Raw genomic sequence first — 57,671 nt, forward strand, 5'->3', positions numbered from 1 at the left:
TGCCCGCTTCGTCCTTGAGCCACTGCTGGGTGATCTGCGAACGCAGCCCACCGCGAAAACAATACAAATAGCCATCCGGATGCGCCCGGGCAAAATCGGCCCAGGCCTGGATACGCTCGGCCTTGGTCGCGCCGGCCACCAATTGATGCCCCAGCGTGATGGCTGCTTGCTGACCGTGTTGCTTGTAGCAAGTGCCGACCCGTTGCCGCTCGTGGTCATTCATCAGCGGCAGGTTGACCACACCGGGGAATGAGCCCTTGAGGAATTCGATCGGCGCGCGCACATCCATCATCGGCCGGTCGTTGAGGAAGATGTCGCGGTAATCGGTGAAGTCTCTGGACATCAAACCACCTCAACCGCGTAGGTCTGTCGCTCAACCAGTTCGCCGATCGGCTGAAGGGCCAGCCCAAGTTCGGCCGCCACCGCCAGGAACGCTGCGTCGCCTTCGGGCTTGACCGCAATCAGCAAACCGCCGCTGGTCTGCGGGTCGCAGAGCACGCGTTTGTGCAACTCCTGGAGCCGACCGACCTTGCTGGCGTAGCTGTCGAAATTGCGCAGTGTGCCGCCGGGCACGCAGCCCTGATCGAGGTAATACTCGACGCCCGGCAGGCGCGGCACACGGTCATAGCCGATGCGGGCGGTCACGTTGCTGCCGTCGGCCATTTCCACCAGATGCCCGAGCAGGCCGAAACCGGTGACGTCAGTCATTGCGGTCACGCCATCGAGCTTGCCAAAACGGCTTCCGGGTTTGTTCAGGGTGCACATCCAGTCGCGGGCCAGGCCGATGTCGGCATTGCGCAACTTGCCCTTTTTCTCGGCGGTGGTGAGGATGCCGATGCCCAAGGGTTTGGTGAGATAGAGCAGGCATCCGGCGGTGGCAGTGTCGTTGCGCTTCATGTGGCGCTTTTCCACCAGTCCGGTCACGGCCAGGCCGAAGATCGGCTCAGGTGCGTCGATGGAATGGCCACCGGCCAAGGGGATTCCCGCTTCATCGCAGACCGACCGCCCGCCGCGAATCACTTCCCGGGCAATCTCCGGCGCCAGCACATTGACCGGCCAGCCGAGGATCGCAATCGCCATCAACGGATCGCCGCCCATGGCGTAAATGTCGCTGATGGCGTTGGTGGCGGCGATACGGCCGAAATCGAACGGATCGTCGACGATCGGCATAAAGAAGTCAGTGGTCGACACCACGCCGCGCTCTTCATCGATGGCATACACCGCCGCGTCATCGCGCGAGGCGTTGCCAACCCAGAGTTTCGGGTCCAGGTTCTGCGCCCCGCTACCGGCCAGAATCACCTCCAGCACCTGGGGCGAAATCTTGCAGCCGCAACCTGCGCCGTGGCTGTATTGGGTCAGACGTATCGGCTCGCTCATGGGATGCACCTTGTGAAGTCAATGGCGAGGATTCTACAGCAACCCCATTTGGCAGAAGCCGCGTAAGAACGATCTTTGTGCAGCGAAACTCACTTTGGTGCATTCAGCTCCCCCGCCTTTCCCCCGCCCCTCGAAATCCTTGACCAAAAGGACAGCAAAACCGCCAATTCCTCCGGCTTTTCAGCGCATTGCGAAAATTGGTATAGCTTGTGCAAACGTTTGCGAGCCGCCGATACCGGCCTGTTCGCCACTTAAACCGCACAAGCCCGCACCACCGGGGCTTCGATCCGCACGAAAAGGGACTTTTAATGCATTGCACCTCCAGTCGCGTGACTTGCTCGCGCACGTTTGCTGTTTCCTTGCTGTTGGCCAGCGTTACAGGACTACTCAGCAGCTCCGCGCTGGCCCAACCGGCCACCACCGAAGAATCCGCCCAGGGCGAAGCCCTCAGTCCTGAAGCCAACCCACCAAAAAAAGGCGCGTACCTGTCGGACTGGTTCAATCAGGACCTGACCGTCATCGGCAGCAAGGACATCAGTTTCGGCCCGCAACCGGCCGACGACATCTACTTGGAATACGAGTACTTCGGCCGCAAGGGGCCGTTCGAGTTGTACGGCTACATCGACATTCCGAAGATCTTCGACATCGGCAACAGCCATGACAAAGGCGTATGGGACCACGGCTCGCCAGTGTTCATGGAGCACGAACCACGGATTTCCATCGACTACCTCGCCGGCCGCAGTCTGGCCGTCGGGCCGTTCAAGGAATGGTACGTGGCGTTCGACTGGATCTACGACCACGGCAGCAACAGTGCCAACCGCGCCAACACGCTGTACAGCGGCCTCGGCACCGACATCGACACCCATTCGCGGGTCAATCTGTCGGCCAACTTCTACGGTCGCTACCAGTGGGAAAACTACGGCGCCAGCAACGAGTATTCGTGGGACGGCTACCGCGCCCAGCTCAAATACATCGTGCCCATCAGCAGTTTCAGCAACGGCGCTTCGTTGACCTACATCGGTTTCACCAACTTCGACTTCGGCTCCGATCTGCACAAGGACAACCCGGCCCGCACCGCCAATGCCACCGTGGCCACCAACGTGTTGCTCTACGCCTTCACCCACTTGCGTTTCACCCTGGTCGGCCGTTACTTCCACAACGGCGGCAACTGGGAGGACGGCAGTGAGTTGAATTTCGGCGACGGCGACTTCCGCGCCCGTTCCAACGGCTGGGGTTACTACGCCGGTGTCGGCTATCAGTTTTAAGGCTCATTTGAATCAGGAGGTTTTATGAAAGCAATGACGCGTATTTCCCTGTCTGTCGGTTTTGCGGCAAGCACCCTGCTCTCTTCCTCTGCCTGGGCGGTAGAAGCGCCGATCCAGCCGAAAGTGATGCTGATCACTATGTTCGCTCCCGAGGCGCAGAACTGGATCGATCGCCTGGAACTCAAGCAGGAAGTGCGAGTACCGGGCCTGTCCGCCGAGTACCCGAACATTCGCTGCAACATCGAACAGGTATGCCTGATGGTCACCGGCATGGGCCAGACCAATGCGGCGGCCTCGACCCTGGCCCTGGCGCTGTCGCCGAAATTCGACCTGCGCAAAAGTTACTTCCTGATCGCCGGGATTGCCGGCATCAGCCCGAAACACGGGACCATCGGCACCACCGCGTGGGCGCACTACCTGGTGGAGTTCGGCACCCAGTGGGAACTGGACTCCCGGGACGCGCCGAAAGACTGGCCGACCGGTTACCTGGGCATCAACACCAAAGGCCCGAACGAAAAACCACCGCTGGATTACAAGACCGAAGTCTTCGAACTCAACCCAAAGCTGCAGGCCAAGGCCTTCGCCCTGAGCCACAAGGTCGAGCTGAGCGAGAGCAAGGAGTCGGCGGCGTGGCGCTTGAAGTATCCGTCGGCCCCGGCCAATCAGCCGCCGGTGGTGACCCAGTGCGACACGCTGGCGGGCAATACCTGGTTTTCCGGGACGCGCTTGAGTGAGCGGGCGGAAGTCTGGACAAAATTGCTGACCAACAACGAAGGTGTCTACTGCACCACTCAGCAGGAAGACAACTCCACCTACGAGGCACTGCTGCGGGCCAGTCGCGAAGGTCTGGTGGATGTCCGCCGTTTGGCGGTGGTACGCGCCGGTTCCGACTTCGACCGGCCGGCACCGGGCCAGAGCGAGGTGGATAACCTGCTCAAATACGCCGATCAGGGCGGGTTTGTGCCAGCACTGGAGAACCTGTACCGCACGGGGAATCCGTTGGTGCAGGAGATTCTGAAGAATTGGTCGGCTTGGGAGAAAGGCGTGCCTGAGGTTTGAGTTCGGCTTGAGGACGCTTTCGCGGGCAAGCCTCGCTCCTACGGTTCGAAATCGACACCAACCTGTAGGAGCGAGGCTTGCCCGCGAAGCTCTTTACGGCAACAAAATCACCTTGTCGCCACTGCCCTGATTCACCTCGGCATACCGTTCCAGCCCCTCGGCCAACGGCGATTCAACTAGCCCTTCCGGCAACGGCAACAGGCCCTGATCGAAAAAGCTTCCGAACTGTTCGAGCATCGCCGCACACGCCTGAACCCCGTACAGCAACGAATTGATCCCTACCACCGAACCGCCCTTGCGATACAGCGCCAGGGCCGGCAATTGCACATGCCCATCCGCCGGCGCGGCGATGATTGCGATGCGACCGAACGCGGCCAGCGCCGGGACCGAGGCCGGTAGCCAGAAACCGGTGGTGTCGAAGATCACGTCGGCGCCGCCGGCATACACGGCGTTGACCTGTGCGCCCAGGTCCTCAGGCTTATCCAGTTGCAGCGTCTGATAACCCTGAGCCTGCAAATCCTTGACCTGCTCCGGCCGCCGCGCCGCCGCCAGCACCTGGGCGCCCCGGACTTTGGCCAGCGCCAATGCTGCGCTGCCCACCGCCCCGCCGCCGATCACCAACAACCGCGTTCCGGTCGTGACAAGACTGCGCTCCAGCGCATCCCACGCCGTGGTGTACGGCACACCGAGGCTGGCAGCCTGGGCAAAGCTCAGATGCGTCGGCTTCAGCGCCACGCCATTGGCCGGCAGTTTGACGAATTGCGCGTGGGAACCGTCGGCAAAGAAGCCCAACTCCCGGCCGGTGCCCCAGACTTCCTGGCCGATCAGCGCCTGCGGGCCTTCGACGACGATACCGGCGAAATCACGCCCGGGAATCCGCGGCAATGTGGTGTAGGGAAAGCGCCCCAGTACGTTTTTCACATCGCTGGGATTGAGGCCCGCCGCCTTGATCTGGACCAGCACTTCGTCAGCGCCGGGAACGGGGGTGGGCACCTCAACGTAGCGCAGGGCCGAGAGGTCGCCGGTTTTGTCGAATTGCAGTGCTTTCATGGGCATTTCCACCAAATGGATAAGAGGTTTCAGGAGATCCAGCCCGCCACCAGTTGCCGACCCAAGGGCCACAACTGCTCACCGGCAAGCATGCCCAGCAGGCCCACCAGCGCGATGGCCGGCGGTGCGGGGGAACGAAAATCCAGCGCGCCATAGAGCAGGCCGACGCCCAGACCGATACCCAACGAGATAAGGTAGTTCATGACAGACTCCGTGGCATAAGGGGGTATGCGCAGAGTCTAGAGAGAGGTCGCCAAGGACGTCGGCCAAGTACTTCTGAATGTCGGCCAAAGCGCTTTTTACGCAGCGCCGCCCCGTTGCTGGCTCACGCAAAACTGCGAAGGCGCGACGCCCAGTTCCCGGCGGAACATGTCGCTGAAGCTGCTCGGCGAATAACCCAGTTCCCGGGCTATCGCGCTGACCGGTACGCCCTGAATCAATTCGGCCGCCGCGGTCGCCAGTTGCACTTGCCGCCGCCATTCGGAGAAGCCCATGCCCAAACCGTCCTTGAACAACCGCGCCAGGGTACGCACGCTGGCACCGGCATTTTCGGCGTGCTGCTCGAAGGGAATGTCCAGCGACGGTGAGGCCATGACCGCCTGGCACAGGTTCATCAGCCGCCGGTCGGAATCGTCCGGTAGCGGTATTTTCAGCAATGAGCGCCGGGCGCGCTTGAGCTCCAGCAAGGCCAGGCCGACCAGCGCGTCGTAGTAATCCGGGGCACCGTCGTCGCCCTGCTCCACCAACCCGACGATCAGTTCGCGCAGCAAGCCGCCGACTTCAATCACTTGCACACTGTCGTCCAGTGTCGCCGCCAATGACGGCCGCAGGTAGATGTTGCGCATCTGCAAGTCAGAGACCACGCGAATCCCGTGCGGCACACCCGGCGGCAGCCAGACCGCCCGTTGCGGCGGCACCACCAGTGCTTCATTGGGCGTCTCGACCCACATCACGCCGCTCATCGCGTACAGCAACTGGCCCCACGCATGTTCGTGAGGCTCGATATACAACCCACGTGGGTAAGTACGCGCCAGCGGTTGCACGGGCACATCGGTATCGCTTAAATCAGGGGGGGCGGCCTTGGCCATAGGCTAGGATCATTAGGGGACGGAAAGGCTCCATGGTAGCGAGGCGTGCGACGTGTCGCCAGTCGCTGTAACCGACTGACAATCCGACGGAATTTTTCGCGCGCCTCACGATCCTTCTATAACAACAGGGAGGAATACAGGCTTTATGAACAACGCAAAGCTTTTCGTCATTGAATACACACTTCATGGCAAGCCTAAGTCTTTCATCATCCGCCAGGACAAAATGGACAACGCAGAAGCCTGGCACTGGGCCAGTTGCGATGCCGGCGTAGGCCGGATCCCTCGTTTTGGCCGTGAGCGGGTGCAAAAGACCAGCAAACCTGTGGCGGAAAAATTCGGCGTCGAGAACGTGACCTGGCGGCCGACGAGTTGAACGTTGAACGGGAGGGTGAATATTCGAACTGAAAGTGGAGCCGCAGCGGCTCCACTTTTTTTGGATGAGCGGTCAGTGCTTAGCGCACTTGCAGCCTTTGGTGGAACATTCTTCGCCGTGTTCGTGATGTTTGGCGCAGCCTTCGCAGCAATAGTGCTTGCCGTGACGCACGATGGGGTGATCGCCCAGTTTGCAGGAGCATTTCGGGCAGTCGCAGGTACCGTCGTTCATGAGTCTGACTCCATAGTTAGGGTCGTCCGGGTGCCGCGGGTGCGCGGCACCTGAAGCAAATGACCGCCCGTTGCAGAAACCGGTTCAAACAGATGCCTGGACGGAGTTTGCTTACTATTGAGGGTAGTCGCGATGTGGCTCCCCCGTAGCAGCAGCCTCGCGGGCTCGGCAGCTGCTACAGATCGCAAAACGCTCTCAGCGACATCAATCAAATACGGAATTGCCCGACCAATTGTCCCAGGCGCTGACCGAGATCGGCCAGGCTGCGCGAGGTTTGCGCGCCGCGCTGGGTTTCGTCGGCGACGCTGTCCACCGCCACGGCGATCTGGTGCACGCTGCGGTTGATCTCTTCGGCCACGGCGGTTTGCTCTTCGGCGGCGCTGGCAATCTGCGCGTTCATCGAGTTGATGGTGCCGATCAACTGGGCCATGGCGTCCAGCGACGCCCCGGCCTCGTTGGCCTGGGCCGACGTGCCGTCGCCGGCTTCGCTGGAGCGGCGCATGGACTCGACCGCCGATTGAGTGCCGGCCTGCAAGCGGTCGATCATGCCCTGGATTTCCTGAGTACTGATTTGCGTGCGACTGGCCAGCGCCCGCACTTCGTCGGCAACCACCGCAAAACCACGTCCGGCCTCACCGGCGCGGGCCGCTTCAATGGCGGCGTTGAGCGCCAGCAGGTTGGTCTGCTCGGCAATCGAACGGATCACCCCGAGCACGCTGACAATCGACGACACGTCTTTCTGCAGGCTGTCGAGGGACACGCCGCTGCTGCGAATGTCGTTCACCAGTGCATGAATTTTCACGATGCTGCCGGCCACCACGCGCTTGGCGGCTTGGCCTTCTTCGTCGGTCTGCTGGGCAGCGACCGCGGCGTTTTGCGCGCTCTTGGCCACTTCCTGGGCCGCCGCCGACATTTGGTTGATCGCCGTGGCCACCTGATCGGTCTCGTGGCGCTGGCGCTCCATGGCCTGATCCGAGCGTTGGGCCTGATCGGAAACCTGATTCACCAGCCCGGTCAGTTGCGAGGTCATTTCGGTGATCTGCCGCACCAGGCTGTGGATCTTGTCGACGAAACGGTTGAACGAGCCGGCCAGTTCGCCGAGTTCATCCTGGCTGGTGATGGTCAGGCGCCGGGTCAGGTCGCCCTCGCCCGCCGCGATGTCGTCGAGGTTGGCTTTCATCAGGTTCAGCGGACGCAGAATGGTATTGGCCAGCAGCATCCCGGCCGCGGCGATCACCAACAGCACCAGCACGGCAATCCCGACAATGCTCAGCACCACGCCTTGCATGCGTTCCTGGACCTTGATCTCGACCAGCGCCACTTGCGCTTCAATGCCGTCGAGGTTGACCGAGGTGCCGACCGCCATGTCCCACTTCGACAGGTATTCGGTGTAGCCGAGCTTGGGCACCTGTACTTGGGTATTACCAGGCAGTGGCGAGCTGTATTGCAGGTAGTGGGTACCGTCCTTGGCGACTTTCACCAGGTCGCGGTTAACGTAGATGCCGTTCGGGTCGCGGTTGTCCTTGAAGCTCTGGCCCACGCCTTCGGGGCTGTTGGCCTTGAACAGGCGCACGGTGTTGGAGTCGTAGCCGAAGAAGTAGCCGTCCTTGCCGTAGGTGATACTCGACAGCAACTTGATCACCTGCGCCCGCGCCGCGTCATCGCCGGGAGCGGCCGCGTCGTAGAGCGGTTTGATCGCGGTCATGGCCACGGCAACGTAGCTTTGCAGGGTTGCCTTGGCATCGCTGAGCAGGCGCTGACGGGTTTCCTCGACTTCCTTGCGGGCCTGTTCCTGCAGAATGAACAGCGTGGTCAGGCTGATGACCAGCGCAAAGAGCAACACCGGGAGGACGGCAAGGGACAGGACTTTGGCCTTCAGGCTCATGCGCATGACGTTCACTCTTTTGATTTTATTGGCGTGGTTAAAGGCTATAACGGCACGCCAGATCAAAAGTTGAACGCGGTCCCACAAGGTAGAGTGGTTACAGAACCATCGCCGCCACCCAACCGAACGCCAGCAACGGCAGGTTGTAGTGCAGGAAGGTCGGGACCACGGTGTCCCAGATGTGGTGATGCTGGCCGTCGATGTTCAGACCGGAGGTCGGGCCCAGGGTCGAGTCCGACGCCGGTGAACCGGCATCGCCCAGCGCGCCGGCAGTGCCGACGATGCACACGATGGCGATCGGGCTGAAGCCCAGTTGCACGCACAACGGCACGAAAATCGCCGCCAGAATCGGTACCGTGGAAAACGACGAGCCGATGCCCATGGTCACCAACAGGCCCACCAGCAGCATCAACAGCGCCCCGATGCCTTTGCTGTGGTCGATCCACGAGGCCGAGGACTCCACCAGTGTCTGCACATGACCGGTGGCTTTCATCACTTCGGCAAAACCGGACGCGGCGATCATGATGAAGCCGATCATCGCCATCATCTTCATGCCTTCGGTGAACAGGTCGTCGGTTTCACGCCACTTGACGATGCCCGACGCCGAAAAGATCAGAAAGCCCACCAGCGCCCCGATAATCATCGAGTCCAGCAACAGCTGAATAATGAACGCCACGACAATCGCCAGACCGGCGACCATCAGGCTCAAGGGGTTGTACTGCACCGCGACCTGTTCGACTTGCTCGATCTTTTCCAGGTCGTAAACGCGCTTCTTGCGGTAGCTGATGAAGGCTGCCGCGAGGCCAAACACCATGCCCAGCGCCGGAATGCCCATGGCATGGGTGACGTTGATGCCGCTGATGTCCACCCCGCTACGGGCGACGTTGGCCAACAGGATTTCATTGAGGAAGATGTTGCCGAAGCCCACCGGCAGGAACATGTACGGCGTGATCAGCCCGAAGGTCATCACGCAGGCGATCAACCGCCGGTCCAGTTGCAGTTTGGTCAGCACATATAAAAGAGGCGGCACCAGCAACGGGATAAACGCGATATGAATCGGCAAAATGTTCTGCGAGGCGATGGCCACCACCCAGAGCAGGCCGATCAGCAGCCATTTGACATTGCCGCCGCCGTTGGTGTGCTGGCGATCGACCATGGCCAGGGCTTTGTCCGCCAGGGCGTGGGCCAGGCCGGACTTGGCGATGGCCACGGCGAACGCGCCGAGCAAGGCGTAGGACAACGCCACTGTCGCCCCGCCGCCGAGGCCGCTGTTGAAGGCTTTGAGGGTCGCATCGATCCCCAGGCCACCGGTCAAACCACCGACCAGCGCGCCCACAATCAGCGCGATTACCACATGCACGCGGGACAGGCTGAGTATCAGCATGATGCCGACCGCGGCAATTACTGCATTAATCATCGTTACCTCAAGGCAAGCGGAAAGAGTCCGTCCGGCAGTGCGCACAAGCGCCGCCAGCGGATTGAAGAGAGGGTTTTATTAGAGGGCGCGCACTGTGCCGCAGCATCGTCCCCTTGTCAAAGCGAACGGCTATTGCCGATATGTAACGGGTTGCGCTCCCACAGGGTTATGGGTTGGCTTCCGCTCTGTGTCAGCGTTTGGGCAGTTCGATCATCACTTTCAAGCCGCCCCACTCGCTTTCCTCCAGCCTCAACACCCCGCCCCACGTGTCGACGATGTCGCGCACGATGCCCAATCCCAATCCATGCCCATCGGTCTGTTCATCAAGCCGTGTACCGCGGCTGAACACCTGGTCACGCTGGTCTTCGGGAATCCCCGGCCCATCGTCTTCCACGCTCAACTGAAAACTTTCAGCCGTTTCAACCACGCTTAACCGAACCTCGGCATCCGCCCATTTGCAGGCGTTATCCAGCAGGTTGCCCAGCAACTCCAGCAGATCTTCGCGATCCCACGGCAGTTGCAAACCGGCCGGTGCGCGGTAGCTCAGGTCGAGGTGTTCACCGTGAATCATGCTCAGCGTGGCCAGTAACCCCGGCAGCTCGGCATCGCAATCAAACAACGCACCCGGCAGCGCATCGCCGGACAACCGGGCGCGGTTGAGTTCGCGATTGAGTCGCTGCTGGACCTGCTCCAGTTGCGCTTGAATCACCTTGCGCAGCTGCGGGTGCGCATCGAGCTTCTCGCTGGAAGCCAGGCTCAACAACACTGCCAACGGGGTTTTCAACGCATGCCCCAAGTTGCCCAAGGCATTGCGCGAGCGCTTGAGGCTATCTTCGGTGTGGGCCAGCAAATGGTTGATCTGCGCCACCAGCGGTTCCAGCTCCACCGGCACGGCTTCGTCGAGTTGCGAACGCTGGCCCTGCTGCAACTGGGCGATTTGCTCGCGGGCCTTTTCCAGCGGGCGCAAGGCGCGGCGCACGGTGATCCGTTGCAACAGCAAAATCAGCAACAGCCCCGCCAGCCCCAACCCGAGACCGACTTGTTGCATGCGACAGAAACTCTCGCGCACCGGCGTGTAGTCCTGAGCGACGCTGATGGAAATCGCCTGGCCCAGCCGCCGGTAGTCCGAACGCAGCACCAGCAACTGCTGCCCTTCCGGCCCCAGTTGCAGGTTGCTGTTCAGGCCCGGGTGTTCGAGCCGCGGAAGGTCCTGATCCCATAACGAGCGGGAGCGCCAATGGCTGTCGGCAAAGTCGATACGAAAATAGTGCCCGGAAAACGGGCGCTGATAGGCCGGCGACAGATGGCGCTCATCCAGCTGCAACCCCTGCGGGCCACGCACCAGCGCCACCAGCAGGTTTTCACTGTCGTTGCGCAACCCGGCTTCGAGGTAGCGCTGCAAACCCATTTCGAACAGCCACAGGCTGGTTTGCGCCAGCACCAGGCCGACGATCACCATCACGCTGATCAGGCCCAGGCTCAAGCGACGCTGGATCGACCTCACTGGGCTTGCCCGCCGAACAGGTAACCCTGACCGCGACGGGTTTCGATCACGCTGCGGCCGAGCTTGCGGCGCAGGTGGTTGACGTGGACTTCTAGTACGTTGGAGTCACGCTCGGTTTCACCGTCGTAGAGGTGTTCGGCGAGATGGCTTTTGGAAAGGATCTGTTCGGGGTGCAGCATGAAATAGCGCAGCAGGCGAAATTCGGCGGCGGTGAGCTGGATGTCGGCGCCGTCGCGGGTCACGCACTGGCGACCTTCATCCAGGTGCAGCCCGGCGGCCTTGAGCGTCGGCTGATTGGCCTGGCCGTGAGAGCGGCGCAACAACGCCTGAATGCGCAGGTGCAGTTCTTCCGGGTGGAAGGGTTTGCTCAGGTAATCGTCGGCGCCGGCCTTGAGGCCTTCGATCCGCTCGGCCCAGGAACCGCGCGCGGTGAGAATCAGCACCGGCGTGGCCAAGCCACCGGTCCGCCACTGCGCCAGCACCTCAAGCCCCGGCAAACCCGGCAGGCCGAGGTCGAGGATGATCAGGTCATAAGGCTCGCTGCTGCCCTGGTACACCGCATCGCGGCCGTCGGCCAGCCAGTCCACGGCGTAGCCTTGCCGATTGAGGCCGGCCATCAATTCGTCGGCCAGCGGCACGTGGTCTTCCACCAGGAGCAAACGCATCGATCAATCTTCCTTGTCTTTCAGCACGTGGCCGGTGGTGGCATCGACGTCCAGCTCGCGCACCACGCCTTCGGCGGTCAGCAGCTCGACTTCATAAACATAGACGTCGTGTTTTTCTTCAAGCTCGGCTTCCAGCAACTTGGCCCCGGGATAGCGGTCCAGCGCTTGCTGCAAGAGCTGCTCCAGCGGCAGGATCACGCCCTGTTGGCGCAGGCGCAGGGCTTCGTCCTGATCCAGGTCGCGGGCCACGGCCACCGAGCAAAAAGCCAGAAGCACCAGCGCCATGCTTGAAAATGAAAGCACCTTCATTACGTATCCTGATGATCCCTGAGAACCTGCCCGCTGACCGCATCCAATTCCATATCCCACTCAATGCCTTGCGGGTCGCGCAGTTCCATCTGGTATTTGTACTTGCCGTACTCTTCTTCGAGCTCGGTGCCGGTGATGGTCGAGCCGGGGTGTTTGGCCAGAGCGGTGGCGTTGAGCTTCTCGAAAGACACAATGGTACCAGCGTCGCGCAGTCTCAGGGTTTCGTCGGGGCCCAGGTCGCGGGCATGAGCAAGGCTGGCGGTCAGGCAGATGAGGGACGCGGTGAACAGGGCAGTCAGGATTCTCATGGGGTGGCTCCGTATTTTCTTATGTGTTGCCGACGGCGCGACCTTAGCGATTCGAACTTAACTGAAACTGAATTGCCATCATTGGGAATAGCTTACGCATAACCCGGAGCTGCCGAAGGCTCGGGCCGCGATCGGACGATCTTTTGATTTGGATTTTTTGCGTGCATGACGCAGCCAAAGATCAAAGCATCGCAGCCTTCGGCAGCTCCTGCATTGATCGGGGACAATCGCAGCCCAAGAGGTGCTTATAATCCCTGCTTGCCAGACATCGAGACCGGTATGACCGCTATCCACATCAAGTTCCCTTCCCTGACCCTCAAGGCCGGCCCGCGCGCTCTGGCGCGCATCCGTGCCAACGGCTTGAACGCTGCCGATGTGGGCACGTTGCCGGGCGCCGCCGGTGGCCCGAAAGCGCTGGGGATTCAGGGTCTGGACCTGGCGCTGTTTGGCGAATGGCTGCCGGCGGCGCCCCGGGAGCGTTCGCTGATCGGCGCCTCGGTGGGTTCCTGGCGGTTCGCCAGCGCCTGCCTGCCGGATGCCGCCGAAGGCATCCGCCGCCTCGGTCATCTGTACACCGAGCAGAACTTCGCCAAAGGCGTGACCATGGCGCAGATCAGCCAGAGCTCCCGACGCATGCTCGATGACTTGCTCGACGGCCGCGATGCCGCGATTCTGGATAACGCCCACTACCGCCTGAACATCATGGTGGTCAAAAGCCACGGCCTGTTGGCGGACGATCATCGCGGCCGGTTGGGGCTGGGCCTGTCGTCAGTGATCGCCGACAACCTGCGCGGTCGTTCACGGCTGTCGCGGCATTTCGAGCGGCTGATCATCCACGACCCGCGCCTGGCACCACCGGTCAACGCGCTGAACGACTTCCCGTCGCGCTTCATCTCACTGAATGCCGGCAACCTGCGCCAGGCCCTGCTGGCCTCGGGTTCGATCCCGATGGTCATGCAAGGCGTACGCGACTTGCCGGGGGCCGGCGCGGGGACGTTCCGCGATGGTGGTCTGCTGGACTATCACCTCGACCTGCCCTACAGCGGCAACGACATCGTGCTGTATCCGCACTTCACCGACCGGGTGATCCCCGGCTGGTTCGACAAGACGCTGCCATGGCGCCGCGCCTGCCCTGAGCGCTTGCAGGATGTTCTGCTACTGGCCCCGTCGAAGGAATACCTGGCACGCCTGCCCTACGGCAAGCTGCCGGACCGTAACGACTTCAAGCGCTTCATGGGCGATGCCCCGAGCCGACAGAAGTATTGGCGCGCAACGATGGATGAAAGCCGTCGCCTGGGCGATGAATTCCTTGAACTGACCGCCAACGGTCGCCTCGGCGAGCGCTTGCTGACCCTTTAGTCAGTGTTTTGCCCGGAGCTCTGGTAAACTCGCCACCTGCCCACATCGCCGCGGCGATCGCCACCTGAAAGAGCTGAACATCACTGTGGAAATATTCAAAGAGTTTACCTTCGAATCCGCCCATCGCCTGCCCCACGTACCGGACGGCCACAAGTGCGGCCGCCTTCATGGTCATTCGTTCAAAGTGGCGATTCACCTGAGCGGCGACCTCGATCCGCACACCGGCTGGATCCGCGATTTCTCGGAAATCAAAGAGATCTTCAAGCCGCTCTACGAGCGCCTCGATCACAATTACCTGAACGACATTCCCGGCCTGGAAAACCCGACCAGCGAAGTGCTGGCCAAGTGGATCTGGAATGAGTTGAAGCCGTTGTTGCCGGAACTCAGCGCGATCCGCATCCACGAAACCTGCACCAGCGGTTGCATCTATCGCGGTGAGTAAACGTAAATCCCATAAGGAGAATGCGTTTCGTCAGTGATATGAAAAACAGCCTTCAATGGCTGTTTTTTTATGCCTATGCTTTTGGGCTCGCACACGCCAAGAGGACGCACCCATGACTGACTGGCCGCTGGCTCAGACCTATCGTTTCAACGGGCACTCCGTTCGCTACGCCGTGCGTGGCGACGGCCCGCCGCTGGTGTTCGTGCATGGCACGCCCTTCTCTTCTCATGTGTGGCACCGGATCGCGCCGCACTTCATCACCTCGCACCGGGTGTATTACTTCGATTTGCTGGGTTACGGGCAGTCCGCACAGCCGGACGGCGATGTGTCGCTGGGCGTACAGAACCAACTGTTGGCGCAATTGCTGGAGCACTGGGGCCTGGAACGGCCAGACGTGGTAGCCCACGATTTCGGCGGCGCCACTGTGTTGCGCGCGCATCTGCTCAATGGCAAGGATTACCGCAGCCTGACGCTGATTGACCCGGTGGCGCTGTCGCCCTGGGGTTCGCCGTTCGTGCAGCATGTGCGTCAGCATGAAGCGGCGTTCAGCGGGCTGCCTGATTACATTCAACGGGCGATTGTGCCGACCTATATTCGTGGCGCGATCAAGCGCGAGATTTCCGATCAGGAGCTGGCGCCTTACGTGCAGCCCTGGCTGGGTGATTCGGGGCAAGCGGCGTTCTATCGGCAGATCGCGCAGATGGATGAGCGTTATACCCGCGAGATCGAAACACTGTACCCGACGATTCGCTGCCCGGTGCAGATTCTCTGGGGGGAAGACGATCAGTGGATTCCCATTGAACGCGGGCGGGCGTTGCATCAGATGATTGCGGGGTCGCAGTTTCATCCCGTTGCGAATGCCGGGCATCTGGTGCAGGAGGATGCACCGGAGGCGATCATGGCGGCGATATTGCGGTTTTTGCCGTTGGCACAGAACGCCTGATCGACGGAGCCCCCTCGCCACAGGACTTTGTGACTACCTGATTGCTGCGTTCCAATTTGAACCACTGCCGCACTGCTTTCGTGCCCCTCTTCAGGCTAAATCCGCCGGCTCGGCTATAAAGAACAACACCCTCGCGCCATTGGCACGAGCACTGCAACACCCTCGCGTCCTCCATCCAGCAAGGAATGCCACATGACGCAGAACGATCCGGGCAACGATTACCCTTTAAGCGAAGTCCCGATGCATGCCCGCAAGGGGCTCGCCTCCACAGCCATGGTGCTGCTGGGTTTTACCTTCTTCACGGCGACCATGTTTGCCGGCGGCAAGCTGGGGGTGGCGTTCAGTTTCAGCGAGATGCTGGCGGTGATCATCGCCGGCAATCTGCTGTTGGGAATCTACGCAGCCGGGCTTGGCTACATCGCCTTCAAAAGCGGCCTCAATTCGGTGTTGATGGGCCGTTTCTGCTTCGGCGAAGTGGGCAGCAAGCTCAGCGACCTGATCCTCGGCTTCACCCAGATCGGCTGGTACGCCTGGGGCACCGCGACCGCAGCCGTCGTACTCGGCAAATATTTCGAACTGAATGAAAGCACCGTACTGGGGCTGATGGTGCTGTTCGGCCTGGGCTTTTGCGCCACGGCGTACATCGGCTATCGCGGGCTGGAGATTCTGTCGTACATCGCCGTACCCGCCATGATGTTGCTGCTGATGCTGTCGATGTGGGTCGCGACGGTGAAGGTCGGCGGGCTCGAGGGTTTGCTCGCCGTGGTGCCGACGGCAACACTGGACTGGTCGACCGCGATTACCCTGGTGTTCGGCACCTTCGTCAGTGGCGCGACCCAGGCGACCAACTGGACACGTTTCTCCCGTTCGGCGCGAGTCGCGGTGCTGGCGAGCCTGATCGGCTTTTTCATCGGCAACGGCCTGATGGTGTTGATCGGTGCCTATGGCGCGATCGTCTATCAGCAACCGGACGTAGTCGAAGTGCTGTTGCTGCAAGGCTTCGCCATGGCCGCGATGGCGATGTTGCTGCTCAACATCTGGAGCACCCAGGACAACACGATCTACAACTTCGCCGTCGCCGGCTGCAATCTGTTGCGCACCGGCCGGCGCAAAACCGTGACCCTGGCCGGCGCGGTGATCGGCACGCTGCTGGCGCTGCTGGGCATGTACGACATGCTGGTGCCTTACCTGATTCTGCTGGGCACGGTGATTCCGCCGATTGGCGGGGTGATCATGGCGGACTTTTTCTTCCGTTACCGTGGGCAATATCCACGCCTGGCCGATGCCCGGTTGCCGGCGTTCAACTGGCCTGGCCTGAGCGCTTATGCGGTCGGCACCGTCGCAGCATTCAGCTCGCCGTGGATCGCGCCGCTGGTAGGGATTGCCACTGCCGCGCTAACGTATGTGTCATTGACCGGCGTACTGGGTGCCCGTACCGCCGAAGCACCACTACAAGATCTCTAAAAGGACTCGCCTGATGCATATCATCAACGCCCGCCTGCGCAACCAAGAAGGCCTGCATGAGTTGCACCTGGAAAACGGCCTGATTCACAGCATCGCCCGGCAAACCGAAGCCCCGTCACTGGGGCCGAATGACCTGGACGCCGGCGGTAATCTGGTGGTGCCGCCCTTCGTCGAACCGCACATTCACCTCGATGCCACCCTGACGGCCGGCGAACCGCGCTGGAACATGAGCGGTACGCTGTTCGAAGGTATCGAGTGCTGGGGCGAGCGCAAGGCCACCATCACTCAGGAAGACACCAAGACCCGCGCCAAAAAAACCATCCAGACCCTCGCCGCCCACGGCATTCAGCACGTGCGCACCCACGTCGATGTCACCGACCCGGAACTGATCGCGCTCAAGGCGATGCTCGAAGTCCGCGAGGAAAGCCACCACCTGATCGACTTGCAAATCGTCGCGTTCCCCCAGGAAGGCATCGAGTCGTACCGCAACGGGCGCGAGCTGATGGAAGAAGCGATCCGCCTGGGCGCCGATGTGGTCGGCGGCATTCCGCATTTCGAATACACCCGGGACCAGGGCGTAAGCTCGGTGAAGTTCCTGATGGACCTGGCCGAACGCACGGGCTGTCTGGTGGACGTGCATTGCGACGAAACCGACGACCCGCACTCACGCTTCCTTGAAGTGCTGGCCGAAGAGGCCCGCAGCCGCGACATGGGTTCGCGCGTCACCGCCAGCCACACCACGGCGATGGGCTCCTACGACAACGCTTACTGCGCGAAACTGTTTCGCTTGCTCGGGCACTCGGGGATCAGTTTTGTTTCTTGCCCCACCGAAAGCATTCACCTGCAAGGCCGCTTCGACAACTTCCCGAAACGCCGTGGCGTGACTCGCGTGAATGAGTTGCTCGAAGCGGGGATGAACGTGTGTTTCGGTCAGGACTCGATCGTCGACCCGTGGTATCCGCTGGGCAATGGCAACATCCTGCGGGTGCTCGAGGCCGGTTTGCACATCTGCCACATGCTCGGTTATCGCAATTTGCAGAGTGCGCTGGACCTGGTCACGGAGAACAGTGCCAAGGCGATGAACCTGGGCGATCGCTATGGTCTGGAACGGGGCCGGCCGGCGAATCTGCTGATCCTGTCGGCGGACAGCGATTACGAAGTGATCCGCAGCCAGGGTCTGCCGCTGTATTCGATTCGCGGGGGCAAGGTGTTGATGAAGCGACAGATGCCGGTGGTTGAGTGGGCGGATCGGCTCTGAATCTTCGCTGACCGTTCGGGCGTCATCGCGAGCAGGCTCGCGATGACGGTCTCAAAATCACCCCATCAACCGCGCCGCCCCAAACAACCTGACCCGACTCAATTCGCCCTCCCGTTCTTCCAGCAGAATCGGCGCCGTGCCGCCGGGCATGACCACTTTCACTTCCCCCGCCGCCACCCAACCCACTCGCCACGCCGCGCACGCCACCGCACTGGCGCTGGTGCCCGACGACGCGGTCGGCCCTTCGCCACGCTCGAACACCCGCGCAACGATTCGCCCTTCGGATTCAAGCATCGCCCATTGCAGGTTCACCCCGGCCGCACACGGCTGCCCTGCCCCGGTCGGCGTGGCGTAAGCGATGCGGGTCAACCCTCCAGACAACTCCGGCTCGCGCATTTGCGCGTTGCTCGGCAACGCATCGGCGCCTGTCACTAACGTCACACAATGGGGGTTACCGATGCGCACGAACTGGCTGCGGTTCCAGGCAGGGTCGAGCGTCGACAATGGCCGCACGTGACTGACATCACGCCCGTCCAACACCACGGCTTCGACCCCTTGCGCACCCACCGCTTCAGGCCCGAACGAAGGCTGCCCCAAGTCCAGCCAGAACCCTTGCACGCCATCGATTTCGGCAGACTTCACCGAAGTCGCCACTGGCGAGAGCGCATCGCGCTTGTCGTGATGAACCCTGAGCAGGCAAGCCTCCTCCCTCGGCATCAGCCCTTGTTCACTCAGCGCCTGGGAAAAAATCGTCAGGCCATTGCCACTGCGCTCGGCCAGGCTGCCGTCGGTGTTGACGATCAGCAGGTCAAACGGCGGCGAAGATTGAAACGGCCCCACCAGCAAGCCATCGCAACGATGCGCCTTGCTGCCGGGCGGTTGTGTCCCGGGAGCCCAGCCGCAGAATGCCTCGATGGCCGACAACGCCCAGGCCTCACGGGTTTGCGCCGCCTGGCTGGCCTGTTCAGGCAGCTCGATACCGCTATCGCGCAGGGCGTCAGGCGCCACCACCGCGTAGATATTGCCTCGAGCATCGTACATCCGCGTCATGGCGCCCCCCCTATGAACAATTGATGCATCGACAATATCGCGAAACAACGGCTGGCTGTGCAAGGATGTCACTCTGCGTGACTGCTGCCCCCGCCTGAACGTGGTGATCGAACCCTTTGCGGTTGTTCACTGTCCTTTGGGACGCGACGTTTTTTGCCAAGGATCGATATGACCAACCTCAACACCCAAGCCACCTTCGTCCCCGGACGTCTGGAACAGATGTCCACGCGCATCGCCTTCTTCATCGCCGGTTTCGGCATTGCGGCCTGGGCGCCGCTGGTGCCTTACGCCAAGGCGCGGGCCGGGCTGGATGAAGGCACCCTCGGGCTGTTGCTGTTGTGTCTGGGGGTGGGTTCGATTCTGGCGATGCCCATGGCCGGGATTCTGGCGACGCGTTTCGGCTGCCGTCGGGTGTTGAGCGGCGGCACCTTGTTGATCTGCGCGGCGCTGCCACTGTTGGCGACGGTATCCTCGATTCCGGCGTTGATCGCGGCATTGTTCATGTTCGGCGCCGGCCTGGGCACGGTGGATTCGACGGTGAACCTGCAAGCGGTGATCGTCGAGCGGGCCAGCGGCAAGACCATGATGTCGGGTTTTCATGGGCTGTTCAGCCTCGGCGGGATCGTCGGCGCGGCGGGAGTCAGCGGCCTGCTCGGTCTGGGTTTTTCGCCGCTGGGGGCGATGTGCGTGGTGATCGTGGTGCTGGTGCTGGCATTGCTTAAAGCCGCGCCGCACCTGTTGCCTTACGGCAGTGAAAGCTCCGGCCCGGCATTTGCCGTGCCCCATGGCATCGTGCTGTTTATCGGCGGGATGTGCTTCATCGTATTCCTGGCTGAAGGCGCGGCACTCGACTGGAGCGCGGTGTTCCTGGCGCAGGAACGCGGGATCGACACCGCGTATGCCGGGCTGGGTTATGCGGCATTTGCGCTGACCATGACCGCCGGGCGATTGACCGGTGACGCGATTGTCCGGCACCTGGGCGCCACGCGGGTGATTCTGTTCGGCGGACTGATGGCTGCGGCAGGATTGTTTCTGGCGACCTTCGCACCGGGATGGCAAGCCGCGCTGCTCGGTTATGCGCTGCTCGGTGCCGGTTGTTCGAACATCGTGCCAGTGCTGTACACCGCCGTGGGCAAGCAGACGGTGATGCCGCAAAGCATCGCGGTGCCGGCCATCACGACCCTGGGTTATGCCGGGATTCTGGCGGGACCGGCGGTGATCGGTTTTGTGGCTCATGGCAGCAGCCTGAGCTTCGCGTTCGGTCTAATGGCGGTGCTGCTGGTGGCGGTGGCGATTGGTGGGAAAGTGCTGAAGGTCTAACGCTCAGCAGCACGAAAAACGACAGGAGGTCGTATTTTTCGCCGCTTTACTATCAGTTCTGACAGTAGACACGTTTTGGCTGAGCATCGACCATGAGTTGAATATCCCAGGCGGGTGAGCTCCTCATGAACACGTTCAACCTCAAGGTTCTGCTGGTTTTGTTGCTGCTGATGGGCGCGAACGGTTGCAGCAAATCGCCGCTTACCCAACATGACTGGGGCGAAGGTATTGAAAATTTCGCACCGGCACGTCTCTTGTCCAATGCCGACGGGCGATACAACCATTGGCAGTCCATCGCTAGGGTCAAGGTTGATGAAGGCCGGATCTGCAGCGGCAGCCTGATCGATACCCGTGGAGCAAACGATGATCGCAGCGGCCCAGCGTATGTGCTCACCTCAGGTCATTGTGCAAAAGGTAATGTCGGTCGATTTATCGTGAACGAGCCTGCGTCCGGACAGGCTACCTTCAATTTTTTCCGGGACACGACGCCACAACAAAAAAACTATCCCATCACCAGAATCGCCTGGAGCACCCTGCGTGGCCAGGACATTGCGCTGCTGGTACTCGATCGCACCCTCGGCCAAGTGATGAACGATGGCATCCAGCCCTTGAAAGTTGCGAGCCATGCCCTGACCGAAGGCACCGATACGCTGGTGGTTGGCGCCGCTGTCGATGATTTTATCCAGCGTTCGGCATGTCCGCAGGAACACCGCGCAGGAATTCTCGAAGCCGGGTGGGTTTGGGTGGATCAAATCAGCAATCGATGCCTGGGGGTCATCAATGGAATCTCTGGCTCTCCACTCCTGAATCGTTACACCAACGAAATCGTCGCGGTGATTGGCACCACCACGCGCGACAGCGGGCAATCGCGATGCAGTATCAGCGCACCTTGCGAAGTCATCGAAGGCATGCCCAATAAAGCGCAAGACACCAATTACTCGACGCCCGCCAATGGCCTGGATACCTGTTTTAGAGGGGGGCGCTTCGTTGGGGACCGCGAGCCCTGTGTACTGGGGCCCGTGTCGGAATTCGGCTCGAAGTATGGCGATCACTTCCTCAAACAGCCCCGAGATGAACAAGGGAACTACCTGCCGTTGTTGTGGGAGCATCGTTTTTCGAGCAACCAACCCTTCTTTCGCTTCAAGTACACGCGCACTGCCGAAAATTGTGCGGATATCAGGGATTACAGTGAGGTGCGTACCACTGACTCAGGCGGCGAGAGCGAGTTACGCTATGAACTGCGCCAAGGACCAGGGCTGTATTTCTTGTGCGTGATGGGGCAAAACCATCAGGCGGGACCACCCGGAAAATGGGATGCGCGAAACGCCAGGATTTTTTGGCGGTGGGTATTGGCAGAACCCGCTCAAATGGCGCCAGTATTCAACATCACGAATAGAGGAGAGGGCGTCTATTCTGTAGCGCCTTCTCAGGTCACGCCCGATCTGGATGTAGCAGGGCATCAATACAAGATCGGTACATCGGCCACGATTGATTGCCAACAAGCTGAGGGATATAAGCAGGTCAGGCCACCACTGCTGGATTTTGAAGTGGACACGAGCGACGGCGAGAAAAAAATCTGCCTCAAGACCGTGGACATGGCAGGCAATCCTTCGCCTGTCATCGACTTCCGACTGCCAGACGCCGCCCCGTAAGCCTGTGTCGACACCTATCAGAAGCTGATCGGCAACCCGGAATTGCCGACCAGTCACTCATCAGAATCCGACGCTGGCCTGCACAAAGAACGTGCGTGGCGCGCCGACGTACATCCCCGAGTTGTTGTCGCTGGAACGGGTGAAATACTGCTTGTCGAAGATGTTTTTCACCCCGGCGCCGACTTTCAGGTTCGACAACTGCGAACCGAAGTCATAACCACCGCGCACGTTCCAGGTCACGTAACCCGGAATGTCACCGTACTGCCCGTCTGCGGAACCTTCGGTGATGTAGTTGCCGCTGAAGCTGCCATCGGCATTCACTCCGGTCCCCGGTGAACGCTGCCTGGACTGGGCAAAGGCATCGAGGTTGTAGGTCCAGCGGTTGATGTCGTAACGCAGCCCGGCGGTGGCCACCTGACGCGAGTAGAACGGCAGATCACGGCCCTTGAAGCCCGGGATCTCGCCTTCATACGTGGCGCGGGTGTAGGTGAAACCGGCGTTGGCGGTCAGGCCATCGAGCATCGGGTTGAGCGCCGACAGGTCGTAATGCACCGACGCTTCAAGGCCCTGGTGCTTGGTCGCGCCGAGGTTGGTCCAGCCCACGTCGTTGCTGATGTATTGCAGTTCGTCATCGAAGTCGATGTAGAACAGCGTCACTTCCCCGCCCCACACGTCATCGTTGTAGCGCGTACCGAGCTCGTAGGTCTTGGCTTTTTCCGGGCTCAAGCCATTGGCGGTGTTGTCACCCGAGCCACCCTGGCCGAGCTGGAAATATTGCAGGCTGCCGAATGAGGTTTCGTAGTTGGCGAACAGTTTCCAGGCGTCAGACAGGTGATACATCACGCTCAAGGCCGGCAGCGGTTCGTTGCTGTCGATGCTGCGGCGTTTCTCCTGCACGCGTTTGCCGGCGGTGTCGAGCACCGGCCTGTCGTGCCATTCGGTGCTGATGCTTTCAAAACGGATGCCGGGGATCACGGTCCAGTTGCCGACGTCGATCTTGTCATCGATGTAAACGGCGTGGGCCTCGGTGCCACCGGTGCGGTCCTGGAACACATGGCCATCGGACGTTTTGCTGACCACCGGCTGATTGTTCACCAGCGCCAGACGGCTCGACTCTTCGTGCATGCCTTCTTTCAGGTAGCGATAACCGACGCTGGCTTCCTGCGTGGTCGGGCCCAGGTCGAACACATGGGACACCCGCGGTTCAATGCCGAAGGTGTAGTAAGTGCGTGGATAAGAGCTGAGGGTTTTCTGGTCACGCGCGGCGATGGTGCTGCCACGGAAGCTGTCGGAATAGTAGGTCAGCACTTCGGCCTGGGTCCGGTCATCGATCTGTCGCGCCCATTTGAACGACACGTCCTTGCGGCGGCCGCTGAAGTTGTCGTGGTCGCGGTCGGACTGGAACGGATCGGCGTCGTACTGCTTCTGCGTCAGGCCGCCGGGCATGTCGGCGCTGGCGTCGTAGTAATGGAAGTTGAGGCTGAAATCGTCCTGATCGGTGGGCGCCCAGTGAGTCTTGAGGATCACGTCGTCGATGTCATTGCCGTTGTTGCTTTTGCGATAACCGTTGCCGTTCACCCCGGAATACAACAGCGCCACGCCCATGCCGTTATCGGCGGTGCCGCCGAGAAACGCGGTGTCGATGTGTTTCCAGCCACCACGCTGGGTGGTTTCCAGGGTGGTGCCGATTTCACCGGTGGCTTTCTCCGGGATCGCGCGGGTGACGAAGTTGATCACGCCACCGACGTTCTGCGGCCCGTAACGCACGGAACCGGCGCCGCGCACCACGTCGATGCTGTCGAGGTTGCCGGAGGAAATCGGCGCCATCGACAGCTGTGGCTGGCCGTAAGGGGCGAAGGCAGCCGGCACACCGTCGATCAGTACGGTGGAGCGTGGCGACAGGCGCGAAGTCAGGCCGCGCACACCGACGTTCAGGGAGATGTCGCTGCCGCCAGTGCCGTTGGCGTCCTGCACTTGCACGCCGGGAACACGCCGCAATACGTCGCCGACATTCATGGCGCCCTGCTCGACCATCGCTTCACGGCGGATCACCGTGCGCGCGCCGGAATGGTTTTGCACCACGGCGGCATCGGCGTCACCGAGCCAGTCACCCACCACCTTGATGTCGGTCACGCCCAGTTCCAGCGGGCCATTTGAGGCGGAAGTCGGTGCCGGCATCAGCGTGACCGAACCCTCATCGATCTGGTATTGCAGACCGCTGCCTTGCAGCAATTGGCGCAAGGCCTGTTCCGGCGAGAGGTTGCCGTCCACTGCCGGAGCCTGTTTGCCGGCCACCAGTTCCGGGCTGAAAAAAACCTGCAGCGAGGTTTGCTGGCCCAGCTGACTCAAGGCCTGGCCCAATGGCTGCGCCTGAATATGAATGGCATCGGCGGCGAATGCCTGAGGCAGCGCCGAGCTGACCGCCAGGGCGAGCGCGAGGGGCAGCCAGGATGACTTGTTATTTTTAGCGGTGGTTTTCTTCACGTCGAACGTTGTCCTGTGGATCGCAAGAGTGTGCGTCTGTTAATGCAAACCAGTTGCAGTTGGACAAGAAGACGAAGAACTCGAAAAAAACCTGAATCTATCGGGAAATTATTTCCTGGCTGCCGTCATCAAGGGTGCGGATGGCCACCGGCAGAATGCTCGGCAAGGCCTTGAGCAGCGCATCAGTGTCGTCGGATTTGAACACGCTGGTCAGGCGCAGGTTGCCCACGTTGGCGCTGCCGACTGTCAGTGGTTTCTCCCGATAACGCGACACTTCTTCGGCCACTTCGCTGAGGCTGGCGTTGTTGAACACCAGTTTGCCGCTGCGCCATGCGGTCAGTTCCGCAGGGTTGACCATATAGGCGGTGGCCACCTTGCCCTGGGCATTGATGCCAGTGCCGAAGCCGGCGGTGAGGCTGACGAAATCATCGCCGCCCCCTTGAACCCTGACCGTGCCCTGCTCCACCGCGACCCTGGTTTCGGCGCTGTCGCGGCGCACATCGAACCGGGTGCCGGTGACCGTGACCCTGCCGCTGCCCGCCTCGACCACAAACGGTCGACTGCTGTCGTGCTCGACGCTGAACATCGCCTCGCCTTGCATCAACTCGATGCCACGACGGTCCTTTTCATAGCGCACCAGCACCCGGCTGCGGCTGTTCAGATCAATCACCGAACCGTCCGGCAACGCCACATGACGACGCTCGCCAAGGGCCGTGGAATATTCAGCCGTGTAGGTCGCCGGATGGTTCAAGCCGCTGAACAGCCCCAGGCCGAGCGCCACCGCCAACACGCTGGCGGCCACCGCGTAACGCACCAGCGGACGACGTTTACTGCGCGCCACCGGAGTTTCACACAGTGCGTGCAGACGCTTGGCCGGCAATCGATCGGCCGCCACCCACAGGTTCTGGAGTATCTGATATTCGTTGCGATGCTGAGGGTGTTCGTCCAGCCAGCTCTCGAAGCGGCGCTGCTCTTCGGCGCTGGCGGCAGGTTCCTGCAAACGCACAAACCACCGCGCCGCGTCGTCGCGAACCGTTGTTTGCCCGCACGCACAATCACGAGTATCCATCATGGCTGTGCCCCGTCCAGACGATCACGCAGATGCCGCAGGGTGCGGATCATATACTTTTCCACCATGTTCCTGGACAGCCCCAGGCGCTCGGCGATTTCGGCCTGGGTCAGGCCTTCGATCTTCTGCCAGACGAACACCTTGCGGCAGTTGAGCGGCAACTCGGAGAGCGCCCGCTCGATGGAATCCGCCAACTGGATCGCGTGCATGAAATGCTCCGGGTCGCCGGACGACGACACACTGTGATCGATCGCCTCCGACTCCATGGCGCCCCGCCGATCCTCACGCCGATAACCGTCCACCGCTATGTTGCGCGCGGTCTGGTGCAAATACGCCCGAGGTTGCTGCACCGCCGCCGAATCGGACTCGAGCACCCGCACGAAGGTGTCATGGGCCAAGTCCTCGGCCTGCTGACGATTTCTCAGGCGACGGGTCCAGGTGCCGATCAACTCTTCGTAATGCTCGAAAAAGCCGGGTCTGCGGGGCAGCTTGGGGGTCATTGCGGCGTGCTGTGGGGAGGAGGTGCGAATAGTAATGCTTCCTATTAACCGGAGGCAATGGATTCCACTTGGGAGCACCAGACGATCGGTAGCCAAAACCCGTTGCCACAAAATATTACCTGCGTCATATTACACCCATAATAACGCCTCGTTTCCCACAGGTATTTCTCCATGACCAGCATGCCCAGCCTTGAACCCGACCTTGCCGTCGCAGCGACCCCACCCAAGCCTCCCCTGCTGAAACGGTTGGTATTGCTGACAGCAGCCATCGCAGCCTTGGTGTTTATCGGGCTGTATGCGAGCCATTGGTGGACTGCCGGGCGCTTCATCGAAGAAACCGACGATGCCTACATTGGTGGCGACGTCACGGTGATCGGCCCGAAAGTCGCCGGCTATATCGAAGAAGTGCTGGTGACCGACAACCAGAAGGTCAAGGCCGGCGATGTGCTGATCCGGATCGACGCCCGTGACTATCGCGCCAACCTGGCCAAGGCTGAAGGCGCGGTGGCCGCTGAAGAAGCGTTGCTCGCCAACCTCGACGCCACCGAACAACTGCAACACGCGGTGATCGGCCAGGCCCGCGCCGGTATCGATGCCGCGGGCGCTGAAACCGCGCGCTCGCGGGACGACAATGCCCGCTACAAACGCCTGGTGGGCAGCAATGCCGTCTCGGTGGAAAGCGCGCAACGGGCCGACGCCACCTTCAAGACGGCCCAGGCGCAGAGTGCCCGGGCCCAGGCCGAACTGCTGGCCGCGCAACGCCAGTTGAACGTGATCGAAACCCAGAAACAACAAGCCCGTGCCGCATTGGTACAGGCGCGGGCCGAGCGTGATCTGGCGCAGTTGAACGTCGGCTACACCGAGTTGAAAGCCCCCGTCGACGGCGTGATCGGCAATCGTCGGGCGCGGGTCGGCGCTTACGCCCAGGCCGGCTCGCAATTGTTGTCGTTGGTGCCGGCCAGCGGATTGTGGGTCGATGCCAATTTCAAGGAGGATCAGCTAGCGCGGATGACGCCGGGCCAACGTGTGATCGTTCATGCCGACGTGCTCAAGGGGCGTGAATTCCACGGGCATCTGGACAGCTTGGCGCCGGCCAGCGGTTCGCAGTTCAGCGTGCTGCCACCGGAAAACGCCACCGGTAACTTCACCAAAATCGTCCAGCGGGTGCCGGTGCGGATCCTGCTCGACCCGGCGGATGGCGTACTCGGTCATCTGCGTCCAGGCCTGTCGGTGACGGCCGAAGTGGACACCCGCGCCGAGCCTGAAGCTCAAACCCCAACCGTGGCCAACGCGCCATGAGCCGCGCCCTCGCCGCCCCCGCGCAACCGTTCAACGCCGCCAACATGGCGACGGCGACCAAGGTGTTCGCCTTCGCCACGATGTGCATCGGCATGTTCATTGCGCTGCTGGATATCCAGATCGTCTCGGCGTCGCTGCGTGACATCGGCGGCGGGCTCTCGGCGGGCACCGACGAAACTGCCTGGGTACAGACCAGTTACCTGATCGCTGAAATCATCGTGATTCCGCTGTCGGGCTGGTTGTCCCGGGTGTTCTCGACCCGTTGGCTATTCTGCGCCTCGGCGATTGGTTTCACCCTGGCCAGCCTGCTCTGCGGCGTGGCCTGGAACATCCAGAGCATGATCGCCTTCCGCGCCCTGCAAGGGTTTCTCGGTGGCTCGATGATTCCGCTGGTGTTCACCACCGCCTTCTTTTTCTTCACCGGCAAGCAACGGGTGATCGCCGCCGCAACCATCGGCGCAGTGGCCTCGCTGGCGCCGACGCTGGGGCCGGTCATCGGTGGCTGGATCACTGACATTTCGTCCTGGCACTGGCTGTTCTACATCAACCTGGTGCCGGGGATTTTCGTCGCGGTGGCAGTGCCGATGCTGGTGAAAATCGACCAGCCGGAATTGTCGCTGCTCAAAGGCGCCGACTACCTGAGCATGCTGTTCATGGCGGTGTTTCTCGGTTGCCTGGAATACACCCTCGAAGAAGGCCCGCGCTGGAACTGGTTCAGCGACAGCACGATTCTGACCACTGCGTGGATCAGCGGCCTGGCCGGATTGGCCTTCATCGGTCGAACCTTGTACGTAGCCAACCCGATCGTCGATCTGCGCGCCTTGAAGGACCGCAACTTCGCCCTCGGTTGTTTCTTTTCGTTCGTCACCGGGATCGGCCTGTTCGCGACGATTTACCTGACGCCGCTGTTTCTCGGCCGGGTACGCGGCTACAGCGCGCTGGACATTGGCCTGGCGGTTTTTTCCACCGGGGTGTTCCAGATTATGGCGATTCCGCTGTACGCCTTTCTGGCCAATCGCATCGACCTGCGCTGGATCATGATGACCGGCCTTGGGCTGTTCGCCCTGTCGATGTGGGATTTCAGCCCGATCACCCACGACTGGGGCGCCAGGGAATTGATACTGCCGCAAGCCTTGCGCGGGATCGCGCAACAACTGGCGGTGCCGCCGGCGGTGACCCTGACCCTTGGCGGGTTGGCACCTGCGCGGCTCAAACATGCTTCGGGGTTATTTAACCTGATGCGTAACCTTGGCGGCGCGATGGGGATCGCCGCGTGCGCGACCATCCTCAATGACCGCACCAACCTGCACTTCACCCGGTTGGCGGAGAACCTCAACAGCACCAACGAAGCACTCAATCAGTGGCTGTCCCAGGTCGGCCATAACTTCGCCGCCCTCGGCCAGAGCGGTGACATCGGCGTCACCGCCAGCCTGCATCAACTGTGGCTACTGACCTACCGCGAAGCGCAGACGCAAACCTACGGCGACGCGTTCCTGATGATCATGGTCTGCTTCATTCTCGCCACGGCGATGGTGCCCCTGATGCGCAAGGTACAACCACCGGCCGCGCCGAGTGCCGATGCTCATTGAGCCTGATTGTTACTCCTGAGGCATCTTGCGGAAACCCACGGCCAGGCGGTTCCAGCTGTTGATGGTGGAAATCGCCACAGTCAGGTCGACCATTTCCTTGGGGCTGAACTCGGCGCTGAGCAGCGCATAGTCTTCGTCCGGCGCGTGGGTCAGGCTCACTTGGGTCATGGACTCGGTCCAGGCCAGTGCGGCGCGCTCGCGATTGGTGAAAAATGGTGCCTCGCGCCAGGCGGTCACGGCGAACAGCCGGCGTGGCGTTTCCCCGTCCTTCATGGCATCGGCAGTGTGCATGTCGATGCAGAAGGCGCAGCCGTTGATCTGCGAGGCGCGCAGCTTGACCAGTTCGATCAGCGACTTTTCCAGGGGCAGTTTCGAGACAGCGGTTTCCAGGGCCATCATGGCTTTGAAGGCGTCTGGGGAGGCAGTGTAGAAATCGATACGGGTTTGCATGGCGAGCTCCAATCACAATGGGTGTTGGCGCTACGTTAATGCGGACCTGAGGTTGAACAAATAGCCAATTATTGGGAAGTTGAGGATGCCAATAGACCAGAAGAATTTCAGTGACAGTGCCGACGCCGACGCCTGCTCGCGAAGGCGCCGGAACAGGCAACCAACCTATTGGTGACTACGATTGCGCAACCACTGCAAAAACCCTTTTTTCTCCACCACCTTGGGTGTTTCCTGACTCAGCGCCTGAGCCTTGTTCAAGCGGAAATCCAGCAACGTCTTCATCGCTTCACCGATGTCATGCCGCGCATCCAGGCACGGTTGGAGGTATTCCCTTTCAATCCGGTACAAGCTGCAGGTCGTCTTGGCTTTAAAGTCCGCCGGCATCGCCATATCGGACAAAATCCCGCCCTCGCCGATCACCTCTCCCGGCCCCATGCGCCCGCTTTCGATCTTGACCCCGCCGCGGCTCAGCTCCACCGACACGACGCCGGATTCAATGATGAACAGATGATCGCTGACCTCCCCCGCTGGCAGGATCATTTCTCCGGCGCGGAAGGTTTGCAGCTTCATGTTCTGGCTGAAGGTTTCTTTCTCTTCCTGACGCAGGGTCGAGAAGATGTTCGAGCTGTCCAACAACGCCCGTTGCCGTGACAAGGCCGCAGGAGCGTTGGGCTCGACGTTCGACAACAGGATGACGCCGGATGCCTGCAAGTGCCGGAACGCCAGGTCGAACAGCAGATTGCGCACCATGCGTTTCTGATCCATGGAGACCACGAAGCCGCTGATTTCATACTCCACGCCGGTGCTGCCGGAGCTTTTCAACGCCACGCACGGTGCCGGTTTGTCCAACAGAAAGCGGCACCCCTGCATGGCCCGCTCCAGGGCATCGATCACCGTTTGCGGACGCGCGTGGGGGCTCACTTGCAAACTGATCGAGACGCCGAAAATATCGCTGGGCCGGCTGAAATTGATGATCTTGGCCTTGGCCGCCAGGGAGTTGGGGATCACCGCCATGCTGCCTTGGGAGGTTTGCAGGCGTGTGGCGCGCCAATCGATATCGGTGACCCGACCTTCGGTGCCATCGATGGAAATCCAGTCCCCCAGTTGATAGGGTTTGGTGGTGTTCAGGACGATCCCGGAAAACACGTCGCTGAGGGTACTTTGCAAGGCCAGGCCGACGACGATCGCCAATGCGCCGGATGTCGCCAGCACGCCCTTGACCGGCAATTCGAGCACGTACGCCAGGGCAGCAATGACCGCGATCAGGAAAATTACCGCGCCGAGCAAGTCCTGCAACAAGCGCCCGGTGTGCCCGACCCGTTGCATCATCACCGCGCCGAGCAATACCGTCAGGGTGCGCGCTGCGTATAGCCACCAGCCAATCTGCAAACCGGTTGCCGCCAGGTGCAACGGCACATTGTCGGCCCAGGGCGCCGGTGCCATGGGGTTCAAGCCTTCGTTGAACAGCAGCACGCTGAACAACGCGAAAATCACCACTCGCGCGGCCAGTTTCCAGTTGCTGCTACTGGCCGTGATCAAACGCCACAACACCAGATCGATCAGGATCAGGATCAGCGCACTAAGCAACGGGTGATTGGTGAGCAGTGACAGCATCAAGCAACTCCAACAAAGGCCAATGGCGTGAAGATCTCACAGATTGTAGGAGCTGGCGAAGCCTGCGATCTGCAAAACACCACAAAACCAATGTGGGAGATACCAGGTTGCAGAGCAACCCACTACTGCGTCGTATTCAACCGCTCATCCGGCCGAACCGGCCCGACTGAAAGTCGCTGAAGGCCTGATGGATTTCCTGCTCGGTGTTCATTACAAATGGGCCGTGGCCGACGATGGGCTCGTCGATCGGCTCGCCGCTGAGCAGCAGCACGACGGCATCGTTGTCGGCTTCGAGGCTGAGCTGATCACCGTCGCGTTCGAACAACGCCAACTGCCCGTCACGCACCAGTTCCTGACCATTGACCTGAACCGTACCGCGCAGCACCACCAGTGCGGTGTTGCGTCCTTCATGCAGATCCAGGGTCAGCAACTTGCCGGCGTTCAAGCGCACATCCCACACGTCGATCGGCGTGAAGGTGCGCGCCGGGCCTTTGTGGCCGTCGAACTCACCGGCGATCAAGCGCAGGCTGCCGGCATTGTCTTTCAGCGGGATACGCGCAATGTCGCCGTCGAGAATCGTCTGGTAACCAGGCTCGGCCATCTTGTCCCTGGCCGGCAAGTTGACCCACAGCTGCACCATTTCCAGGGTGCCGCCGGTTTTGGCGAAACCTTCGGAGTGAAACTCCTCATGAATGATCCCCGAGGCCGCAGTCATCCATTGCACATCGCCGGGGCCGATCTTGCCGCCGCTGCCGGTGGAGTCACGGTGCTCCAGTTCGCCCTGGTAGACGATCGTCACGGTCTCGAACCCGCGGTGCGGATGCTGACCCACGCCACGACGCTCGGTGGTCGGAGTGAATTCGGCGGGACCTGCGTGATCCAGCAGCAGGAACGGGCTGATGTGTTTGCCCAGGTTGTCGTAGGAAAACAGCGTGCGAACCGGAAAACCGTCGCCGACCCAATGAGGTCGTGGACTGGTGTAGATACCGATGATGTTTTTCATCTTTGCCTCTGAATCTGTTGTGTGACGCGATGGATAAAGCTTAAAACCATGACCTTTGGTGCACTAGACTGCAAAAAACAGCCTCATCGTTCTATCTGGAGAACGATGGAGGAAGATTTTTTGATCTTCCAACAGCCCATTCATGACTTGCGGTAAACAGTGCTTTGCCAAACCAGCGGTTTTTCTCAAGGGTGCAGCCGGGGATACTCCCGCCCATTCCCACTGCAATCCCTGGAGTCATTGATGTCTATTCCCGCATTCGGCCTTGGTACGTTTCGCCTGCAAGGCCAAGTGGTCATCGATTCGGTAAGCACCGGTCTTGAGCTGGGTTACCGGGTCATCGACACCGCGCAAATCTACGAAAACGAAGCCGAGGTCGGCCAGGCCATCGCCGCCAGCGGCATTGCCCGTGAAGAGTTGTTCATCACCAGCAAAATCTGGGTCGCCAACTTTGCCAAAGACCGGTTGATCGACAGCCTCAAAGAAAGCCTGGATAAGCTGCAAACCGACTATCTGGACCTGACCCTGATCCACTGGCCGTCACCGGAAGATCAGGTGCCGGTCGAAGAGTTCATGGGGGCGCTGCTCGAGGCCAAACGACTGGGCCTGACCCGTCGGATCGGCGTGTCCAACTTCACGGTCGACCTGATGAAGCAAGCCATTGCTGCGGTCGGCGCCGAGAACATCGCCACCAACCAGATCGAACTGCACCCGTACCTGCAAAACCGCAAGGTCGTCGAATTTGCGCAAAGCCAGGGCATCCAGATCACCTCCTACATGACCCTGGCCTATGGCGAAGTGCTGAAAGATCCGCTCATCCAGCAGATCGCCGATCGCCTGCAGGCGACACCGGCCCAAGTCACCCTGGCCTGGGCCATGCAACTGGGGTACGCGGTGATCCCCTCTTCCACCAAACGCACCAACCTGCAAAGCAATTTGCACGCCTGCACGCTGACCCTGAGCGACGCCGACATGGCGCTGATCGCGGGCCTGGATCGCGGCCAGCGACTGACCAGCCCCAAAGGCATTGCGCCGCAGTGGGATTGAGTTTCAGCCCTGACTCAAATCTTGGCTCAAGCGTTCATCCAGCGATGACATCGCGCGCTGCAATTGATCGACGGCATCGTCGAGCAGCGCCGAATCCCCCACATCGATGACCCGCTCCAGTTGCTCGCAATGCTCGATCAAACGCACCGCCCTGACCATGCGCGCACCGCCCTTGATGCGGTGCGCCAGGTCGCGCAGCACACGGTGATTGCCATTGGCGTGCGCCTGGAGCAGATCATCCCGATCCACCTGGTTGGTCACCGTCAGTTCGCGCACCAGACGATCAATCAACGTGCGGTCCGCACCGACGTATTGCTCCAGGCCACTGAGGTCCATCTCCGGCGTTGAGGGCTCTGCGACAGGTTCTGGCGCCTGGTTCAAAAACCTGGAGGCCAACCAAGTGTTCAGATCCGCCAGCAGGATCGGTTTGAACAGGCAGTCGTCCATGCCCGCCTCCAGGCATCGGGCCTTCTCCTCGGGCTGCGCATTGGCGGTACAGCCCAGAATCAATGTAGGTGGCAATCCCTTGGCACACTCTTCATCGCGGATTGCACCCGCCAGTTCATAACCGCTGAGCCTGGGCATATTGCAGTCGGTAACCACCAGATCGAACTCATGTTTGCGCCACAGCTTAAGCGCCCGTGCGCCCTCTCCGGCCTCCAGAACATGATGCCCAAGGTGGCTCAGTTGCCATGAAAGCAACAGTCGATTAGGCGGGTGATCGTCAACCACCAGAATCGTCAGTGGCCGCGTTGGCGCCTGCAATCCGCTCTCCACGGCCTCAATGGAAGGCAACGACGGCAATGCGATCAGCTCAAGATTGATGTCGACCTGCGTGCCTTGTCCAAGGACGCTGTCGAGTTGCAACCGCCCGCCCATCATTTCGCACAGCGTGCGGCTGATCACTAACCCCAGGCCAGAGCCGCTTCGGGCTGACTGTCGGCCGTTATCGGCCTGGATGAACGGGCTGAACAACCGTTGTCGGTCGACGGTGCTGATGCCTATGCCGGTGTCTTCAATCTGCACGCTGACCGCCAGATGTCCTGACATGACGGCCGCCACTCGCAGCGTCAGGCTCACTTCACCCTCATGGGTGAACTTGATGGCGTTGCTCAGCAGATTGGACAGCACCTGTTTGAAGCGTGTGGGATCGATCAACACATCACAGTCACTGTGTTCGTCCAGATCGATTCGCCACGCCAGCTCTTTCTGCCGTGCAAGGCCTTCAAAAACCCGACACACCGATTCCACCAGCCCCCGCAGATTGGCGCGCTCAGGGGTCAGGGATAAATGCCCTGACTCGATACGCGCGATATCCAGGATGTCGCCGATCAGCGCCAGCAATTGTTGGCCGGCACTGGACGCCACCTCAATGGCAGAACGGTCGATGACGCCTTCATCCGCGCGCATCAGGGCCAGTTCAAGCATGCCGATCAGCGCGTTCATCGGTGTGCGGATCTCATGACTCATGGTCGCCAGAAAGGTGGTTTTGGCGCGATTGGCGTCGTCCGCCACGTCCTTGGCGTCCTGCAATTGCCGCAACCATTGCTGGCGCTGGCGGATCTGCCGGCGCTGCCAGGCGATCCAGCCCAAGGCGAGCAACAGCAAGGCGCCAGCCACGGTAAAGGCCTGAAGAATGCCCTGGCGATGACGCAGCCAATAGCTGTCATCCACCACCACATCATGGCTCCAGCGCGCCACCAGATCGTCCATCTCCTGGGGCGAGATGCTCAGCAATGCCTTGTTCAGAATCGAGTGCAACTCCAGCGCGCCACGGGCAGTGGCCAGGGCGATACGGGCGGGCTGATCGCCCACGGTGCTGCTGACACGCAGCTGCTCGTGATACTGCCGGGCGATCAGGTAACGGGCGACGATCAATGAACTGAGCGTCGCGTCAGCCCGCCCCCCGATCACCCATTCCATCCCCTCCGCCGGACTTTGCACCTCGACCAGGCGCACCTGCGGCGCCCGGGCCTGGATGAAGCCGAACAACGGATGACCGCGATAAATTGCCAGGCGCTTACCGGCCAGATCGTCCAGCGTCCTGGGGCTGTCCACTTTCGTTTTACTGACCAGCACGAAAGGGTTACTAAGGTAAGCGCGGGTAAAGAGCAACACGTCTTCACGCTCGGTACTGGGCGTGACTACCGGCAGCAGGTCGATCTCGCCGTCCCGAAGTTGCTCGATTTGCCGGTCCAGCGAGTGGCCGCGTTGCACCTCAAAGGTCAAACCGCTGCGCTGGCTGATCAGCGTCAGCAACTGTGCCGTCAACCCGCTCAGCCGACCTTGGGCATCATAGAATGTCAGCGGGGCAAAGTTGTCGATGACCCCGACAGTGACCGTCGGATGCCGATCCAGCCAGCGTTGCTCGCTGGCGCTCAAACGCACCTGCTGTTGACCCGCCGTACTGGCCCTGCCGGCACTCCAGCGCACCTCAATGGCCAAGCGCTGCTCCATGGGAATCGCTGCCAGCGCCTTATCGACGATACCGTTGAGACGCGGGTTGTCCGCCGCCAAAGCGAAGCCGAACGGATTGGCATCCAGACCGGAAGGCCCCGCCAGATGAACGTTATTCAAGTAATTATTGTTGATCAGGTAATTGGCGCTGATGAAATCGCCCAGGTAAACATCGCACTGTCCGAACGCCACCGCCCCGAGCGCGTCGAGGGTGGAGGGGTAACGCTGCAAGCGTGCGTCGGGATAAAAATCTTCAACAGCCTGCGCCTGCAAATAGTCTTCAACCATGGCAATACATTTGCCGGCAAGATCGACAGGCATCCGCTCGTCCAGCCGAGTGGCCAGCATCGGCTGATCTTCGGCATAGGCTCGGGATCTGGTCAGCGACGGATCGGCCGCCTCGAAGTTGTTCGATGTCCCGAGCAGATCCAGTTCATGGTGCTTGAGGGCATCCATGGCGGCTTCACGGGTGGCATAACGCAGCACCTCGATCCTGACGTGCAGCAGTTGCCCCAACAGTTCGGCGTAATCGGCCGTGATGCCCTCCAACTCATCGCTGTGGCGTATCACCTCGAATGGCGGGTAGTCGGGGCCTGTCACTCCGAGGCGCAGGGTCCGTTTATCGCGTAGCCATTGCCAGTCCCTTTCATCCAGCTTGACCTGGAAGCCTTCCGCTGTTGAGCGCCCCAGCAGATGCAAGCGCTGTGGCTCGTCGGCTCGCGCCGTTTGAACTTGCTGTACAAGGCACAGCACACACGCCAACAGAAAGATGCGCACGGTCGGGTTCGCTCAGATCAGTAGATTGCGCTTGGCGAAATCCCGCAGGAACACTTTCGAGGTCACCCCGGTTTTTTCGACGACGCGGGTTGTGTAGGTGCTGGTGGTCTTGACACTCAAATGCATAACCTCGGCGATGCCCTTATTGGACATGCCCTTGGCCAAATACTGCAAAATTGTCAGCTCACGGTTGGAGAGATTGTCGATCATCTGTTTTTCGCTGTACTGCCGAGGGTCTTGCGATCCCGAAGACAGCCGGGCGAAAAAGGTGTAACCGGTCATGACCGCGTGCACGGCTTTTTGCAATTGACTCAAGTCGTGGGTCTTGGCGACATACGCCATGGCCCCGGCGCGCATGCAACGATCCTGAAAATTCTGCGGATCCAGCGACGTGAACACCAACACCCGGCACGGCAAGTCACTGGCTTTGATCCGTTCCAGCACATCCAGCCCGTCGCCTTCGGGCATGACCAGATCCAGCACCACCAGAGCAGGTGAGTGGTCACGGAGCATCGACAAGGCCTCACTGCCTTTGGAGGCCTCGTAAATCCGTTTGAAACCCTCCCGCTCCACTACGATTTTGACTGCGGCGCGTACCACCGGATGATCGTCCACAATCAGCACTGACTTCATGGCAATTCCCTGTGCAAAGATCTGACGATTACGCAACCCATGCACTCCGGATAACGCTGGACCGGACGCAATGCCTGCGTGACGACTTTTGCATGGTGGGCAGGAAGAATGTACCTGTTAAAAATGATAGTACCGACGAACGGTGACCCGGGACTCAACCGATCCGTTGTCGATTCCGCTCGTGATCCAGACTCGGTGCAGCTTCACACGCAGGCGGATCGATGAGCGCCATCAGCCGTCGGATGGACGCTAAATCCGGCAGCGTCGCGTGGCCATCGTAGATCAAGGAGTAATGAACCTGAGAGTTATCGAGGAAGAACCCAGGCAGGTCCAACGCCCCATCCGCCAATGAGGCATTGATGACCACCAGGTCGAACGGTTCGCAACCGTACTCGACCAAGGTCAGCATCTGCACAAGGCTGTGCACCGGTGCCACCCGGTAATAACCGAGCTGATTGAACAACCGCTCGGTTTTCAGCCGGTGAAAATGCTGTTCGTCGGCGATCAGGATGCGCAAGGCTTTATTGGTCATCGCGGGCCTCCAGGTCAATGGCTGATGAGTGAGGCGGCAAGGCTACGGAAGACCCGAGAAGCGTTCTGTAGGACCTTTCCTAAAAATCGAGGGTTCTGTCCGACTTAAAGATCAAAAGATCGCGGCCTTCGTAGGAGCTGACGCAGCTTGCAACAGCTCCTACTTTTGGCAGCCTTACTGCCAGCCAAACCGCCGAATGTAGAAGCCTTTCACCGCCTGGGTCAGTGCCATGTACGCCAGCAGAATCACCGGCAGGAACACAAAATACAGCGACGGCAGCGCCTGCAGTTTGAAGTAATGCGCCAGCGGCCCCATCGGCAGGAAAATCCCCACGGCCATGATGATGCCCGTCATCACCAGCAGCGGCGTGGCGGCGCGGCTTTGCAGGAACGGCACCTTCGGCGTGCGGATCATGTGCACGATCAGCGTCTGGGTCAGCAGCCCGACCACGAACCAGCCGGACTGGAACAGGGTCTGGTGGTCCGGGGTGTTGGCATCGAACACGTACCACATCAAGGCAAAGGTGCTGATGTCGAAGATCGAACTGATCGGGCCGAAAAACAGCATGAAGCGTCCGACGTCCGCTGGCTGCCAGCGTTGGGGCTGTTTCAGCATGTCTTCATCGACGTTATCGAACGGGATGGCGATCTGCGAAATGTCGTAGAGCAGGTTCTGCACCAGCAGGTGCATCGGCAGCATGGGCAGGAACGGAATGAACGCACTGGCCACCAGCACCGAGAACACGTTGCCGAAGTTCGAGCTGGCGGTCATTTTGATGTACTTGAGCATGTTGGCGAAGGTCCGCCGTCCTTCCAGCACGCCCTCCTCCAGCACCATCAGGCTTTTTTCCAGAAGGATGATGTCCGCCGCTTCCTTGGCGATGTCCACCGCGCTGTCCACCGAAATACCGATGTCGGCAGTGCGCAGGGCTGGCGCATCGTTGATGCCGTCGCCCATGAAACCGACCACGTGACCGTTGCCCTTGAGCAGGCGGACGATGCGTTCCTTGTGCGACGGCGTGAGTTTGGCGAAGACGTTGGTGGTCTCCACCGCCACCGCCAGCTCGGCGTCGCTCATGCGCTCGATGTCGTTGCCCATCAGCAGGCCTTGCTGTTCCAGCCCGACTTCACGGCAGATTTTCGCGGTCACCAGTTCGTTGTCGCCAGTCAGCACTTTCACCGCCACACCGTGCGCGGCCAGGGCCTTGAGTGCCGGCGCGGTGCTTTCCTTCGGTGGATCGAGGAAAGCCACATAACCGATCAGCGTCAGCGCCTGTTCATCGGCCAGGCTGTAAGTGTCGCGGCCCTCGATCATTGGCCGCGCCGCCACCGCCACCACCCGCAGGCCTTCGGCATTGAAGGTGGCGGTGACCTGGCGAATCCGCGCCAGCAATTCATCGCTCAGCGCCTCGTCGGCATCGCCATGGCGCACCCGGGTGCACACCGCCAGCACTTCTTCCACCGCGCCTTTGCAGATCAGCAGATGCGGCTGATCACGCTCGGCCACCACCACCGACATGCGCCGACGGGTGAAGTCGAACGGAATCTCGTCGACCTTGCGAAACGCCGTGCCGACTTTCAGTTCACGGTGGATCTCCACGTGTTCCAGCACGGCCACGTCCAGCAGGTTTTTCAGGCCGGTCTGGTAGTAGCTGTTGAGGTAGGCCATTTCCAGCACGTCATCGGAATCGTTACCCCAGACATCGACGTTGCGCGCGAGGAAGATTTTGTCCTGGGTCAGGGTGCCGGTCTTGTCGGTGCAGAGCACGTCCATGGCGCCGAAGTTCTGGATCGCATCGAGGCGTTTGACGATGACTTTTTTGCGCGACAGGAACACCGCGCCTTTTGCCAGGGTCGAGGTGACAATCATCGGCAGCATTTCCGGGGTCAGGCCCACGGCGATCGACAGCGCGAACAGCAACGCTTCGGTCCAGTCACCCTTGGTGAAACCGTTGATGAACAACACCAGCGGCGCCATGACGAACATGAAGCGGATCAGCAACCAGCTGACCTTGTTGACTCCGGTCTGAAACGAAGTCGGCGCACGATCGGTGGCACCGACCCGCTGCGCCAGCGCGCCGAAATAGGTGTTGTTGCCAGTGGTGAGAATCAGCGCCATGGCCGTGCCGGACACCACGTTGGTGCCCATGAACAGGATGTTGTCGAGGTCCAGCGGGTTGTGGGTGTGGTTGTCCTGCTGACGTGGGAATTTTTCCACCGGCATCGATTCACCGGTCATCGCGGCCTGGCTGACGAACAGGTCCTTGGCGTTGAGCACTCGGCAATCGGCAGGAATCATGTCACCGGCCGAGAGCACGATCAGGTCACCCGGCACCAGTTGCTTGATCGGCAATTCGAGGCGTTGCGCACCGTTGTTCGCCACCTCCCGACGCATCACCGTGGCGGTGTTGCTGACCATCGCCTTGAGCGCGTCGGCGGCCTGGTTGGATTTGGTTTCCTGCCAGAAACGCAGCAAGGTCGAGAGCACCACCATCGAGAAAATCACGATGGCGGCTTTCATGTCTTCGGTCAGCCAGGAGATCACCGCCAGCAAGGTCAGCAGCAGGTTGAACGGGTTTTTGTAGCAGTGCCACAGGTGCGTCCACCATGGCAGCGGCTGCTCGTGCTCGACTTCATTGAGGCCATGTTGCTCGCGCAGGGCATCGGCCTCAGATTCACTCAGGCCGTCGGTGTGGCTGCCGAGGTTATCCAGCAATTGGCCGGTGTCGCTGTTGGCAGCGGCGACCAGGGTTTGCGCGAGCGTCGGCGGGACTTCACGGCTGACCGTGGTGTCGGTGAAGCTTTCCAGCAGCGCCAGTCGACGGAAATGCCGGGCGATGTGGCGGTTACGCAGGAATCCGGCGAAGAATTCTTTCAGCCAGGTCAGGTTCATGGCAGTGCCCCCCAGGGTCAGCCGGGAAACCGTCAAGCAGGCGTGTCGAGGCGCTGCGATGACGACACGGGGTCGAACATCACACGCTGTTCAGCGTCGATGAGAGGACGTCGGGAGTCGGGCCAAACCGGCCACGATCGGGATGCCGCTGCTCGCTTTACGGCGAGACAACGGCAGAAAAAGGCTGCGCGTTATCTTGCCGGGAAAATGCCGGTTACCGAGACCGGCCGACAACTGTCACTCGAACAAGTACCCACTGTGGGTCTCCGCTAATTGATGAAAACGCGCGAAGCTTACGCCGCGATATCTAGAGAGTAAACGCTGCGCAGGGGTGTTGCAGGGGGAATCGCGGGGTTCTTCAGGAAGGGTTCAGGTTGATCGCAAACCTGTGGCGAGGGGGCGGTGCGGCGTTCCGACAAGCCCCCTCGCCACAAAATCTCAGCTGGCAGTCGCCAACAACACGTCCCTCACCGATCGGCCATGGGATTTGCCATGGTCATACAACGAGCCGGCAATTTCATCGGCGCGGATCGGCAGGATCGACAGCAAGGTGTCGCTCAAGCCGTGGCTGGCCTGGCAGAAGCCCTGCATGTAGATCCCGGCCTTGCAGCGCTCGTCGGTGATCAGCCTGTAGTTGCGATCGACCTCAAAATCGCCGAGGTATTGCTCCAGCGGCGCCAACAGTTTGCGGTGCATCTGCCGCTCGTAACCGGTGGCCAGCACCACGGCGTCGTAGCGGTGAACCGTGACTTCGCCGGTGGCGTTGTTGCGCATCGCCAGCTCGATACCGCGCTCGGTCGCGGTGGCTTTTTCGACGGTGGTCAGGGTACGGAACGCATGGCGCGCGATGCCCGAGACTTTCTGCCGGTAGAAGATCCCGTAGATGCGTTCTATCAGATCGATGTCCACCACCGAATAGTTGGTGTTGTGGTACTCGTTGACCAGACGTTCGCGTTCACTGCTGGCCTGCTGGAACACCAGGTCGGTGAACTCCGGCGAGAACACTTCGTTGACGAAGGGGCTGTCATCGGCCGGTTTCAAGGCCGAGCCGCGCAGGATCATGTCCACCTGCACCGACGGGAAGCTGTCGTTGAGGTCGATGAAGGCCTCCGCCGCGCTCTGCCCGCCGCCGATGATCGCGATGTTCATCGGTTGGTTGCTCACGCACGGTTGCCTGGCCATGCGCTCCAGGTACTGGGAATGGTGGAACACCCGACCGTCATCCTTCAGTGCCTTGAACGCTTCGGGAATCCGCGGTGTACCGCCGGCGCTGACCACCACCGAACGGGTGGTACGCACATGCTGCAAACCCTGGGTATCACGCGAGATCACTCGCAACGCCTCGACCTGATGGTTATGCAGCACCGGCTCGATGGTCAGCACTTCCTCGCCGTAGCGGCTCTGCCCGGTAAATTGCCCGGCGACCCAGCGCAGGTAGTCGTTGTACTCCATGCGGCACGGATAGAAGGTGCCGAGGTTGATGAAGTCCACCAGACGACCATGGTGCTTGAGGTAGTTGACGAAGGAATACGGGCTGGTCGGGTTGCGCAGGGTCACCAGGTCCTTGAGAAACGATATCTGCAGCTCGCTCTGGGTGACCAGGGTATTGCCGTGCCAGCGGTAGTCCGCCTGCTTGTCGAGAAACAGCACATCCAGCTCGCCCTGGCTCGGCCCGCGCTCTTGCAGGGCGATGGCCAGGGCCAGGTTCGAAGGGCCGAAACCAACGCCGATCAGGTCGTGAACGATGGGCGATGCAATTGCCTGTGTCATTTCCAGTGTCCTCTGGATAAACCCCGCAGCTGCGGGGATAAAGCCTGGGTGACCTGACCGGCCTTTGGCGGCAGCAGATCGTCTGTTGAATAGGAACGAGGACCATGAAAAAAAATTTAACGAGGACTGATTTAAGCGACGTCCCACTGGCGCATGCGCACCCGGCAATGCTTCATGGCATTGACGATGTGTTTTTCCACCAGCGCCTTGGAAATCCCCAGGTGCTCGGCGATTTGCGGGTGTGACAGGCCTTCGATCTTGCGCAGCAGGAAGCTCTCGCGACACAGCCGTGGCAATTCCGCCAGCGCGCGCTGCAGCATGTCCAGGCGCTGACCATGATCGAGGCTGTTGTGGGGCGATGGGGTGAAGTAGCGCTCTTCGCTGTCGAGCACCTCCAGGGGTTCGACCTGACGCAAGGCATTGCGTCGGTGATCGTCGATCACCAGGTTGAGCGCGGTGCGATAAAGGAACGCCCGGGGTTGTTCGATCGGCGTGTCGCTGGAACGCTCCAGTACCCGCAGATACGCGTCATGCACCACATCTTCGGCCACCTGGCGGTTGCCTAGCCTGGCGTTCAGGAAACACACCAGCTCGCGATAGTAGTTTTCCAACATGACTCCCGGCCGCACGGGGTGCGGTTTCTATCCTTGAACCAGATCCGCCACCGCCCAAGTATGTAGTGGCACGATGCTGGCGATTTCGAGTGTGTAATTTATAGTAATTCTCATATAGATTTAAAGCGCTGTTTCTATTTGCCTGCTAAATAGTGCTGTCCTATACCTTTGACTTTGTCTGTCACTCAAAGCCTCAACGCTTAAATTCCCCGCCCCTTCCCTCGTCTACAGGACAGCTCCCCGTGGCTGTCGGTCCTCCGACAGCGTTCAGCTGTCGCCAGGTTTGGTACGCCTGCTGAATGACGGGCCGAATCCTTTTGGCCGGAACCCTGCATGAAACGTCCCCGTCACACCCGACGCGCCCTGCTTGTAGCCCTTTGTCTGATCCCCGTTATCGCCATCGCGGCCTGGCAGGTTTTGCCTGCGGGTCGTGACCGGTTCGCCACGGTCCAGGTCGCGCGCGGCGACATTGAAAGCAGCGTCACGGCATTGGGAACCCTGCAACCGAGGCGGTATGTCGATGTCGGCGCCCAGGCCTCCGGGCAGATCCACAAGATCCATGTGGAGGTCGGTGACGTGGTCAAGGAAGGCCAGTTGCTGGTGGAAATCGACCCCTCCACCCAACAGGCCAAACTCGACGCCGGGCGTTTTTCCATCGACAACCTCAAGGCGCAGCTGCAGGAGCAGCGGGCACAGCACGACCTGGCCCGGCAGAAATATCAGCGTCAACAGCACCTCGCCGCCGGCGGCGCGACACGGGACGAAGACGTGCAAACGGCCCAGACCGAACTGCGCACCACTCAGGCGCGCATCGACATGTTCGAGGCGCAGATCCGCCAGGCCCAGGCCAGCCTGCGCAGCGATCAGGCCGAACTCGGCTATACGCGCATTTACGCGCCGATGAGCGGAACGGTCGTGGCCCTCGATGCCCGCGAAGGCCAGACCCTCAACGCCCAGCAACAAACGCCGCTGATCCTGCGCATCGCCAAACTGTCGCCGATGACGGTCTGGGCCGAGGTCTCGGAGGCTGACATCGGTCACGTCAGACCCGGCATGAGCGCCTGGTTCACCACGCTCAGCGGCGGTAACCGGCGCTGGAGCAGCACGGTGCGGCAGATTTTGCCGATACCGCCCAAACCACTGGATCAGACCAGCCAGGGCGGCGGCAATCCGGCCAGTTCCAGTAAAAGCGGGACGGCTCGCGTGGTGCTGTACACGGTGCTGCTGGACGTCGACAACGCCGACAACGCGCTGATGGCGGAAATGACCGCCCAAGTGTTCTTCGTTTCCAACCAGGCAAAAAACGTCCTTACCGCGCCGGTCGCCGCCTTGCAGGGCGGCCCGCAGGCCGACAGTCAAACGGCTCGGGTGGTCGCCCAGAACGGCAGCATCGAGCAACGGACTGTGCGCACCGGCATCAGCGACCGCCTGAAGGTGCAGATCCTCGACGGACTGGCCGAAGGCGATCACCTGTTGATCGGCCCCGCCGACGGCAGTGGAGGTTGAATGCAAACGCCTCTGATCGACGTGCAGGACATTCGTAAATCCTACGGTGGCGGCGACGCGCCTGAAGTTCATGTGTTGCGCGGCATCGACCTGTCGATCCACGCCGGGGAGTTCGTAGCGATCGTCGGCGCTTCCGGCTCCGGCAAATCGACGCTGATGAACATCCTCGGCTGCCTCGACCGGCCAACGTCCGGCGAGTATCGGTTCGCCGGCGAAAATGTCGCGGCACTCGACAGCGATGAGCTGGCCTGGCTGCGCCGCGAGGCATTCGGTTTCGTGTTTCAGGGGTATCACCTGATTCCGTCCGGTTCGGCCCAGGAAAACGTCGAGATGCCGGCGATCTACGCCGGCACCCCAGCGGCCGAACGCCACGCCCGCGCCGCCGCCCTGCTCGACCGTCTCGGCCTGGCAGCACGCACCGGCAACCGTCCGCACCAGCTCTCCGGCGGCCAGCAGCAACGGGTGTCCATCGCTCGCGCATTAATGAATGGCGGCCACATCATCCTCGCCGACGAACCCACCGGCGCCCTCGACAGCCACAGCGGCGCCGAGGTCATGGCGCTGCTCGACGAACTGGCGAGCCAAGGCCATGTGGTGATCCTCATCACCCACGACCGCGACGTGGCGGCCCGGGCCAAACGCGTGATCGAGATCCGCGACGGCCTGATCATCAGCGACAGCGCCCGCGACAACCCCGCCGTGCAGGCCTCGGCCAATCCCGGTGCGCTGCAAGCGGTGGATTTGCGCAAGCGGCTGAGCGAAGGCAGCGAGGCTACCGGTGCCTGGAAAGGCGAATTGGTGGATGCGATACACGCGGCCTGGCGGGTGATGTGGATCAACCGCTTCCGCACCGCCCTGACGCTGCTGGGGATCATCATCGGCGTCGCCTCGGTGGTGGTGATGCTGGCCGTCGGCGAAGGCAGCAAGCGTCAGGTCATGGCGCAGATGGGCGCGTTCGGCTCGAACATCATTTACCTCAGCGGCTCCGCCCCCAACCCGCGCACGCCGCCCGGTATCGTGACCCTGGATGACGTCGCGGCGCTGGCCAGTTTGCCGCAAGTCATGCGGATCATGCCGGTCAACGGCGCCGAAGCCGGGGTGCGCTTCGGCAACCTCGACCACCTGAGCTACGTCGGCGGCAACGACACCAACTTTCCGGCGATCTTCAACTGGCCGGTGGTCGAGGGCAGTTACTTCACCGAGGCCGATGAACGCAACGCCGCGGCGGTCGCGGTGATCGGCCACAAGGTGCGCAGCAAACTGCTCAAGGACGTCGCCAACCCCATCGGCCAATACATCCTGATCGAAAACGTGCCCTTCCAGGTCGTCGGCGTGCTCGCGGAAAAAGGCGCCAGTTCCGGCGATTCCGACAGCGACAACCGGATTGCCGTGCCCTACTCGGCCGCCAGTGTCCGGCTGTTCGGCACCCGCAACCCCGAGTACGTGGCCATTGCCGCAGCCGATGCGCGCAAGGTCAAAGAGACCGAAAAGGCCATCGAGCAGTTGATGCTGCGCCTGCACAACGGCAAACACGATTTCGAACTGACCAACAACGCCGCGATGATTCAGGCCGAGGCGCGCACGCAAAATACGCTGTCGCTGATGCTCGGTTCGATTGCGGCGATCTCGCTGCTGGTGGGCGGCATCGGCGTGATGAACATCATGCTCATGACCGTGCGCGAACGGACCCGGGAGATCGGTATCCGCATGGCCACCGGCGCCCGTCAGCGCGACATATTGCGCCAGTTCCTCACTGAAGCAGTGATGCTCTCGGTGGTCGGCGGGATCGCCGGCATCGCCCTGGCGCTGATCGTCGGCGGCGTATTGGTGCTCAGCAAAGTCGCGGTGGCCTTTTCCCTGGCGGCGGTCATCGGCGCCTTCGCCTGCGCACTGATCACCGGCGTTGTCTTCGGCTTCATGCCGGCCCGCAAAGCTGCCCGGCTCGACCCGGTCACGGCCCTTACCAGTGAATGATCGATCTATGAAACCGCAACTGAGCCTGTTGACCCTTTGCCTGCTGCTCGGCGCCTGCAGCCACCCGGCTGCGCGCCCGGACAGCGGCATTCAACCACCGCCGGCCTGGCAATCGCCACACGATGAAAGTGCCTCCCGGACGAGTCGACAATGGTGGACGCAGTTCGGCAGCCCGCAGCTTGATCGCCTGATCGAACAGGTCCGCGTCGGCAGTTATGACCTCGCCGCCGCCATCGCTCGGGTGCATCAGGCCCGGGCCGACACGGTGATTGCCGGCGGCTCGCAGCTGCCGGAGGTCAAGGCCGGCATGAACGCCAACCGCCAGAAATTGCTGCGCGGCAACGGCTATAGTCAACTCGATGCCGACAGCAGCAACAAGGCCGTGGACTACTTTGACGCCAACCTCAGCGCCAGTTACGAAATCGACTTCTGGGGCGGCAAACGCGCGTCCCGGGACAGTGCGCAATTCGGGCTGCGCGCCAGCGAGTTCGATCAGGCCACGGTTGAATTGACCTTGCTCAGCGGCGTGGCCAACAGCTACGCGCAAGCCTTGTCGCTGGATGAACAAAGTCGCATTGCCGAGCTGAACCTGGCCAACGCGCAGAACGTTTTGAAGCTGGTGCAGACCCGTTTCGACTCAGGCTCGGCCACCGCACTGGAACTGGCGCAACAGAAAAGCCTGGTGGCGGCGCAACAACGGCAACTGCCGCTGATTCGCCAGCAAGCCGAGGACGCCCGGATCAGCCTCGCCGCCCTGCTTGGCCGGCCGGTTCAGCAACTTCCGCCCAGCCACGAATCCTTTGATCAACTGCAATGGCCTGCCATCGATGCCGGATTGCCCAGCGAACTGCTCAGCCGCCGCCCGGACATCGCCCGCGCCGAAGCGCAACTGGCCGCCGCCCAGGCCAACGTCACGGTCGCACGCGCAGCCATGTTGCCCGCCGTGACCCTCAGCGCCGACATCGGCTCGGGCGCCAACACGGCCAGCGATATTCTGCGCAGCCCGTTCTACAACCTCACCGCCGGGCTGGTCGCACCGATCTTCAATAACGGCCGCCTCGGTGCCGAGCGCGACAAGGCCACGGCCCGCCAACAAGAACTGCTGGAAGTCTACCGAGGCGCGATCATCAATGCGTTTGCCGACGTCGAAAAAGCCCTCAACAGCATTCGCGGCCTGGATGAGCAGCGGCAGTGGCAACGCGAAGAACTGAACCAGGCCCAGGCCGCGTTCAACATTGCGCAAAGCCGCTATCAGGCCGGGGCCGAGGATTGGCTGACGGTGCTGGAAACGCAGCGCACGCTGTATGCGGCGCAGGATGCGAATGTGCAACTGCGATTGTCGAGGGTGCAGGCGAGCATTGCGTTGTACAAGGCGCTGGGTGGGGGGTGGCAGGTGCTTTGATCGAGGTTATCCGTCACCAAAAACTGTGTGGCGAGGGAGCTTGCTCCCTTGCCACAAGTGCCTGGCTTACGAACTCAGCGGCTTGACCTTCAGATTCCGCGCATACCATGGCCGTTGCGGCACTCGCCGGAACAAATCCGCGAGTTTCTTTTCATCCGTACCGAAGGTAATGCGCAGCGCCAGCTTCATGGTTTCCGGGTCCATTTCCACTGACTTGCCGACCTGCAATCCCGGCGTAGTGCTGCAACCGTGGGTGCTCGGGCCGAGCCACGGATCATCGACTTCAACCCAGCGCCCCGGGGCGAACCAAGGCACGCCATTGACCTCAAGCCGACTGAGCTCCCCCGGATGGAAACGCTCGTGGGCGCGGAACCAGTCTTCCAGGCGATCGTCGATCCAGCCGTGGAAATGCCAGAACACCGGGTTCACGTGGGATGAAAACGGGTCACCGAGGAAGTCGTTTTCCGGCGCATACCAACGCGCGGAAAAGTCCGCCGGATCCCGGGCAAAAGGCACCGGCTGACCGTTGGAGGGATCCCGTGGCACCGAGGCCCAGCGCATGTGCAGCCAGTCGTGCAGCCCCAGTTCCACCTCCGAACCGAACTGCCCCAGGGTCAGCTTCGACAGGTAACGCGGGTCGCGGTAACGGGACTCCCATACCTGAAAATTACTGTGGTAGGTCTCGGCAGTCTTGATGTCGCTGACCCACTGGGTGTACTCGGTGTCTTCGGCGGCCAGCCAGGTAGGCGGCAGCGCCGTGCCATCGTGATTGTCGAAATAGCGGGCGAAGCCCTGACGGTCGCGCTCAAGCTCCGGCTGCGGCATCGGGAAGCTCGACCAGGACGGCAGGTCCTGCATCGAACGCGCCGTGCCGAGCATGTGCCGGTGCATGAAGAAAAAGTCGATCCCCGAGCCATTACGGTCTTTGCGCGGCCCCCGGGCATCGCGCTCATTGCCTCGCGGGCCCGGCTGCCAGCCGATGCCGCGCAAGGCGCCCTGTTGGTCCTTGGAGAGTTTGTGCCATTTGTCCCGCGAGGCGTGCCAGAGCTGGTGGAACAAGCGGTGTTCGGCGGATATCAGCCACGCCAGCAACGGCGGATTCAGACCGACACGCTCACGGGCTTCGGGAAACAGCCGTTTGCGCGCGACAAAACGATTGTCCAGTTCCAGCAAACCGAGCGGGCGATCCAGGCGCAGGATCCGCCCGCTGAGGGTGCCACTGCCGGCATTGCCGAAATCGGCCCAGACCTCATCGAACGTGACCGCCAGCTCATAAGCCGGCGCGCCGTTGGCCGATTGCCGATCGATCAGGCGCCAGTACAGCTGGCTGGCGTCAGGCGACACCAGGTCGCCGATCACCCGATAACGCGGCTCGGCTTCACCGCGTAACTGCTGCGCGGTATCGAGGCAACCACGCAGGCCACGGCCGCGCTGAGCGATGTCGAGAAACAGCTCCAGCCCGTGCTGCGGTAAACCGTCGAGGCCCGCTTGCGAACCTTCGAAGCGGATATCCCAGATGCCTCGCAGCGAGTTGGCCAACTGCTGACCCGCGGTGTCCGCGAGGTCGACCGTCGCCTCGCCGGGGGTAATCGTCGGGTCCGGCTTCGTCCATTCGCGATGCCCATAATAAGCCGCAGGCACGGCAGCGCCAGTCAGCGCCAGGCCTGCCATGAACCATCGTCGAGAAATCGTCATTGCCCTACCTGTGTCAGCCATGAAGCAGGCTTTATCCAAGCTAGAACGTTTGTTGTGCGGGGAAATTTAAGCGTGCCAAACACAATCCCCTGTGGCGAGGGAGCTTGCTCCCGCTCGGCTGCGAAGCAGTCGTAAATCCGGCGCATGCGGTGTGCCTGGCAGTACGAGGCTGCAGGTTTCAGGACTGCTTCGCAGTCCAACGGGAGCAAGCTCCCTCGCCACAGGGTATCTCGCTGTCTCCTAATTTTTTCTGCCAGCCACTCGTTCCTCCCAGATAGCAAAGGCCCCTGCGCCTGCACCGGGGCGGCGAACCTGACAGAGATGGCAATGACAAAACCACGTTCGAAAAAGGCTCTTTACATCGGCCTGCCGCTGGCCCTGGCGATCAGCGCCGGCGCGGGCTTCGCAGTCTGGTATTACGGATTCACGGACACCCCCGGTTACCCGATCAAGGTCATGCAACAGGCCGACGAGTTGCACGAGCGCATGCTCTCCTTCGACAGCCACATCACCCTGATGCAGAACTTCGGCACCCAGGGCAACGAAGCCGATAAGGACGGGACGGGGCAGTTCGACCTGGTCAAGGCCAACCGCGGACGCCTGTCCGGCGCGGCCCTGACGATTTTCGGCTGGCCGGAACTGTGGAATGGCGCCAACGCACCACACAAGCCCACCGCCGGCTTCGTCGAAGAGGCGCGCAACCAGCAGGAGATTCGCTACAAGATTATTTCCGGGATGGTCCGCGATTTTCCCAATCAGGTTGCCATCGCCTACACCCCCGACGATTTCCGTCGTTTGCACGGCGAAGGCAAGTTCGCGATTTTCATCAGCATGCTCAATGCCTACCCGCTGGGCCACGACCTGAACCTGCTGGACCTGTGGACGGCACGCGGCATGCGCATGTTCGGCTTCAGCTATATCGGCAATAACGACTGGGCCGACTCCTCGCGTCCCTTGCCGTTTTTCAACGATTCGCCGGATGCCCTCGACGGCCTCTCGGACCTGGGCAAGCAAGCGGTACATCGCTTGAATGACCTGGGTGTGATCATCGACGTGTCGCAAATGTCGACCAAAGCCCTGGAGCAAGTCGCGCAATTGAGCCGCACGCCGATGGTCGCCTCGCACTCGGCGCCACGGGCGATGGTCGATATCCCGCGCAACCTCAGCGACAAGGAAATGCAGCTGATCAAGAACAGCGGTGGCGTGGTGCAGGTGGTCGGTTTCTCCCAATACCTGCGCCCGCTGACCCAGACCACCCAGGACAAACTCAACGAACTGCGCAAAGCGTTCGACCTGCCGCCCCTGCCGAACCTCGCCATGGCATTGATGCCGGGCGATCCGGTCATCGCTGCCTGGCCCGAGAAAAAATTCGGCCAGTACGCCAGCCGTCTCTACGCGATTCTCGAAGAAGAACCCAAAGCCAGCCTCAAGGACCTCGGCGACGCCATCGATTACACGGTGCGAAAAATCGGCATTGACCATGTCGGCATCAGCTCCGACTTCAACGAAGGGGGCGGCGTCAAAGGCTGGGAAAACGTCGGTGACATTCGCAATGTCACGGCGGAACTGATCTCGCGCGGCTACTCCGAAGCAGACATCGCCAAGCTCTGGGGCGGCAACTTCCTGCGAGTCTGGGATCAGGTACAGAAAGCCGCCAAGCCGGCGCTGATTTCACAACAAGGCACGAGCACACCATGAGCGATCGTCGCACTTTTCTGAAACAGGCCGGGATCCTCGCCGCCGGCCTGCCGTTGACTGCCGGTCTGGACAACGTCGCCAACGCCACGCCAGTGCCATCGCTGCCTGGGAACAAATGGGCGCAACTGCGGCAGCTGTTCAACCAGGATCCGGATTACCTGCATTTCTCCAATTTCCTGATCACCTCGCACCCAAAACCTGTGCGTGAAGCGATCGAGATGCACCGTGCCGCCCTCGATAAAAACCCCGGGTTGGCGATGGACTGGGACCTGGGTGTGATCGAGCAGCGCGAAGAAGAGGTGCGTGTCTGGGCCGGTCGTTACCTGCAAGCCAATGCCAGACAGATCGCCTTGACCGGCAGCACCACCGAAGGCCTGGCGATGATTTACGGCGGCGTTCATGTACGCCCCGACCAGGAAATCCTGACCACCGCCCACGAGCATTACGCGACCCACACCATTCTCGATCTGCGCACCCAACGGGACGGTACTCGGGTGCGCAAGATCAGGTTGTTCAAGGATCCGCAGACGGTGTCCAAAGCGGAGATCCTGGCCTCGATCGACCAGAACATCAAACCGCAAACCCGTGTACTCGGCATGACCTGGGTGCATTCCGGCAGCGGCGTGAAACTGCCGGTCGCTGACATCGGCGCGCTGGTGGACAAGCACAATCGCGGCCGCGCCGATCAGGACCGCATTATTTACCTGGTCGACGGCGTGCACGGCTTTGGTGTCGAGGACTTGAGTTTTCCGGCCATGAACTGCGATTTCTTCATCGCCGGCACCCACAAATGGCTGTTCGGCCCCCGTGGTACTGGCATCGTTTGCAGCCGCAGTGAAGAGGTCAAATACGTCACGCCGATCATCCCGACCTTCTCCGAAGCCACGGCCTTCTCCACCACCATGACGCCCGGCGGCTACCACTCGTTCGAGCACCGCTGGGCACTGAACGAAGCCTTCAAGCTGCATTTGCAATGGGGCAAGGCCGATGTTCAGGCGCGTATCCATGCCCTGAACAGCCATATGAAAAAACGCCTGCAAGCGCACCCGCAGATCGAACTGGTCACGCCCGTGAGTCCCGAGCTGTCATCCGGTTTCAGCTTCTTTCGGGTCAAGGGCAAAAGCAGCGACAAGATCGCCGCCTGGCTGATGCAAAACCGCGTGATCGCCGATGCCGTGGAGCGCGACGTGGGCCCGGTGATCCGCACGGCGCCGGGGCTGCTCAACACCGAAGCTGAAGTCGACCGCTTCATCGCGTTGCTCGGCAAACAGCTCTGATCGCCAGCCCCATGGTTAATGTCAGTCAGTTAAGTCGTAACGCGATCTGTAGCAGCTGGCGAAGCCTGCGTTCGGCTGCGAAGCAGTCGTGAATCCGACTGACGCGGTCTGCCTGACACACCGTAATCTCTGGTTTTACGACTGCTTCGCAGCCGAACGCAGGCTTCGCCAGCTGCTACAGAGATTGCGGCGTGGCGGAAGTTGCCCCCCCTGATTCCCTTTAACTTTTTATCGAGAGCAATGATGAACAGTGAGTTGCGTAGCTTGTCCCTGAAAACGCTCCCCGCACTGGCCTTCGCCGCCGTGGTTGCAGGCCTGCTGCCGGGTGCCGCTCAGGCCGCCGCCCCCGCCCCGCCCGGCAAAGTGTTCAAGGACTGCAAGCACTGCCCGGAGATGGTCGTGCTGCCTACCGGGACCTTCACCATGGGCACTCCGGACAATGAGGTGGGCCGCGAGCCCGATGAAGGTCCGTTGCACCCGGTGACCTTCGCCAAACCGCTGGCCATCAGCCGCTTTCAGGTGCTGGCCGGCGAGTGGGACGCGTACCTGCGCGACAGCGGTTACCTCATGCCCGACGGCGACACCCGGCCGGGCCGCGAGTGCAAGGCTGGCGTGCCGCGCTATGAACGCACGGCCAGGCATCCGGCTGTGTGCATGAACTTCCCCGAGGTCAATGCCTATGTGGCCTGGCTCTCGAAGAAGACCGGCAAGCACTATCGACTGGTCAGCGAATCGCTGCGTGAGTATGCCGCTCGCGCGGGCAGCAGCGGCCCGTTCCCCTTCCCGTTCGATGAAGGCAAGGAATACAGCATCGCCAAACACGCCAACACCTACGGCGCCGCCGATGGCTACAACTTCACCTCACCGGCGGGCAGTTTCCCGGCCAACGCCTTCGGCGTGTACGACATGCACGGCAACGTCTATGAGTGGACCGCCGATTGCTACAACGACAACTACGTCGGCGCACCGAGCGATGGCAGCGCCTGGTTGACCGGCGAATGCACCGCCCGGCGCATTCGCGGCAATGACTGGGGTGAAGCACCGGTGTTCTCGCGTTCGGGCAACCGTAATGCCACCTACCCCGACACCCGTGGCGACTGGCTCGGTTTTCGCGTCGCGCGGGATCTTTGAGGCTCCCACCTCCTGTCGCATGACCTGCAACAAACCCGTGCGCGGCTAAATCGCCGCCCACGGGTTTCGTCTTTTAAGCAGCCAAACTCTTGAACCTTTGCCCTTTAGCGGCACTTGAAGCGGAAACTTCCATGACCTCAAAATCCCGCGGAGCCTTCAGTGAAGTCCTCGGCCTGCTCAGGCCTTTCCGGGTCATCGTTGTGGTGTCGATCATGCTCGGCATGCTCGGTGGCCTCAGCATCACCGCGTTACTGGCGACCATCAATGACGCGCTGAACGCCGCCGACACCCCGTCGACCCGGGTGTTGGCAACGTTTATCGGCCTGTGCGCGGTGGCGTTGCTGACGTCGATCCTGTCGGACATCGGCACCAACCATGTCGGGCAACACATCATTGCCGGGCTGCGTAAATCCCTGGGGGAAAAAGTCCTGTTGGCACCGATCGAACAGATCGAGCGCTTCCGCAGTTATCGACTGATTCCGGTGCTGACCCATGACGTCGACACCGTCAGTGATTTCGCCTTTTCCTTCGCGCCGCTGGCCATTGCGTTCACCGTCACCCTCGGTTGCCTGAGCTACCTGGCCTACCTGTCGTTGCCGATGTTTGCCTTGCTGCTGGTGGCCCTGGTGATCGGCACCGCGCTGCAATACGTGGCCCGGACCAAGGGCATCAAGGGTTTCCAGGCGGCTCGCGAAGCCGAGGACGAACTGCAAAAGCACTACAGCGCGATTGCCGCCGGTGCCAAGGAACTGCGCATCCATCGTCCGCGCCGCCAACGCATGTTCAGCCAACGCATCGAAGGCACCGCTGATTTCATCTGCAACACGCACATCCGCGCGGTCAACACCTTCGTGGTGGCCAAGACCCTTGGCTCGATGCTGTTTTTCGTGGTGATCGGCCTGGCGCTGGCCCTGCAATCGCTGTGGCTGGGCACCGATAAAGCGGTGCTCAGCGGGTTCGTGCTGGTGCTGCTGTACATGAAGGGCCCGATGGAATACCTGGTCACCACCCTGCCGGTGGTCAGCCGCGCCAACATTGCGTTCAAGCGCATTGCCGACCTGGCGGAGCAGTTTTCCTCGCCGGAACCGCACCTGCTGCTCAGTGACAAAGACGCGCCGAAACCGGTGGTCGAACACCTTGAAATGCGCGACGTGCATTTCGCCTTCCCGGCGGTGGACGGCAGCAAGCCCTTCGCCCTCGGACCGGTCAACCTGTCCATCGCCCAGGGCGAGATCGTGTTTATCGTCGGCGAGAATGGCGGCGGCAAGACCACGCTGATCAAGTTGCTGCTGGGGCTGTATGCGCCCCAGGGCGGGGAAATCATCCTTAACGGTAAGCCGGTCCTGGCGCATAACCGCGACGACTATCGCCAGTTGTTCACCACGATTTTCGCCGACTACTACCTGTTCGACGAATTGGTACAAGGCGAGCAGAACGTTCCCGAAGACGCCAACCGTTACCTGGAACGCCTGGAAATCTCGCACAAGGTCTGCATCCGCGATGGCGCCTTCAGCACCACCGACCTGTCCACCGGCCAGCGCAAACGCCTGGCCCTGTTGAACGCCTGGCTGGAAGAACGCCCGGTGCTGGTGTTCGACGAGTGGGCGGCCGACCAGGACCCGGCCTTCCGGCGCATCTTCTACACCGAGCTGTTGCCGGAACTCAAATACCTGGGCAAGACCATCATCGTCATTTCCCACGACGACCGTTACTTCGATGTCGCCGACCAATTGGTGCGGATGGAAGGCGGCAAGCTCGTCGCGCAAAAAAAACCGTTGGCGACCGCCTGAACGATCCACCGCCGACTACGAGAGCCCCGATGAACGATTTGATCGATGATGATGTACTGGCGCTGTTGCTGGCCGATGCCGGTGATCAACCCCAAGGGATAACCGCCCGCGTCAACCAGCGCCCGGCGCCGCTGTCTTTTGCCCAGCAGCGGCTGTGGTTTCTCCAGCAACTGTCACCGAACAACGCCGCCTACAACCTGCCCCGTGTCATGCGCATCACCGGCCCCCTGGCGCCCCGGCGGCTGGAAACAGCCCTGAACAAGGTGCTTGAGCGTCACGATATTTTGCGCAGTGCCTTCGTCGAAATCGATGGTTGCGCCATGCAGGTGGTCGATGCGCAGGCAACACTGGTGCTCGGCCATGAAGACCTGTCGGGTCTGTCGGACGAAGCCCGCGCCAACCGGATCGCGCTACGTATCGAGGCCCAGGCCGGCATGCCGTTCGATCTGCGCCAGGCGCCGCTGATGCGGGCGACACTGCTGCAGATTTCGGTCGACGAGCATCTGTTGCTGATGAACATGCACCACATCGTTTCCGATGCCTGGTCCAATGCCATTCTGATGCAAGACCTGACACGGGCCTTTGCCCAGGCCGGCAGCGGCGATACATCACCCTTGCCCCGCCCGGCCATCCAGTACGCCGACTATGCCGCCTGGCAACGCGGTGACTACCTGCATAGCGCAACCTGCGCCAGCAGCGCCGACTACTGGCAAAACTACCTCGGCACTCCGTTGCCGACCCTGGATATGCCGGTGGATTTCCCCCGCAGCGCGCAACACCGCCATCCGGCCGGCCAGCATGAGTTCGAACTGCCGGGGTCACTTTCGGCTGCCCTGAACCGCTTCTGCCAGCAACAGGGCCTGACGCCGTTCGTGGTCGCGCTCGGGGCCTGGCAACTGTTGTTGAGCCGCTACAGCGGTCAGCAGGACTTTACCGTCGGCGTGCCGAATGCCACGCGCAATCGCAGCGAAACCCAAGCGCTGGTCGGCTTCTTTGTCAGCAGTCAGGTGTATCGCGTACGCCTTGATCCGTTGCTGTCCGCCAGCGATTTCCTGCAGCGCCTGCGCCGTGAATCCCTGGCGGCGCTGGACCACGCGGATTACCCGCTGGAGTTGAGTTTCGATGCCCTGCAATTGCAGGCCAGCGCGCAAGCCAATCCACTGTTCCAGGTGCTGTTCAACTGGCGTGCCGACAGCGCAGAGCCGGCGCACATCGATCTGGACGGACTGACGCTGGAGTTCCTTGACGCGGGGTCGAGCCAGGCCAAATTCGATGTGTCACTGGACGTCACGTACTCGCCACACGGCGTGGCAGCGAGCCTGGAATACAGCCGCGATCTCTACACCCCTGCAACCATCGAGCGTCTGGCCCGGCACTGGCAGAATCTGCTCCAGGCACTGGTCGATGATCCTGATCGCGCGCTCGGCGAACTGCCGTTGCTGGGCGAGGATGAGCGACAGGTGCAGTTGCAGCAGTGGAACCCGCCCGTGTCGGCCCAACCCGAGGAAGGCGTGCATCAATTGTTCGAACGCCAGGCGCTGGCAACCCCCGACTCGGTAGCCCTGATCTTCAACGACCTTGAGCTCAGCTATGCCCAGCTCAACGCCGCCGCCAATGGCCTGGCCCACTCGTTGATTGCACAGGGTGTCGGACCGGAAGTGCTGGTGGGCATTGCCGTGGAGCGTTCGGCGCACATGATCATCAGCCTGCTGGCGGTGCTCAAGGCCGGCGGCGCTTATGTACCGCTGGACCCCGACTACCCGCAGGAACGCCTGGCCTGGATGATTGAAGACAGTGGCCTGAGCGTGTTGCTGAGCCAGCGTTCGCTGCTTGATCGGCTGCCATCGATGCCCGGCGTCCAGCGACGCTGCGTCGACGACATCGATGTCCGGGGGACGCTGCCCGCACTTGACCCGCCCTGCCGCACCACCGGCCAAAACCTCGCCTATGTGATGTTCACGTCCGGCTCTACCGGTCGCCCCAAAGGGGTCGGCATCACCCAGGCGGCGTTGACCCGTCACGCCCAGGTGGCGCTGGAGTTTCTCGGCCTGAGCGCACAGGACCGGTCCCTGCAGTTCGCCACGTTCAACTTCGATGCCTTTGTCGAGCAGTTTTACCCGGCGTTGATCTGCGGCGCCTCGGTGGTGCTGCGCGGGCCGGATATCTGGGACAGTGAAACCTGGTACCGCGAACTGCTCGATAAACAGTTCAGCGTCAGCGACCTGACCACCACCTACTGGAACATGCTGGCCAAGGACTTCGCCGCTGCCGGTCAGCGCGACTACGGTGCACTGCGGCAAGTGATCGTCGGTGGCGAAGCGATGCCACCGGAGGGCGTTGCGGCCTGGGGCAAGGCCGGGCTCGGGCACGTGAAGCTGCTGAACACCTACGGGCCGACGGAAACGACCGTCAGCGCCACAGTGCTGGATTGCAGCGACTACGTGACAGG

The 57,671-nt window shown here is 61.3% G+C and carries 47 protein-coding genes and 1 pseudogene (2 of these 48 only partly in view); 21 read left to right on the forward strand and 27 right to left on the reverse strand.

The features are described 5' to 3' along the window. Together mnmH and selD are read right to left on the reverse strand one after the other, a co-directional pair. Positions 1-343 carry the 5' portion of a tRNA 2-selenouridine(34) synthase MnmH gene (gene mnmH / locus F475_RS13720; RefSeq protein ID WP_111454115.1) on the reverse strand. 761 nt of this gene lie to the left of the window's left edge, so only the first 343 of its 1,104 coding nucleotides appear in the window; it begins with the start codon at positions 341-343; the stop codon falls past the left edge of the window. Further along, positions 343-1,377, reverse strand: a complete 1,035-nt coding sequence (selD, locus tag F475_RS13725) for a selenide, water dikinase SelD (protein ID WP_111454116.1) — start codon at positions 1,375-1,377, stop codon at positions 343-345. The genes mnmH and selD overlap by 1 nt, the downstream gene beginning before the upstream one ends. Positions 1,378-1,685: 308 nt before the next feature. Here selD and F475_RS13730 point away from each other — a divergent pair, with 308 nt between their 5' ends. Together F475_RS13730 and F475_RS13735 are read left to right on the forward strand one after the other, a co-directional pair. Further along, positions 1,686-2,642: a nucleoside-specific channel-forming protein Tsx gene (locus tag F475_RS13730; RefSeq protein ID WP_111454117.1), complete on the forward strand. Its 957-nt coding sequence runs from the start codon at positions 1,686-1,688 to the stop codon at positions 2,640-2,642. A 24-nt stretch (positions 2,643-2,666) separates the two neighbouring features. Beyond that, positions 2,667-3,701 (forward strand): purine nucleoside permease, encoded by a 1,035-nt coding sequence (locus F475_RS13735; RefSeq protein WP_018925382.1) that lies wholly within the window; start codon positions 2,667-2,669, stop codon positions 3,699-3,701. A 93-nt stretch (positions 3,702-3,794) separates the two neighbouring features. Here F475_RS13735 and F475_RS13740 read toward each other — a convergent pair whose 3' ends face one another. The 3 genes from F475_RS13740 to F475_RS13750 form a co-directional block, all read right to left on the reverse strand. Next, positions 3,795-4,751: a zinc-binding alcohol dehydrogenase family protein gene (locus tag F475_RS13740; RefSeq protein ID WP_018925381.1), complete on the reverse strand. Its 957-nt coding sequence runs from the start codon at positions 4,749-4,751 to the stop codon at positions 3,795-3,797. A 29-nt stretch (positions 4,752-4,780) separates the two neighbouring features. Further along, the gene (locus F475_RS13745; protein WP_007933035.1) at positions 4,781-4,954 is read right to left on the reverse strand and encodes a DUF1427 family protein; all 174 of its coding nucleotides are present in this window, start codon (positions 4,952-4,954) and stop codon (positions 4,781-4,783) included. A 96-nt stretch (positions 4,955-5,050) separates the two neighbouring features. Next, positions 5,051-5,839 (reverse strand): helix-turn-helix domain-containing protein, encoded by a 789-nt coding sequence (locus tag F475_RS13750; RefSeq protein ID WP_111454118.1) that lies wholly within the window; start codon positions 5,837-5,839, stop codon positions 5,051-5,053. 145 nt (positions 5,840-5,984) lie between these two features. On the opposite strand from F475_RS13750, the gene F475_RS13755 reads away from it, so the two are divergent. After that, positions 5,985-6,212 (forward strand): DUF6555 family protein, encoded by a 228-nt coding sequence (locus tag F475_RS13755; RefSeq protein WP_086945082.1) that lies wholly within the window; start codon positions 5,985-5,987, stop codon positions 6,210-6,212. Between the two features lie 72 nt (positions 6,213-6,284). Here F475_RS13755 and F475_RS13760 read toward each other — a convergent pair whose 3' ends face one another. From F475_RS13760 to F475_RS13790, 8 genes and pseudogenes are all read right to left on the reverse strand, one after another. Next, complete coding sequence (locus tag F475_RS13760) at positions 6,285-6,443, reverse strand: metallothionein (protein ID WP_086945083.1); 159 nt, start codon at positions 6,441-6,443, stop codon at positions 6,285-6,287. A 208-nt stretch (positions 6,444-6,651) separates the two neighbouring features. Next, complete coding sequence (locus tag F475_RS31080; protein ID WP_370695268.1) at positions 6,652-7,473, reverse strand: methyl-accepting chemotaxis protein; 822 nt, start codon at positions 7,471-7,473, stop codon at positions 6,652-6,654. A 36-nt stretch (positions 7,474-7,509) separates the two neighbouring features. Further along, positions 7,510-8,334: pseudogene (locus F475_RS31085) on the reverse strand (cache domain-containing protein); the annotation flags it as partial. Positions 8,335-8,425: 91 nt separating this feature from the next. Continuing rightward, positions 8,426-9,742, reverse strand: a complete 1,317-nt coding sequence (locus F475_RS13770) for a Na+/H+ antiporter family protein (RefSeq protein ID WP_168206204.1) — start codon at positions 9,740-9,742, stop codon at positions 8,426-8,428. A 193-nt stretch (positions 9,743-9,935) separates the two neighbouring features. Continuing rightward, positions 9,936-11,249, reverse strand: a complete 1,314-nt coding sequence (locus F475_RS13775) for a sensor histidine kinase (protein WP_019579967.1) — start codon at positions 11,247-11,249, stop codon at positions 9,936-9,938. Continuing rightward, complete coding sequence (locus F475_RS13780; RefSeq protein ID WP_111454119.1) at positions 11,246-11,914, reverse strand: response regulator transcription factor; 669 nt, start codon at positions 11,912-11,914, stop codon at positions 11,246-11,248. The genes F475_RS13775 and F475_RS13780 overlap by 4 nt, the downstream gene beginning before the upstream one ends. A gap of 3 nt (positions 11,915-11,917) precedes the next feature. Then, entirely contained in the window at positions 11,918-12,223 is a 306-nt protein-coding gene (locus tag F475_RS13785) for a PepSY domain-containing protein (protein ID WP_018925373.1), read from the reverse strand. After that, entirely contained in the window at positions 12,223-12,531 is a 309-nt protein-coding gene (locus F475_RS13790; RefSeq protein WP_111454120.1) for a PepSY domain-containing protein, read from the reverse strand. The genes F475_RS13785 and F475_RS13790 overlap by 1 nt, the downstream gene beginning before the upstream one ends. A 279-nt stretch (positions 12,532-12,810) precedes the next feature. On the opposite strand from F475_RS13790, the gene F475_RS13795 reads away from it, so the two are divergent. The 5 genes from F475_RS13795 to codA all read left to right on the forward strand — a co-directional run bounded on the left by F475_RS13795 (position 12,811) and on the right by codA (position 17,997). Further along, on the forward strand, positions 12,811-13,890 hold the full coding sequence (locus F475_RS13795) for a patatin-like phospholipase family protein (protein WP_111454121.1): 1,080 nt from the start codon (positions 12,811-12,813) through the stop codon (positions 13,888-13,890). Between the two features lie 85 nt (positions 13,891-13,975). Next, positions 13,976-14,332: a 6-carboxytetrahydropterin synthase QueD gene (queD, locus tag F475_RS13800; protein ID WP_007933061.1), complete on the forward strand. Its 357-nt coding sequence runs from the start codon at positions 13,976-13,978 to the stop codon at positions 14,330-14,332. Between the two features lie 112 nt (positions 14,333-14,444). Then, on the forward strand, positions 14,445-15,275 hold the full coding sequence (locus F475_RS13805; RefSeq protein WP_111454122.1) for an alpha/beta fold hydrolase: 831 nt from the start codon (positions 14,445-14,447) through the stop codon (positions 15,273-15,275). Positions 15,276-15,467: 192 nt separating this feature from the next. Continuing rightward, entirely contained in the window at positions 15,468-16,739 is a 1,272-nt protein-coding gene (gene codB / locus F475_RS13810) for a cytosine permease (RefSeq protein ID WP_111454123.1), read from the forward strand. A gap of 13 nt (positions 16,740-16,752) precedes the next feature. After that, the gene (codA, locus tag F475_RS13815; protein ID WP_111454124.1) at positions 16,753-17,997 is read left to right on the forward strand and encodes a cytosine deaminase; all 1,245 of its coding nucleotides are present in this window, start codon (positions 16,753-16,755) and stop codon (positions 17,995-17,997) included. Between the two features lie 57 nt (positions 17,998-18,054). Here codA and F475_RS13820 read toward each other — a convergent pair whose 3' ends face one another. Next, a complete protein-coding gene (locus tag F475_RS13820) occupies positions 18,055-19,047 on the reverse strand; it encodes a diaminopimelate epimerase (protein ID WP_111454125.1) in 993 nt (330 codons plus the stop codon). A 168-nt stretch (positions 19,048-19,215) separates the two neighbouring features. Here F475_RS13820 and F475_RS13825 point away from each other — a divergent pair, with 168 nt between their 5' ends. Continuing rightward, the gene (locus F475_RS13825) at positions 19,216-20,367 is read left to right on the forward strand and encodes an MFS transporter (protein ID WP_111454126.1); all 1,152 of its coding nucleotides are present in this window, start codon (positions 19,216-19,218) and stop codon (positions 20,365-20,367) included. 125 nt (positions 20,368-20,492) lie between these two features. Next, on the forward strand, positions 20,493-22,019 hold the full coding sequence (locus F475_RS13830) for a serine protease (protein ID WP_111454127.1): 1,527 nt from the start codon (positions 20,493-20,495) through the stop codon (positions 22,017-22,019). 60 nt (positions 22,020-22,079) lie between these two features. On the opposite strand, the gene F475_RS13835 is transcribed toward F475_RS13830, so the two are convergent. The 3 genes from F475_RS13835 to F475_RS13845 all read right to left on the reverse strand — a co-directional run bounded on the left by F475_RS13835 (position 22,080) and on the right by F475_RS13845 (position 26,072). Beyond that, complete coding sequence (locus F475_RS13835; RefSeq protein WP_111454128.1) at positions 22,080-24,503, reverse strand: TonB-dependent receptor; 2,424 nt, start codon at positions 24,501-24,503, stop codon at positions 22,080-22,082. 97 nt (positions 24,504-24,600) lie between these two features. Further along, positions 24,601-25,575: a FecR family protein gene (locus F475_RS13840; RefSeq protein WP_111454129.1), complete on the reverse strand. Its 975-nt coding sequence runs from the start codon at positions 25,573-25,575 to the stop codon at positions 24,601-24,603. Next, positions 25,572-26,072, reverse strand: coding sequence for a sigma-70 family RNA polymerase sigma factor (locus tag F475_RS13845; RefSeq protein WP_111454130.1), 501 nt, complete (start codon positions 26,070-26,072; stop codon positions 25,572-25,574). Before F475_RS13845 ends, F475_RS13840 begins: the two co-directional genes overlap by 4 nt. A gap of 171 nt (positions 26,073-26,243) precedes the next feature. Here F475_RS13845 and F475_RS13850 point away from each other — a divergent pair, with 171 nt between their 5' ends. Together F475_RS13850 and F475_RS13855 are read left to right on the forward strand one after the other, a co-directional pair. Continuing rightward, positions 26,244-27,371: an HlyD family secretion protein gene (locus F475_RS13850; protein ID WP_111454131.1), complete on the forward strand. Its 1,128-nt coding sequence runs from the start codon at positions 26,244-26,246 to the stop codon at positions 27,369-27,371. Then, a complete protein-coding gene (locus F475_RS13855) occupies positions 27,368-28,960 on the forward strand; it encodes a DHA2 family efflux MFS transporter permease subunit (protein ID WP_111454132.1) in 1,593 nt (530 codons plus the stop codon). The genes F475_RS13850 and F475_RS13855 overlap by 4 nt, the downstream gene beginning before the upstream one ends. Before the next feature lie 9 nt (positions 28,961-28,969). Here F475_RS13855 and F475_RS13860 read toward each other — a convergent pair whose 3' ends face one another. From F475_RS13860 to F475_RS13870, 3 genes are all read right to left on the reverse strand, one after another. Beyond that, positions 28,970-29,410 carry a carboxymuconolactone decarboxylase family protein gene (locus F475_RS13860; RefSeq protein WP_018925362.1) on the reverse strand — a complete coding sequence of 147 codons (441 nt, stop codon included), beginning with the start codon at positions 29,408-29,410 and terminating at the stop codon, positions 28,970-28,972. A 165-nt stretch (positions 29,411-29,575) separates the two neighbouring features. Continuing rightward, positions 29,576-31,024, reverse strand: coding sequence for a mechanosensitive ion channel family protein (locus F475_RS13865; protein WP_064619013.1), 1,449 nt, complete (start codon positions 31,022-31,024; stop codon positions 29,576-29,578). A 136-nt stretch (positions 31,025-31,160) separates the two neighbouring features. Next, positions 31,161-32,027 carry a pirin family protein gene (locus F475_RS13870; protein WP_111454133.1) on the reverse strand — a complete coding sequence of 289 codons (867 nt, stop codon included), beginning with the start codon at positions 32,025-32,027 and terminating at the stop codon, positions 31,161-31,163. A 243-nt stretch (positions 32,028-32,270) separates the two neighbouring features. On the opposite strand from F475_RS13870, the gene dkgB reads away from it, so the two are divergent. Continuing rightward, the gene (gene dkgB, locus F475_RS13875; protein WP_111454134.1) at positions 32,271-33,074 is read left to right on the forward strand and encodes a 2,5-didehydrogluconate reductase DkgB; all 804 of its coding nucleotides are present in this window, start codon (positions 32,271-32,273) and stop codon (positions 33,072-33,074) included. Positions 33,075-33,077: 3 nt separating this feature from the next. On the opposite strand, the gene F475_RS13880 is transcribed toward dkgB, so the two are convergent. The 6 genes from F475_RS13880 to F475_RS13905 all read right to left on the reverse strand — a co-directional run bounded on the left by F475_RS13880 (position 33,078) and on the right by F475_RS13905 (position 42,749). Continuing rightward, positions 33,078-36,308, reverse strand: coding sequence for a transporter substrate-binding domain-containing protein (locus F475_RS13880; protein WP_111454135.1), 3,231 nt, complete (start codon positions 36,306-36,308; stop codon positions 33,078-33,080). Positions 36,309-36,320: 12 nt separating this feature from the next. Then, positions 36,321-36,941, reverse strand: coding sequence for a response regulator transcription factor (locus F475_RS13885; RefSeq protein ID WP_111454136.1), 621 nt, complete (start codon positions 36,939-36,941; stop codon positions 36,321-36,323). Positions 36,942-37,095: 154 nt separating this feature from the next. After that, entirely contained in the window at positions 37,096-37,473 is a 378-nt protein-coding gene (locus F475_RS13890) for a response regulator (RefSeq protein WP_111454137.1), read from the reverse strand. A gap of 174 nt (positions 37,474-37,647) precedes the next feature. After that, entirely contained in the window at positions 37,648-40,365 is a 2,718-nt protein-coding gene (gene mgtA, locus F475_RS13895; RefSeq protein WP_111454138.1) for a magnesium-translocating P-type ATPase, read from the reverse strand. Between the two features lie 438 nt (positions 40,366-40,803). Next, positions 40,804-42,135 carry a lysine N(6)-hydroxylase/L-ornithine N(5)-oxygenase family protein gene (locus F475_RS13900; RefSeq protein WP_111454139.1) on the reverse strand — a complete coding sequence of 444 codons (1,332 nt, stop codon included), beginning with the start codon at positions 42,133-42,135 and terminating at the stop codon, positions 40,804-40,806. 131 nt (positions 42,136-42,266) lie between these two features. Beyond that, positions 42,267-42,749 carry a sigma-70 family RNA polymerase sigma factor gene (locus F475_RS13905; protein ID WP_111454140.1) on the reverse strand — a complete coding sequence of 161 codons (483 nt, stop codon included), beginning with the start codon at positions 42,747-42,749 and terminating at the stop codon, positions 42,267-42,269. Between the two features lie 333 nt (positions 42,750-43,082). Here F475_RS13905 and F475_RS13910 point away from each other — a divergent pair, with 333 nt between their 5' ends. The 3 genes from F475_RS13910 to F475_RS13920 are packed head-to-tail and all read left to right on the forward strand — an operon-like array spanning position 43,083 to position 47,631. Beyond that, on the forward strand, positions 43,083-44,255 hold the full coding sequence (locus tag F475_RS13910) for an efflux RND transporter periplasmic adaptor subunit (RefSeq protein ID WP_111454141.1): 1,173 nt from the start codon (positions 43,083-43,085) through the stop codon (positions 44,253-44,255). Then, positions 44,256-46,229 carry a MacB family efflux pump subunit gene (locus tag F475_RS13915; RefSeq protein ID WP_111454142.1) on the forward strand — a complete coding sequence of 658 codons (1,974 nt, stop codon included), beginning with the start codon at positions 44,256-44,258 and terminating at the stop codon, positions 46,227-46,229. It begins immediately after the preceding gene. Between the two features lie 7 nt (positions 46,230-46,236). After that, on the forward strand, positions 46,237-47,631 hold the full coding sequence (locus tag F475_RS13920; protein WP_111454143.1) for an efflux transporter outer membrane subunit: 1,395 nt from the start codon (positions 46,237-46,239) through the stop codon (positions 47,629-47,631). Between the two features lie 66 nt (positions 47,632-47,697). On the opposite strand, the gene F475_RS13925 is transcribed toward F475_RS13920, so the two are convergent. Then, a complete protein-coding gene (locus tag F475_RS13925; protein WP_111454144.1) occupies positions 47,698-49,326 on the reverse strand; it encodes a PvdJ/PvdD/PvdP-like protein in 1,629 nt (542 codons plus the stop codon). 327 nt (positions 49,327-49,653) lie between these two features. Here F475_RS13925 and pvdM point away from each other — a divergent pair, with 327 nt between their 5' ends. The 5 genes from pvdM to F475_RS13955 all read left to right on the forward strand — a co-directional run. Continuing rightward, complete coding sequence (gene pvdM / locus F475_RS13935; protein ID WP_111454145.1) at positions 49,654-51,024, forward strand: pyoverdine-tailoring dipeptidase-like protein PvdM; 1,371 nt, start codon at positions 49,654-49,656, stop codon at positions 51,022-51,024. Beyond that, the gene (locus F475_RS13940) at positions 51,021-52,301 is read left to right on the forward strand and encodes an aminotransferase class V-fold PLP-dependent enzyme (protein WP_111454146.1); all 1,281 of its coding nucleotides are present in this window, start codon (positions 51,021-51,023) and stop codon (positions 52,299-52,301) included. The genes pvdM and F475_RS13940 overlap by 4 nt, the downstream gene beginning before the upstream one ends. A 243-nt stretch (positions 52,302-52,544) precedes the next feature. After that, positions 52,545-53,432, forward strand: coding sequence for a formylglycine-generating enzyme family protein (locus F475_RS13945; protein WP_111454147.1), 888 nt, complete (start codon positions 52,545-52,547; stop codon positions 53,430-53,432). A gap of 131 nt (positions 53,433-53,563) precedes the next feature. Next, positions 53,564-55,222 (forward strand): cyclic peptide export ABC transporter, encoded by a 1,659-nt coding sequence (locus F475_RS13950; protein ID WP_111454148.1) that lies wholly within the window; start codon positions 53,564-53,566, stop codon positions 55,220-55,222. A gap of 29 nt (positions 55,223-55,251) precedes the next feature. Then, a protein-coding gene (locus F475_RS13955) for a non-ribosomal peptide synthetase (protein WP_111454149.1) crosses the window boundary here: on the forward strand, positions 55,252-57,671 show its 5' portion. The gene runs 1,756 nt beyond the window's last position; the window shows 2,420 of its 4,176 coding nt (coding positions 1-2,420); it begins with the start codon at positions 55,252-55,254; the stop codon falls past the right edge of the window.

The sequence above is a fragment of the Pseudomonas sp. URMO17WK12:I6 genome (assembly GCF_003253625.1).
Taxonomy (GTDB): Bacteria; Pseudomonadota; Gammaproteobacteria; order Pseudomonadales; family Pseudomonadaceae; genus Aquipseudomonas.

Excerpts from the sequence above, each read along its gene's own strand:
- F475_RS13945 (WP_111454147.1), top strand. The coding sequence starts at position 52,545 with ATGAACAGTGAGTTGCGTAGCTTGTCCCTGAAAACGCTCCCCGCACTG.
- F475_RS13740 (WP_018925381.1), bottom strand. The coding sequence starts at position 4,751 with ATGAAAGCACTGCAATTCGACAAAACCGGCGACCTCTCGGCCCTGCGC.
- F475_RS13805 (WP_111454122.1), top strand. The coding sequence starts at position 14,445 with ATGACTGACTGGCCGCTGGCTCAGACCTATCGTTTCAACGGGCACTCC.
- F475_RS13830 (WP_111454127.1), top strand. The coding sequence starts at position 20,493 with ATGAACACGTTCAACCTCAAGGTTCTGCTGGTTTTGTTGCTGCTGATG.
- F475_RS13840 (WP_111454129.1), bottom strand. The coding sequence starts at position 25,575 with ATGATGGATACTCGTGATTGTGCGTGCGGGCAAACAACGGTTCGCGAC.
- F475_RS13890 (WP_111454137.1), bottom strand. The coding sequence starts at position 37,473 with ATGACCAATAAAGCCTTGCGCATCCTGATCGCCGACGAACAGCATTTT.
- F475_RS13790 (WP_111454120.1), bottom strand. The coding sequence starts at position 12,531 with ATGAGAATCCTGACTGCCCTGTTCACCGCGTCCCTCATCTGCCTGACC.
- F475_RS13795 (WP_111454121.1), top strand. The coding sequence starts at position 12,811 with ATGACCGCTATCCACATCAAGTTCCCTTCCCTGACCCTCAAGGCCGGC.
- F475_RS13825 (WP_111454126.1), top strand. The coding sequence starts at position 19,216 with ATGACCAACCTCAACACCCAAGCCACCTTCGTCCCCGGACGTCTGGAA.
- F475_RS13755 (WP_086945082.1), top strand. The coding sequence starts at position 5,985 with ATGAACAACGCAAAGCTTTTCGTCATTGAATACACACTTCATGGCAAG.
- F475_RS13865 (WP_064619013.1), bottom strand. The coding sequence starts at position 31,024 with ATGCTGTCACTGCTCACCAATCACCCGTTGCTTAGTGCGCTGATCCTG.
- F475_RS13845 (WP_111454130.1), bottom strand. The coding sequence starts at position 26,072 with ATGACCCCCAAGCTGCCCCGCAGACCCGGCTTTTTCGAGCATTACGAA.
- codA (WP_111454124.1), top strand. The coding sequence starts at position 16,753 with ATGCATATCATCAACGCCCGCCTGCGCAACCAAGAAGGCCTGCATGAG.
- selD (WP_111454116.1), bottom strand. The coding sequence starts at position 1,377 with ATGAGCGAGCCGATACGTCTGACCCAATACAGCCACGGCGCAGGTTGC.
- F475_RS31080 (WP_370695268.1), bottom strand. The coding sequence starts at position 7,473 with ATGACCTCGCAACTGACCGGGCTGGTGAATCAGGTTTCCGATCAGGCC.
- F475_RS13820 (WP_111454125.1), bottom strand. The coding sequence starts at position 19,047 with ATGACGCGGATGTACGATGCTCGAGGCAATATCTACGCGGTGGTGGCG.
- F475_RS13780 (WP_111454119.1), bottom strand. The coding sequence starts at position 11,914 with ATGCGTTTGCTCCTGGTGGAAGACCACGTGCCGCTGGCCGACGAATTG.
- F475_RS13940 (WP_111454146.1), top strand. The coding sequence starts at position 51,021 with ATGAGCGATCGTCGCACTTTTCTGAAACAGGCCGGGATCCTCGCCGCC.
- pvdM (WP_111454145.1), top strand. The coding sequence starts at position 49,654 with ATGACAAAACCACGTTCGAAAAAGGCTCTTTACATCGGCCTGCCGCTG.
- F475_RS13900 (WP_111454139.1), bottom strand. The coding sequence starts at position 42,135 with ATGACACAGGCAATTGCATCGCCCATCGTTCACGACCTGATCGGCGTT.
- F475_RS13870 (WP_111454133.1), bottom strand. The coding sequence starts at position 32,027 with ATGAAAAACATCATCGGTATCTACACCAGTCCACGACCTCATTGGGTC.
- F475_RS13850 (WP_111454131.1), top strand. The coding sequence starts at position 26,244 with ATGACCAGCATGCCCAGCCTTGAACCCGACCTTGCCGTCGCAGCGACC.
- F475_RS13860 (WP_018925362.1), bottom strand. The coding sequence starts at position 29,410 with ATGCAAACCCGTATCGATTTCTACACTGCCTCCCCAGACGCCTTCAAA.
- F475_RS13745 (WP_007933035.1), bottom strand. The coding sequence starts at position 4,954 with ATGAACTACCTTATCTCGTTGGGTATCGGTCTGGGCGTCGGCCTGCTC.
- F475_RS13855 (WP_111454132.1), top strand. The coding sequence starts at position 27,368 with ATGAGCCGCGCCCTCGCCGCCCCCGCGCAACCGTTCAACGCCGCCAAC.
- F475_RS13920 (WP_111454143.1), top strand. The coding sequence starts at position 46,237 with ATGAAACCGCAACTGAGCCTGTTGACCCTTTGCCTGCTGCTCGGCGCC.
- F475_RS13905 (WP_111454140.1), bottom strand. The coding sequence starts at position 42,749 with ATGTTGGAAAACTACTATCGCGAGCTGGTGTGTTTCCTGAACGCCAGG.
- F475_RS13760 (WP_086945083.1), bottom strand. The coding sequence starts at position 6,443 with ATGAACGACGGTACCTGCGACTGCCCGAAATGCTCCTGCAAACTGGGC.
- codB (WP_111454123.1), top strand. The coding sequence starts at position 15,468 with ATGACGCAGAACGATCCGGGCAACGATTACCCTTTAAGCGAAGTCCCG.
- F475_RS13730 (WP_111454117.1), top strand. The coding sequence starts at position 1,686 with ATGCATTGCACCTCCAGTCGCGTGACTTGCTCGCGCACGTTTGCTGTT.
- F475_RS13950 (WP_111454148.1), top strand. The coding sequence starts at position 53,564 with ATGACCTCAAAATCCCGCGGAGCCTTCAGTGAAGTCCTCGGCCTGCTC.
- F475_RS13910 (WP_111454141.1), top strand. The coding sequence starts at position 43,083 with ATGAAACGTCCCCGTCACACCCGACGCGCCCTGCTTGTAGCCCTTTGT.
- dkgB (WP_111454134.1), top strand. The coding sequence starts at position 32,271 with ATGTCTATTCCCGCATTCGGCCTTGGTACGTTTCGCCTGCAAGGCCAA.
- F475_RS13735 (WP_018925382.1), top strand. The coding sequence starts at position 2,667 with ATGAAAGCAATGACGCGTATTTCCCTGTCTGTCGGTTTTGCGGCAAGC.
- mgtA (WP_111454138.1), bottom strand. The coding sequence starts at position 40,365 with ATGAACCTGACCTGGCTGAAAGAATTCTTCGCCGGATTCCTGCGTAAC.
- F475_RS13915 (WP_111454142.1), top strand. The coding sequence starts at position 44,256 with ATGCAAACGCCTCTGATCGACGTGCAGGACATTCGTAAATCCTACGGT.
- F475_RS13750 (WP_111454118.1), bottom strand. The coding sequence starts at position 5,839 with ATGGCCAAGGCCGCCCCCCCTGATTTAAGCGATACCGATGTGCCCGTG.
- F475_RS13925 (WP_111454144.1), bottom strand. The coding sequence starts at position 49,326 with ATGACGATTTCTCGACGATGGTTCATGGCAGGCCTGGCGCTGACTGGC.
- F475_RS13785 (WP_018925373.1), bottom strand. The coding sequence starts at position 12,223 with ATGAAGGTGCTTTCATTTTCAAGCATGGCGCTGGTGCTTCTGGCTTTT.
- F475_RS13885 (WP_111454136.1), bottom strand. The coding sequence starts at position 36,941 with ATGAAGTCAGTGCTGATTGTGGACGATCATCCGGTGGTACGCGCCGCA.